Genomic DNA, 57,671 nt, shown 5'->3' on the forward strand with positions numbered 1-57,671 from the left:
TTTGAGAATAACTTCTGAACGCAAAGTTACATAATTTTGAAGCTACTACCAAATTTTAACGCTAATCATTTACACACACATTGATGCTACAAATGTAAGCATTACCTTTTAAGAACAGCACAAAGACTAAAGACTCCCCATGGTTCATGCAGATTACCCTAATATTCTTTTCTTTATATGGAGCTAATATCTGTAAGCGGCATATTCTCTCGCAGATTCCCGCAGATTCTCTGCAGAGAAAGACAAATTGATTAAATGAATCAGCGTAACACTATGAAAATATTTCTCAGCTAATCCATTCAATGCTATTTGATAATTACTAAACCGTCCATATCGATAGTTTAGAATAGTAAAAGACTAAGATAATTTGTTTCTTGTATTTTAGAATCATTTATAAGTAATTTTACCAAGAGTAAAAGTAGTTGTTATAAACTTGAACAAAAAAATAGTGCCTAAATGTTTAATAACACTTAGGCGTAATCTTAATCTTAGCTATTGATTATATTTTGCTAAGAATAGTGGTTATAATTGTATTCTTTATATTTGATTTTAATTTATCTAGTTCTATTTGAGTAACTCCACATTGCTCAAGAGCCTTCATTTCACAGAGATCTTTTAACCCTTTAACATTAAATTTAAATTCATCTTCAGTTATAGCATTTTGAGATAACTGCAAAGTATACTCTTCTATTTTTCCTTTTTCTTTATCTAAATAGGCGGTAACATCAGGAATAACCGCATTTTTATAATTTTTATAACTAGAAACTGCAATATTAATCACAGCATCTTTCAATTCATTATAAATTGATTCAAAATTTATTATTGCTCCCATGATTATTTATTATTTTATATCTGTACTTTTTATTTTTTTACTCTCTAATCCTGATATCATATCAAATGCGTCCCCTACTTGTTCTTCTGTATTTGAAACAAAAGTAACACTCATTTTAGTGCCTTGTTTCCATCTTTCCAAGAAGCCGCCCAAAAGTCCTCCATTTTTATCCAAGAGTTTATCCCACAACTTTATTGTTATCTCATTTTTAGGACGATTTTTTTCATATTCATATATCTTCTGCAAATTTGTTTGTAAATCTTGAAAAGCTTGAATGTGATTATTGTACCCATCCTTCTTTGCTAAATCCATCAGATTTAAAGCGTCAACTTTTACAGAAGTTGTTTGGGTGTAAGCATATTGATCAAAACTTGAAATAGAAGTAGCACAACTATTTAAAAGTAAAATTAGAAATAGGACTAGAAGTCCCTTTGTTTTAATGATTTTTTTTTCTTCCATAGCTTTATTATTAATTTAACAAAGATAAAAAATAAAATTGACTTTTCCAAAAAAGACTATTCTTAATTATCCTTTTTTAAAAATAGATCGTTTCTATACCTCTCTTCAACAACTGCAATTTTAAAATATTTCATTGTATTAAAATCAACGCTATCAAGAGATGTAACTACAGAGTTATATATTGGCAATTGTTATTCCAATTCTATTCTTGATAGCGGTCTCAACAGCTTGGTATATTTCTGTTTGTTCAGACTTAATCGAAACCACAAGCGAATACTTGATTTTATTATCTACATTTTTCAACTTGCGTTCTTTCCACCAGCCACAACTAGGACATACAACTATTTTTCCACATTCAGCCAATTCCTGAGCTGTGCAAGTAATCCAATCAGACTGAACAGTTCCGTTTTTCCTTCTTTCGATACCTACATTCCAAAGTTTAGTGGCATTTCTGGATTTTGATGAATTATCCTCTTCATCGTTCTTATTGCAACGAGCAAGAAACTCTTTTTCTGTTTCAGTAGATTTCTTAATGTCAAAATACAATGTTGCTGATGGATAACGATACTTGTTATTTCTACCTCCTCTTCCGGGAGCAGGCTTCACATAATAAGAAAGTGTAATCCTCATCGTAACATTTTCATCATGCATAGCCTCTAATAGTTCACTAGGCCATGGTAAATCATAGTAATGCATTTCATTGTAGATGTTATTTGAAGAACTACCTTCGATAAACGGCACAATTTCATTTTCAAATACAAAGGTTGCACATTTTTCACTGCTAAAAGTAGCAACAGCTTCATTTGGGACACCATACCCACATAAAGGCATAATATCCTCTGCTTTGCCAAGTTTATTCATCTCAGACGTCCACTCTGCTGAATGTACTAACAAAGCTCTAACTGATAATACACTTAAATCAGGATTTGCTTCTTTGATTTTTGCTGCTAAATTAGTTGCTAATGCTGTTGCTGCACTAGTTGCATTAAAATCTATAAGTGGCTGACTTAAATCCTGACTTGTTGTGATGACACTTAGATCAGGATCAGTCGAAACACCGTAAGCTGGACTGTAAGTAACATTTCCTCCCTCCATGACAATTTCTGGTTTAACACGCCAATTAGCATTAACCCAAGAATATGTACTTCTTGATAAAGGTGAGATTCCCCCAGGCGCAGCTAAAGGATGTTGGTCGCGATTAGATGTAATCGCTTTTTCTGTGTAAGCTCCAACAGTCAAAGCATTCCACGCTTGCGAAGGACTTAATATAGCACTCGCTTTACATGAATCTAAATAATTATTATAATCAACATCACTTGTTTCAATATTGCCTGCAGATACTAAAACAAGGCGATCGCAAGCTCCCCCATGATAAATGCTTTCATCTAAGGCTGCCGAACTAGATGTAGGGCTGTTATTAAACGTATCTTCATCAGTAACTGCCATACAATCTATTACAGCTCCCATATCTTGTGCTTTATCAATGCCTTCTTCTATTACTGAACCATAAAAATCAGAATCTGTTTCATGTCCATTTTCTATAATCTTTACAGATGCCAATGAATGACTAATGTTCAAATTCATTCCACTTCGATAAGCTAATTCCGTCAAGTCTCCCAATAAAGCTAAACCAGCCATACCTGTACCATGATCGCCATGATCAATATTATCAAGCACTCCAATTGCAGAATCCATTTTATCATCTGGTAAAATTGGTGATAACAACTCATGAGCATTGTTAACACCTGAATCTAATATGCCAACACGTAAAGAACCGTCTATAAATGATATTTCATCGCGAAGCAATGCATTCCATTCTCGATTTGTTTCATGTGTTTCAGTTAAAATGGATGGTTGGTGATATCTTCTTATACCTTCAATATATCCTAAATAGGTTGGAAGCGTATCTAGAGTTTCTTTGGTGGTCTTAATTAGAAATACATCTACATCATCAAATTGAAGTCTATTTTCAATATTGCATTCAATGTTTTGTTCATCTAGCGTTTGTGATATGACATCAATAGAATAATCATATCTTTTATTTATCCATAATTCAAATAAAAGGGGAGTTTTCTGTGGTAATCCTTCAAAAGTATTATATGGTTCGTATAATGATTTGATATCAGCTGGTAATATATCGTTTATCGGAGCTATAAGATCTTCATATTTTGGTCTTCCTGTTATTGTTTCTTCATGAATATATTTATCAACCTTATCAGGCAGCCAATCTCTTTTTTCCTTCTTTACGTATATTGTTACGATATCAGTTTCTTCTTCTGAAACTTTAAGGATTTGCACGCCGTTTTTTGTGTCTAGTGATTTGGGAATAAGTCCTTTTACCACGTCAACATCCAAATATACACCGTCAGCAACTGTTTCTTCAGGACCGGTTAACATATCTTGCAATCCTAAAGCGTCATTTATAACTTTTTCATATTGACCTTTTATAAAATCGGCATGTTCTTCACGATTGCGTTGTGGTATTTTTGATTCTCCACCTTGGGATCGAACTTTAAATTTTCTAGTTTCAGCTATTTTATTAGCTAAATAAAAGTGTTTTTTCTGCATTTGATTATTTATCCAATATTGCGACACCGAGCATTATGCATGCTGATTACGCTTTTTACTAGTTCTTCTGTAATTGTAATATCATTTAAAAGCGAATCTTTAAAGATGTCAGCACAGACCATTTTTATTTCTGCATGGCTCATACCTTCAAATAAAGGTTCTATCATTGAAAAATCTAAATCTTTAGCTGTATAAAGAGATTCCTTTAAAAGTTTAAGGCGCTGCTGACAATCTGGCAATGTGTATTCAATCACATCATCAAATCTGCGGAACAGTGCCTTATCAATAGAACTGACACTATTTGTTGCAGCTATGATAAAGCTTTCTGAACTGTCTCTTTCCAATAATTGAAGGAAAGTATTCAATATACGTCTTTGTTCACCAACGTCATTATCCATTCCTCTCTGTGCACCAATTGCATCAAATTCATCAAAAAGATAAACAGCAGGAACTTCTGAGATAAAATCGAATATATTACTTAGTTTAAGGCCAGTTTCACCCATAAACTTAGTTACGACCTTTTCTGTTCTTACAACGAAAAATGGAAGGTTTAGCTCTTTAGACAAAACACGAGCTGTCATGGTTTTACCAGTTCCAGGATCACCATAGAGCATTAGCTTCCGCCTATTTGCAAGCCCATACTTCTTCAATTCATCACGTTTCTCGTATTCTTTAAGAACTCGTTTTATCTTCTCAACAATTTCATCAGACGCAATAAGGCTTTTTAAATCATCAAAGCTATCGCATTGTATCAATAAATCTTCTACGTCTTTATGTCTTGTTGCAATATGCATTGGACTAAAAGAAGTATTCTTCTTGCTAAGTAAGTCTTGAATTGTGCGGCCCAATACGACATGACCATTTTTGGTCTCCACCGCAGAAATCTGCAGTGCCACCTTTCTGAACTGTGAATCATCGTTATTGAGATGATTCCTAATCAGAGATAGTATTTGTTCCGAAGTTGCCATATTAATTATTAAGTCCAATAACTACAATGCAAAGATAGTCATTTTTACTATACTTACAAAATTGAATAGATATTATTTAATTTACACGGTCATATTTACTATTTCCTACCTTAATTTATTTCTTTTGTCTGCGCTATCTGCGAGAGAATAATCACGCAAGCGTACTCAATCTATTGCCAAAGAAGAAACCCCAATGTCTCTCGCAGATTACGCAGACAAACCTCAATAACCACACGAACTACCTAACTGTCTTTCTCTGCGAAATAATGCAGCTTGCTGCGTTCCTCTGCGACCTCTGCGCTATCTGCGAGAGAATAGGCCGTTCAAGTTGATATAATAAGTCTGCGGGAGATAATGTAACTCATGCTGTTTATCTGCGGGGATCTGCGGGAGAATAACACGCAAGCATACTCAATCTATCAGCGGGAGCACAAACAATAACCATCTGCGAGAATCAAACAAAACAATAAAAGGGATGCGCTTTAGCACATCCCTCTGTTTGTTATCCTGCCATCCATACCGTGCAGCTAAGTAGCGCTGTGAGCGCTGCGATTAACCATATTAAGTTGGTTATGATTTTAATTAAGTCGTTGAAATCATGATAGCTCACTCGGCTAGTTCTGTGTTTCGTTCTGTTGCGTTCCAAGCAACCCCAGAAGACTTGAAGCGATAGCGATTACTATCTTTATGATCCACGAAATATTTACTTTATTCTTATCCATTGTTTTTGTTTGTTTTTAATTCGTTGTTTGTTTAAAGCAATGTCCCCCTGTGCGCATCAGGGGGGAGCAATGTTTATGGTTGAACGACTCCGCCGTTTGGATCACCTGCAGCTGATGCAGTTTTGATCTTGTTGTACTCGGCGTACTCCTTGACCTGCGTACCGGTTACCAATGCCTTGGTGCGTGTCTTTGAACCTGCGTCGACATGTGCTTCTGGACAGAAGCGGATGTTGACTTTCTTGATGTTCTTGGCTGCAGAGAATTCCTTGATACTTTCTGCGCCTACACATTTCAGTGTGAGCTTGAACGCACCTAGTCCTGCGATCTTTACGACCTTTGAGTCCTGAAGTTCGGCAGTCATCACCTCTGCGAGTTCTGTGAGTACCGCTAGTACATCACTCTTTTTAACTGAGCAGTTTGCCTGAATCTTGTCTGCCATGTCAGCGAGTTCAGTTGTTCCGAGATAGACGGCACGAGCGTAAAACTTGTTATAGGTTTTCAGATTCTTTTTGTTCTTGTTCATGTAAATTTTGTAATTCAGCATGTTTCTTTTTCCTTTCGTTTTAAATTGTTTTTTACTGTTTGAGACTTGCTGAAAGCGTTATATATGTGCACCTATAATGTTCCTCCTTTCATTAAGCCCAGTCACTTGATTTTCAAATGACACGGCAAAGGTACTCGTATTTTTCCGAGCATGCAATGAAATAAGGTTTGGGGTGTTAGCCAAAGTAACATAACGGTCTGTTCTCCCGCTGATTCCCTCTGATATTCTTTTGTTTTATTACTCGTTCTTTGCATGTGTAAAATGGCCGATTATATCGCAGATCTCGCAGATTCACGCAGACAAAAGACAGATGGGTACTGCGTAACACTGTGAGAATATATCGCAGCACTTTCTTTCATAGCTATTTGGTATCTACTAAAATCGTGCATATCTATAGTTTAGAATAGCGCAATACTAAGATTAATTCGTTCTTTATTTCTAATAATTACTTATAAGTAGTTGTTATAAGCTTGAACAAAAAAAATAACGCCTAAATGTTTTGTAACACATAGGCGTTATCTCTATCTTAGCTGTTGATTATCTTTTTGCTAAGAATAGTAGTTATAATCGTATCCCCTAGTTTGTGCAGTTCTTATTAATAAGATTTACAACCACTTTAACCATGATATCCTTCTCTTCTGTGCGGCTCTCGGCAATCATCAATGTAAGTGCAACGAGAGTTCCGTCACTAATACGTTTTCTGCGATTTGTATCATATAGAATACCATTATTCTGCATAAACCATAAGAACAATGTAGCCGCAATACGTTTATTTCCATCACTGAAAGAATGATTTTTTGTAACTAAATATAGCAACATTGCCGCCTTTTCTTCTACTGATGGATATAAATCAACACCTCCAAAAGTTTGATAAATCTGTCCAACAGAACTCTTAAAGGAATCATCCTTCTCATTTCCAAACCATCGACTTCCACCGAACTTCACTTCTAGCTGTTGAATAGCTGCCATCGCATTATCGTAAGTAGCATGGAAAAGCTCTTCTTGTGTTGTTTGTTCCACTGCAAGCTGTTGGTAGTCGTAGCGGTCGAGCGTATCTAGAGCATAGGTGTAATCGGAAACCACACTGATTAGTTGTTGACTTTCGTCGGTAGTAAGTTCTGATTGTGAGTTTACTGTACGTCCTAAAATCTGCACTAAATGACAAAGCTCTTCATATTTTCTTGAAGCAATACTATTATTGATGGCATATCCTTTTACAAGATAGTCCTTCAATATCCGGTTTGCCCAAATACGGAATTGAGTACCTCGTTTGCTCTTTACCCGATATCCCACAGATATGATTACATCAAGGGAATAGTAAGGAACTGGCTTGTCAGAAAAAGGAACGTGTAAAAAATGCACGTTGCTTTCTTTCTCTAATTCCCCTTCCTTAAAAACATTAATAATGTGACGTCTAATATTAGAAGCCTCCTTTTGGAACAGTTCAGTCATTTGATTAACATTTAACCACACTGTCTCGTTTTCAAGCTTAACATCAATAGCCGTCTGCCCATCGCTTGCGGTATAGATTATAATTTTATCATTCAATTCCATAGCTTAACTTTTTAAATAGATTAAGTACATTCTGCTTGCTCTCTTTTTCCTGTTTTAGTAAATTAGAAAGTTCAACTTACAGTGCTTCATCTTTATATTCGAATATTCACAAAATCCTTTCGATGATCTGTGATTTACAATAATTTAGTGACCAATTATGCAAAGATAACAAAATTATGACAAAAAAAGACACATTTACCCCAATTAATTATATCAACAAGTAAATTGCCATTTCCCAAAAACACTGCCATACCTTTACCCTTCCCTTATATGTGTAAACGGACAATTCTCTCGCTGATTAAGCAGATTCACGCAGACAAAAGACAGATACCACATAGTGGAGATACAGCAATTTATGTAGTTTGCTATTTGTCTGCGACCTCTGCGTTATCTGCAAGAGAATAACACGCAAGAGGACTCAAGCTATCTGTGAGGGACGCTTGCTCTTTCCTCGTTCTTCCCTTATGTGTTTTAAACGGCCGTTTCATAACTAGTAATAGCTCAAAAACAAATAAAATCGCACTTAAATATTTAGGAAAAGACTTGCAACAATAAAAAATATGAAGTACTTTTGCATCACTAGAACCTGCCAAGCCTCTTTACAATGCTTAAATTGGCGGGTCGTTTTATTTTTATACCATGAGATTTTTCTATAAACAGCATTTATTCCTTAAGTCTCAGTATTGATTTGATTCTAGCACAATGAACTCATTAGAAACTAAAAATAACATATAAAAAAATAGAAAAGAGATGAAACTTTACACACATGAAGAAATGCTCAACAAGACAATTGGAGAGCATGGCACTGCTGAACGTGCAAATTATGATGCACGTATGGATGATGAAATAACAAAACATACTAACTATAATCAATCACAAAACTAATAAAATGAAAGCAATGATAATAGGTATTATTTTTATATCAGATGCCTTTCTATAATGTCATTGATTTTATTTTTTATAAATGAAAGCAGTTTGTAAAATATGGATAATATACTAAAGAAACTTCAAAGCTACCTGGATTTACTGAAACTAAAGAACCGCGTTTCCGCTCACAAGAGAATTCTTTTTCTATAGAGTTGCGAAACAATAATTATGTATTGAAGAAGAATGGCACTTTAAATGGCACTATAAATGGCACTTTAAAATTAAGAGAATTTGATCGTTCAATTATTCATATATTGATAGAGGATCCTATTATCACAAGAGAGGAACTTGCAGAAAAAATGAATGTATCAATTAGAACTATTCAAAGAGAGCTAGATGATTTGAAAAAGAGAAAAATCATTATGCGTGTGGGTTCAAGAAAAACTGGTAAATGGATGGTTAACCAGAATGAAGAGAAAGCATGAATAAAATTGGAAAAAAAATTAGAAGATAAGCCTAATGCGGCCTTGCTGTATTAGGCTGCGCTATATTCGTCATCTGCGTTATCTGCGAGAGAATAACACGCAAGAGTACTCAAGCTATCTGCACAATGAAGAAACCCAATTGTCTCTCGCAGATTACACAGATAATCGCAGATAAACCACAAAACAACTCAAATTGTCTTTCTCTACGTAATAATACAGCTTGCTGCATTTCTATGTTTTACTATTGCTCTTAAATTAGCAATTAAGCCAAATTTTCTGGGCGATAAGCACTCTTGTAGAAGTCATAAAATGCAAAAAAATGATTGCCATCTATAAGAATACCATTAGTAGCATCTTTAGAAAACGCAATATGATTTTTATCTATACGATAAAAATGATAAGTTCCCAAATCCATCAAGTATTTATCATTGCTATCCAAAGCGCAATCTTTTATCGTGCCGTCACTCAAAAATACATAAACCTCTGCACAAACGCCATTTTCCATATGATCTGCAGGAGTAAAACGATGAATCCATACAGTATTCGCAAATTGTTTATCTATGCCCTCATCGTCCTTACTGCATGCCGTAAAGGTATTCAACAATAACAATATAAGACTAATCGTCAAAAAACACTTCTTCGATGTAACTAATAATCTAAATTTCATTTATAGTTTTTTTAATTCTATGCAAAGGTATATATTGAATACATAATTAAGGGAATAAACAAATTGACTTTTTTATAAATTAACTTAAGCAAGTTTAAAACTATCAAAACAGATATTTAGTTTACACATATTATATAACTTACAAAATCGACATTCAGTTATTTTACCCATATCATATTTACATTTTTTTACTAGCAAAAAGTGTCTAAATCAATAGTTTTATTTTGGACTCCATTAATAAAAACTAAACTCCACTTCCCCCCTCCTCCCACCATCTAATAAATTTTAGCTACGAAGCTACGGCACCATACCAATCCTCTGATATTCACCCTGTTACATATTCACCACCTCACTTTTTAGCTACGTCAAGCTACGGCTTAGCTACGTTCTCAGCAAGGAAATATTCGAGACGCTTGTTGCGGATGAATTTGTATTTGCCGTTGCGCAAGATGTGACCAACTCTCATGATGTTGCTCTTGTTCAGTTCTATGTTTCTGTATTTCTCCTTCATCCGCGCCACAATCTCCGTCACCGTCATGCGTATTGCGACATCAGTCTTCAGGGGGCGATGAAACATGTCTGAGAATATCTCGTCTATGCAGTCGTATTGCTGAAAAACACCGTTGCTGATCTGAATTACTTGCTCGTCCTCGTTATCGAAATATGTCTTCATCCCAGCCCTTATCTCGGCTACTGCCTGAGCATACATCTGCGCATAATCTACCGTTGCCGACGTGTCTATGCGATCGTTCACCTGAACGCACATATATCTTCGTGAACCCGTACTGTCGTTTAGTGGCTGAGGATTATTCGTCGTCGCCACAAACGCCGCATAACGCTGATGCTGCTGCACAATACTCTCATACAGATTGCGATATTTCACGTCTGCCGTTGTGAGCATGTATTTCAGAAATGCCGTCTGACGCTTTGAAATACTGTCATACTCGTCGATGTTTACCAGCAGAAACCTCGTCAAAGCCTTCACTGCGTCGTTGCGCTTTGCAAAGTCCACTCTGTCGGTGTAATACACCAGTAGTTCCTCTGGCAGAATCATTCTGCAGAATGTCGACTTGCCGTCACCCTGAGCACCTACAAGCATGGGCACCATTGAGTTGCCGTGCATCACGTTACGCCCCATCCACTGGCTCACCATACCACGGAACCACAGATGAAAATACTGCGCCCAGTCCCTGAAATCCGTCTGCACCCTGCTCGCAAAGCGTTCTATGCGCTCTTCGCCGTCCCATTCAGGCAATGCCGAGATATACTCCGTTATCGGGTCGAAACTTTCAACAAACGTTGATTCAACAAACCGCTTGATGTCCTTGTCCCATGCGTCTATGCCTTCAGCTTTTGCGTTGATTGTCATCGTGTTGTAGACTTCCTTTGTAAGCGGATGCCACGAGAATATGTAACTATCTTTGGTATGGTATTCACAGTCGCCGGTGATGATGTTTCTGCGAAACGCATAGCGTACAAAGAGAAATTGGCGAAGCCGTGCCTGATCAATTGTTGGTTTCGGTACTACACAGCTTGAAGGGGGAATGTTCACGTCGTAAACATTGCGGAAGCAGTTGCGCACGATAATCTCAATGTTCTTTGCAAACGCATACCTCAATGTCCTGCTCACGGCAAACTCCTCTTCCAGTCCGTTGCGCTGACAATCTTTGGCAAGTATTGTCAACATCTCGTCTGTGTCCTCATAGCCGCCGTTTTCAACCACATTGCGATAGCACATCAGATATTTGATCATCGACATCTGATGCTTGTCAAAATCGGGCAGCATGTCGTTATGTGCCACAATGGGATACCTGATGATGCTGCGCTGTAGCTTGTCTGTCTGCGCCACATCACTCAAGGGCTTACTCACGACCATTTTCACCGCATTTGGATTGTAGAATATGCTTTCGTCGCACGACATACAGCAGCCGTTTTCCACTCCAGGACATACTGCTTCGCACTGCGTACCGAGTTCTGCCTCATAAAACTTAGCCGCCATGATGTGTGCCGTCTGATGAAACATTGCGATGTCCTTGTCGTCTGTCGGCAGACTACCATCTGGCAACGCAAAAGGCACGACTATCTTCAATGTCTTGGCAGACGAACCCACGAAGCAGAGCAGTGTCTGCGGAAGTGCCGAAGCCAGAAACTTGTAGTTGGCTGTCCAACCGCCTTCTGCACGAAAAGAGAGCATCACAAGTCCGGTATAGCCCTTACCCATAGAGAAATATACGTGTGGAAGTCGTTCTGTCTCCTCAAATTTCGTGTTTTCAAGGTTGATAGAAGCGCCAAGTTTGTATTTCAAGCTGTCACGGAGCTTCTGGAACTTGCAATTTTTCACTTGATTGCAGAATTCATCAAGACTGATAAGCTTTTGTTTCTTCTCTCCTCTTGATTTATACACATATTTGATATTCATTGTTGTAGAAATTTAAATTATAAATTATCATTTGCGTTTTACGAAGCATTGCAGTGCGTTTTACGATGTTTCGCCTTGCGTTTGTCGATGTTTTACCTTGCGTTTTCAATCATATTGCAGTGCATTACTTCGTAAAACGCAGAAATTTACGTAGCTTGAACGTAGCTTATCGTAGCTAAATTCAATCTTTTTTCGTTGCAAACCACTGACTGATAATCAGATAAGTCAATGACGTAGCTTCGTAGCTATTTTGTTTGCAAACCTCATGGCATGCCCCCAGAATCCAGTTCCCTGAGTATGCGCCTTACCCTAGAGGGTTTGATGTAGTACTCGTATTTACACTGGTTGCATACCTGTCGATAAGTTCCCGACTTCATGCGTTCTAACTTCTGTTTAGGAAGTTCACGCCCGCATTTCTGGCATCTGATTGTTTCGGGGAGTGTTCCCCGATTGATAAATTTGACATAATCGTTGTTTTAAAAGTTTATATTTAGAACGGCTCTACATCCTCATCATCCTCAAACGGAAGCTCCTGCACGATCGGCGTTGCATTAATCCAGTTGTCGTAATCATACTGCAATGGCGTGTAGATGATGTCGTTCTTTTCATCGTACGTCTCCGTGCAACCGATGAACCTACCCGTCTTGCGGTCGAACTTTAACGCACACTTGCCAGTCTGACCTAAATGCCGAAACCTTATCTTCAGCACGTTTACGAAAGTGAGATCACGCTCCTTGTCACGATTCAGAATGATTCCGTAATCGCACTTGTTGTAGAAGTCTGCCGAACCGGCTATGTCGTACAGACTCGCTGCCCTCTCCGTCTTTCCGAAGTCATCAGGCTTCTTCGGATGCGCCACCACAATCACGAATACATTCTGCTGATGAGCGAACGCCACTATCTTCTTCAGCACGTCACTGATTTTCTGCGTGTCGTTTGCACCCGCTATCATCGGCAAGTCAACATAGTTGAAAGGGTCCAGCGCAAACACACTGATGCCGTAACGCTGCTTCAGTTGCAACGCCACATGAAGGATGTCGTCGATTGCTGCACCGCCCTCACCGTCGATGTGATAGATGTTATCACCCAACCAGTTTATGGCGTTCTGCATCATCTGCTTAGGCATCTTGTCCTTGTGGAACTTCGTTGCCGTGAGTATCTCGGCAAGCTCCATGTAGTGCAGTTCCGTAGGGTACTTCTCAGGCGTGAATATCGCCGTCTTCCAACCGTACTGACGAGCCAGACTGAGAATGATGAAGTCCTCAAACGAACTCTTACCCGTTCCTGGATATCCGCTTATCACCATGATTCTGCCAAGTTCAAAACGCACAAGATGATCAAAACCCTTCACGCCGATTGTCAGACCAGGTTTCAAACCCTCCTGATAAATCACGTCGAGTCGCCCACTGATGTCGTTCAGTGTCACCGCTCCCGCAATCGGGCAGTCTGTAGCTGCCTTGATGCACTCGCCGATACAAGCCTAGCCATGCTTCATCATCACGTCGTTAGCATCCTTGCAGTCTTCGGGCCACTCCACCTGCTTACATCTAGCTTCGCCAAAATAGGCTGCAATGTTTGCCCTGCATTTCAAGCCTTCCTCATCGTTGTCGCCAGCGATATACACCGTCTTGATGTCGGCAAGATGACTGTATTTAAACCGCTCAAAGCTGCGTTTGAAATCTGTGCCTGCACCGTTTGGAACGCTCACCGTGTTGGGATATCCAGCCTCTATCATCGCCTCTGCATCAAAGAGTCCTTCAGTGATAATCATCTCGTCACAGCCAAGAATGTTGTCGATGCCGTAAGGAATCAGCTCACAGTCTGCCTCAAAGCTGAACTGCTTGTCGGTGGTCTTATACTGGATGTTTATAACCTGCGAGCCCTCGTAAAAGGCGAAAGCCAAGCAGTCTCGCTCTATGCCACCGAACTTGCGCTTTGCCATGTAGATGCCGTGAGAGAGGCACGCTTGTGGGTCCAGTCCACGACGCAGCACATAGTCAATCATTGTTGCGTTGTAATTGCTTTGCAGTCCTTGCAAAGACGGTCGCTTATAAGTCTTTTTCTTGGCAAAGCTGCGAGTGTGCTGCTGCCATTTCTGGGCACGTTCCTTCAGCAGAAACTTCGTTCCGCATTTGAAACACTGACCGAAACCAGTATCCAGATTAATACTCATACAGGCAGCGTTGCCATGCTGCTTATAGTCTCTGCAATGCGGACATGTAGACCTTACCTGTCCGCTTTCTCTGCTTCCCTTGATTTCAAGGTCAGAGATTGATATTCTTTCGTATTGTTCGCTCATAGTATCAATAATTTATCAGGCATTCCCATTCGTTTACGTGCCATCATTTCCATTTCAAAGTTCCACTGGTCAGGAGCAACCCATTCGTTACGGATGCAGCTCCAACGACGATACACGTGATCCTGAGGCGGTGCAGACATGGGAACGGACTCCTTCTGTCGGGCATAGCGCACTCCATTAACAACAGTCTCATACTCGCTTGGTCCGGAAGTGCGATTATCAGGGGGACACAGCAACGCTTTTCGCTTTGCCTTTTCACGGTGGCGCTTCAGCAGTTCATTAAATTCATTTCGTGTCTTGCGCCCAGCTATCAACAGATTGCGAAGATATTTCTTTGCGTCACGAGGCTTATAGCCCGATTCATCGTTGCATCCGCTCATAATCAGACGTTTATCAAACCATTCAATGACCTGCTGGCGTATGCCGTTATCAGAAAACAGTTTGATACCAGTCTCTCCCTCCAAGGTTCTCAACCAGTTATCGTCATCAAAAATTAAATTCATCTTCGCCAGAAAATCTGATGATGCTTCTGCCTTTACTACAGCGATAGCAGTAGTTTCTGTATTTATATCTTTATCTCTATTTCTATCTTTATGTTCTATATAGTGGGGGTGCTGATTTTCAGCGAGTTGCGGCGTTATTTTTGCAACTTTTTTTGAAAATGTTGCAACTTTGTTGGAACTTTTTTGATTTTTCTTGCAACTTTCCTTGACTTTCTTTGTGCTTTTCCACCCTCCAACACACTCCTTAATCTCTTCATCAGAAGGGTGTTCTGGCAAGCCGAGAGTAGTACGCAGATAAGGACTATAAAAAATATCGGTGTCTTTTGGACTGCAAAACAATCCGTAATTATTGATTATCTCAAGCAAGAACTTTTTATTCTTTCCCATTGCTCTGGCAAGACTAGGAATGCTGATATAACTTCCCAATCCGTTCCTGCGGTCAACAAGATACTCAAAGATAAACATGATTGCTCCACGTCCTTCAAGACGGTGATTGATGTCTAATTTCTGCATTTCCTCGCTATTAAGGAAATTTGATGATAATATATAAAATTGCATGATGTATTCTTGTTTAATGGGTGTTTATTTGTAGATATTGGTGTCTGTTTGCGTGTCGGTCGGTGTGGCTCACGTGCAGCCAATGGGCTGTGGGTGAAGACTCCACGATCATCTGGTCATAGTCGGCGTAAGTTTTAAACAACGGCACGAGTTGAGCCAGTTGTATTTTCCAGCAATCAGCATCCAGACGTAGGTCAACGGCTTCGCCTCTTATGTGCTGACTGGTTCTCTTTCCGCCTACCTGTGCATTATATTTACGGCTGCGATACCACGAGTTAACGATAAGCGGACGGTTAATGCGGTTTCTCACTGGTTCCAGACACGTCTCAGCAAGTCTGCGGGCATTATTGATGATGTTCGTATCAATTCCCTCACTACATGTTTTCACTACTTCGCCAACAATAAAATGTGGCGAAATTCTTTTTTTCAAATTAAGATTCATTTTGATGAATTTATAGGGGTAATAAAGTTTACATTATATAAGTGGTTATAATTGTGCCCCTATCCATAAAGGATAGGGGCAACACTAAACACATCCTACATAGTAAACCAGCTAAATAATCAGTTTTATACTGGCTAATAAAAAATCTAATTAAATCCATTGAATGAAAACTTTATTATCTTTTTGTTGTGTATTTTTTTATACATGCAAAGTTAGCTATATGCGTAGTTTCATACAATGTTCGCCGTAATTATTTGAAAATCGTCTAAAAATAGAAATGCGCAATACATTGAATATCAATGTATTGCGCATCAAGTGTTAATGAAGTTTTAACGTTTACGGCGAACATAGGCGACGTAGGGCGACGTAAAAACTGTCTTTTTCAAGTGTTATGCGTCACTATCTGACAATGAGAACACTCTTTTTATAGCTTTTAATAATGATTTTTGAATCGGTAGATGTCCATTATAGAAAAAGTTGTTCACGATGATCATAGCTAAAGCGCATCTTTCATTCACATCAGTTTGAAGCCTCTTAATCTGCATTGTCGTGAGATTTGATTTATAAAATCTCAGAAAGTCTCTCAAAAATCTCGCACGGATATTAATTCTGTATTTCTTACCGTCGTAGATTACCGACAATTTACCAAGATACGCAAAGCTTTCAATTTCAGATTTCACCTCTTCCATGTTTCTTCCATGAGGTAACATTTTATTCCATATATAGTTGAAAATGTATCCATACTCATCGTATTCATTATTAATACTTATTTCTTCATCGCAAAGGGTTGCGTCGAATACATTTTTTAATTCTACTTTCATGTGATTATAGTTTGAAGTTTTTGTTTTATTTGTTTACCAAATCAAAAACTGGTATCAGGCTTGTGTTCATGTAAAAGGACATAGATTATTGGTAAATCATGGACTCACCCCGTCTAATTGCATAGTGTTCCGACACGACATTTCGTCATGGCATGAGACTGCATACATCGCCACATCAAACTTATAGAGTCGTTCAGACATGAGGCGGGCATACTGGTTCCCATTCAGATTTTTTACATCTGTATCACAAAGGTATAAAAACATATTTAAATGGCAAAATATTAAACAATAAATTTCAATATTTATAAGCATAAATATTTATACAGTGTCAAATAAGAACATTTATTGGACCTATGTGAATATATAAGTGACAATTTATATATATTGACATATATATATAAATAAATATTATATACATTAAGTAAGGTGTACATCATAATTCATTGCTATGTATATAATCAAAAACTAGCGGTATTCACTAAAACAAATAAAAGATGAATATGATCGTAAATAACAGTTGAAAAAGGGGCCACAATTTTAGTTAATACTTGCAATTATCAGCAACACCATTATTTACGTGTACACATAACATTGCCCCTATGCTAATGGTTGTTTGGCATAACTTTGTTGCGAAAAAGCCAACATTTGTTTGCTTTTTCTGATTTTGTAGTTAATGTAGTTATTAGGGTTTCGTCTGCGATCATCAGCGTGATCTGCGAGATACTTATTTGGGTTCTTGCAGATTGATTGAGTAAGCTTGTGTGAATATTCTCTCGCAGATAGCGCCGAGGTCGCAGAGGAACGCAGCAAGCTGCATTATTTCGCAGAGAAAGACAGTTACCACACTGCGGGAGTACATGTAGTTCATGTTGATGTGTTTTCTCAGCTTTACACTTTCTTTTGTATTTTTAATTAATTCCGCAAATATTTTTGTAACTTTGGGGCACAAATAAGAAAAACAAAGAGTGTAAACACTAAATGTAACTTAAAAAAACAAACCAAATTATGATAAGTAAATTAGGAGATGTACCTATAGACCCAGAACACCCATTTGATGGATGCAAATTAGATAGGAAAAAGTATGCTGAAATATTAACGCAGATAGTATCACAATATGATAGCTGTGTTTTAGCTATAAACAGTGAATGGGGTACTGGTAAAACTACATTTATCAAAATGTGGCAGCAACATCTTATCAACAACGGTTTTAATGCTCTGTATTTTAATGTCTGGGAAAATGACTTTATTAGTGACCCATTAATTGGATTCATTGGTGAATTTAAAGAACTGAGCAAACAATACAATTTGGATACAGAGTTAAGCAAAGTTACTAATGCTGCAAGTAAAATAGTTCTATCAATGTTACCAGCATTAGTTGAAGCAATAGCAAAACAATATATTGGTGATAATGCTGTCAATATTATTAAAGGATGTGCCCAAGGAGTTACAGATGTATTAAGTAAAGAATTCCAAGATTATGAAAACCAAAAGAATTCTATCAAAGAATTTCGTGAAGCTCTTCAAAACTTTATTAGTCAATGCAAATCTGACAAGCCTCTAATATTTTTTGTTGATGAATTGGACAGATGCAATCCTGCTTATGCAGTAAAAGTTTTAGAAAGAATAAAACATCTTTTTTCTATTCCAAATATTGTCTTTGTTTTATCAATAGACAAAAAGCAACTATGTAATGCTGTAAAAGGATATTATGGTAGTGAGTCATTAGATGCAGAGAATTATCTTAAACGATTCATAGATATAGAATATAATCTACCAGAACCAAGTTATGAGGATTTCTGTAATTACTTATATGATAGATTTGAGATTAAAACACGCATGAAATATCTCGGATATGGAAAAAGTCTTAATGATTTTGCAATAACTCTATTCCAATATAACAAACTGAGTTTGAGACAAATGGAAAAGATTTATTCTCATGCAAACTTAGCTGTGAGTTGTGATAAAAAGCAAAAATGTGATCCTATGCTTTTCCTCTTTTTTGTATTTTTAAAAGTCTGCCATAATGAAATCTACACCTCTTTTGAGGAGAAAATATACAAAGAGCCCCAAGATATTGTAGATGTATTAGAACCATTTCTGCCTGAAGATTCTGAGGAATCAGAAATATTATCAAAGGTTTTAGGAAAAACTATATGCATATTTTTTTCTCACACTAAACCATTTTCGGTGGAAAATCTTAAGGAAAAAGCTGAATCACTTTCTATTCATAAAAATACAGCTCATACAATAAGCGTAGAAATTGATTTTTTTTATTATTCATTTCATGGTAACTTCACATTTGACAAATTAACCGAAATAATAGATTTATTGATTAATTTTAATTGATTTAGGCAGCTATATTATAACTAGTAATGATACAGCTTTATAGCTTTATATTATCCTTTAAATAGCAAAATCGTTTAATCTTAAAAACATAGAAATGAAAGAAAAGGAAAACAAAAAGCCCAACAGTGTGACAATGGGAAAACAATATGTAAACATAGAAAAAATGACAGACTCAGAATTCATATCATGGCTCTATCTTGAACGAGACAGAGAAGAGTCTATTCGTAACAACCCAGGTTGGAATAATTGGGCTTTAGTGGCTGCATTAATTTCTGTTATATGCTATATGTATTCTATTTTATTAATTAAAAAGCCTCATATTAATGTGTATAAATCAATTATTTTTTCTTCATGGATCATTACTATTTTGATTTTCATAAAGCCTTGGTTCGATTTATTCAAAGTGAAACGTGCAATTGATTTAAAAAGAATAAGAGAATTAAAGGACGAAGCACCTATTCTAGATTCATGCTATATAATATTTGTATCAATTATATATTCTACTATTATAAAATTTAAGGAACCAATTGTCATAGATGCAGTTAATTACTGGGCGTGGATGTCTCTTACTTGCGCATTTTCAATTAGTTTGATTTACGTAGCAATCAACAAACATAAAATCGCACCAGCACTTGGGAAAATTTATTTATTTCCTTCGACAAACAAAAGTTTTGCATTCAACTTGTTTATTATTGGTATAGCCCTCCTTGCAAATTATTCTTCTAAAAAAGAGATACCAACATTCAACTCAAAAGAATTTGTTCTTGGTATAGTATTTGCAACGATATTAGTATTATTTTATATTTTACTAAAAGTTAATTTTAGTGGTGGAAAAAAAATCCATATTGACGAGCTTATAGACAAGGTCGTGTATAAGAAATACTCTCGTGACAATGCCTATAGAAATATTCAAACCATTAGATTAGGGTATTTGCCTGTTGATTATTTAAAGAGCGAAGTTGAAAGATTGAACGAAATATACAAGGAATGTCAAAAATCAATTTCTTCAATAGAGGAAGCTAGAGATGAAATATCTAATCAAGAAAAATATTCACAGAAACTCATTAAGAATATATTAAAAAGGATAGACGACACAATTGAGTTATGCCAAGTTTACGGAAAATCTAATAAACATTTGATAAAGAAGTTAAAAGAAATGTCAATAAATAAGTATACTTATACTGACACAGAATTTCAACACCTTGTTATGTCAATAAGTGATCAAATGCCAGACTATGGAAATTTAATTAAATTATGCCGTAAACTAAATGCTGAATTTAAAATATATCTTAACAAATTTTACTGCTACAAATACAAAACAAGATGTGATAAAGAAGATTGTAAAGATAGGTTCAAAACAAAATCGACCAAATACAACCTGACAAGAAAGCTTGTATTATTTTGTCATAATAAGCATAGTTAGTATAATTCTAAACGTAGGGTGTTGTCTGTATCGTTTAAAAAATCTCTAAAGATTCTGACAATATTATTAGTCATCTGTCTTTATACTGATTTATTTCTATCAGCGACAGAATAAGACATAAGCCTACATTATTACTTTGCAAACAACATATAAATATCGCCGACAACACAGTTTTATGCCAACATTTTGTAAGCCAAGAGCTAAGAAAATAACAAAGAAGACATATTACACAAAAAGTTTTTTTTTATTCCTTTATATTTTGCTATGACATAGAAAAAGACTACTTTTGTATTTTAACACAAAAAAAACAACCCTAAATTATCTATTATATGAATAGAATTATTCTCGTTGGTAATGGCTTCGACTTAGCTCACAAACTTCCCACAAAGTACGAAGACTTTATAAATTGGTATTCTCAGGAAAGATTCAGATCTATTGCATACAGCGATTCTAAGATATCAAGCGATATGTTGTGTTCTTTATCTCTAAAAAACAAGCATCAATTTAATAATCTGAACAAAACTAATATTCCACAAACAAATAAAGAAATGATTACATATAATTCATGGCATCATTTTTTTAACAGCACTTATGGTGAATATAGTGGGCTTCTTGATATGATCGCAGATAAAAATAATAGCTATGATGTGGAATTTACACCCCTATTTGCTAATATCATTAACTCAATTGAAACTAAAGGATGGGTAGATATTGAAAATGAGTATTACAACTTTTTGCGTTCATTTTTAGATAAACCAGAATATAAAGATCCAAAAGAACTTAACGACGAGCTGGACTTTATAAGAGCTAAACTAACAGAATATCTAACACTAGTCCAAGATAAATATATAAATGAGAATATATTAAATAAAAATATAAGCAAAATAATATTTGAGCCCATAAATAAAAATGATCTATCAATTGAAACAATAAAATATTTAAAAAGGAATCATAAAAATGGGCACTATACTTTTGATAAAGATAGAAACAAATCCAAATTTAACCTCGAACCAGAAATAGCACCTACTTATATATGTATTCTTGATTTCAACTATACTAAAACTGCCGATTTATATTTACCTAATAGTAAATATTTTCAAATAAATCATATTCATGGAGACTTAGAGCAACCAGAGAATGTGATATTTGGTTATGGGGATGAACTGGATAGAGATTACAAAGAATTATCGAGACTTAACGATAATGAATATCTACGCAATAGTAAATCTATAAAATATCTAGAATCAAGTAACTATCATGACGTCCTTTCTTTTATTGAGTTCGACAAATTCCAAATATACATTATGGGGCATTCGTGTGGTAACTCAGACAGGACTTTAATGAACACGCTATTCGAACATGAAAACTGTGCTTCTATCAAACCGTTTTACTACCAGAGTAAAGACGGCGAAGATAATTATTTAGATATCGTTCAGAACATCAGCCGCAACTTCACGGATATGAAACTAATGAGAGACAGAGTTGTCAACAAAGAATTATGTGAGCCACTTCCTCAAAATGACTCCACAAAAAAGCAAGAGATATAAAGAGGATAAGCTTTGCAGTGAGCTACATGAATGTATGCAAAGCATGCAAACGAACTAATTCAAAAATAAATAATAATAAAATCATGGGAGAAAACAATGTAAAAGAAATCAAATGCTCAAGTGTAGAGGATTTTATCCACAAGATATCATATAACGGAGAGCTATATGGACTTCGTAGTAATAAGTATATTTATCGAGGAGAATCTTCAGATGAATATAAACTTATTCCTAGTGCTTTACGTGAGCAAAACCACGAAGACCTTGTTAACTTAGTTAAGACATATTTTCCTACTTTTAAGTATAAAAATGATAATTCAGAGTCTTTTCAAATGGTTGCAGAATATATCAGTCTACATCTTTTTTACATGTATTGTGATTACAGGGGCTTGCATATTCCAAACACAAATGACTTTAGGCATAAACTTATTGGCAAAGTAAATATTGATGATATTTTATACAATAAGTCAACATGGCTCCCTTCTGAATATATAGAGATAGCAGGATTAGCACAACACTATGGAGTTTACACTCGTCTTTTAGACTGGTCTAGAAATATAAATGTGGCTTTATACTTTGCAGTTTCAGGGTTAATGAACTTTGATGAATCAGAAAAGCCAGAAAATATAGTACTTTGGGTGTTGAATACAACTGTCTTAAATACTGTAGAAAAAGATCACGATGGAATTATCTTATCCATCCCAGAATATGCTGGCAATCCAAACCTTTGTGCCCAAAAAGGTGTATTCTCACTATATTCTATTAAGAGTTACTATAAAACTGATCATGCAGAATTTTTTGATAATAATGATAAAATAGTAAAACCTTTAGATGAAATTATAAAGGAAGAAATAAATAGCGGTAATGAAGAACCTATATTATATAAAATATTGATTCCTACTCCACAAAATTATGAATTATATAATTACTTATGTAATGAAGGTTACGATGCATCATTAATATTTCCAGGATTTGAAGGAACATCAAAAACACTTAAAGAAAACCTTTATTGGAGCAATCAAAAACAAAAGAACAAACAATGAGAAAATGCCAGCGATTATAGTATGATTATGTATTGTTTACTTTACATATACATTTGCAATACTATTGTTTAAAAGAGACAATGCTGTTCATGCTGTTTGCAGTTTATCTGCGTGAATCTCCGCCATCTGCGAGAGACTATGTAGTTCATGTTGTTACGTTTAGTCTATGGGCATCTGCAAAGAAATATAATAGCATTTTTTCATGGTGGAACATCAATAATTTTATTCATATCATCTATGGAAAAGAATATTTTCAGTTTTGCAACAAGTTAAAAATAATTCAAAATATAACATTTAATCTAAACAGATACTATTAATAATACTTTAATCATTACTTTTGCAATTCTATATATTTTGTCAAACTAAAAAAACATTAATTATGAGTATTATGATTGTGCAGTTTCTGCATACAAGTGGAGAACATTCGTTTACAAAATCCAAAAACGAAGGAGAAAAACTGTTTAAGGATTGGAATTGTGATATAAAGCATCAAAGAAAATATCTTTGTACTACAGGTGCTTATATTAAGAATGGAAAAAAAATAGAAGTGAAAGAAAATGATACTACGAATAAGATTTATTTTTGGGGAGAGTGGGAACCGCAATCAGAAGTCACTCGTATTGTCAATCAAGATACTTGTAATGATGATGGCGCTTTGCCACATTTTATTCATGAACCATTTCTAAGGCTTAATGAATCAGGACAGCTTATCAAAGGAGACAAAAATTCAACACCTACCAATACGGATCCATTTGTGTTCGGTGAAGATGGATTTTATTATAGCTATTGCATGCAAAGCATAAAAACATTGCAGGAATTGGACCCAGGAAGTATTATTTTATTTGGTTCAACAATCAAGCGAGACACACCTGATGCTTACTTTGCTTTGGATACTGTTTTTGTTGTGGGACCAAAAGAGAATAAGCTAAAGTATAATATAAATAATGATCTAAGTGAATTGGAAGAATTTGCACCAAAGTATTACTTGGATATTATGAATTATAAATCATCGGAAAACAATCCAAATTGTTCTTGCAATAAAAGTAAATCTGAAGGTTGTGAAAAAGAAGAAGATTTTACTTGCTATCGTGGTGCTAGTTATAAGAATCCTATAAATGGAATGTATAGTTTTGCACCATGTAAGGTTGGATCGGAAGGAGAAAAAGGATTCGAGAGGGTGAAACTGACAAAGGATTCTTTTAATCAGATTTATAAGGAAGCAATTATTAGTAATAATAACGCTCAAGGAGTAAATTATACAAAGACTGATAAAATCCAAGATAATTTTAAAATCTGGACAAAATTGTGTGAGATTATTGAAAATAATGGATGTTATGAAGCTGTAAAGCTTAATTATACAGTAAGATAATATTGAGACTTCTTGCATGAGAAGTCTTAATATGACATCAATATATGGACTCTTAGCAGACTATAACACCAAAGTATGCTGAGAGTCCTATTATGATTAAATTCATAAATGAATGGCTTGAAGAGTTCCTAGTAACAAGCTATTAATTAATCAGGCTACATATCAAATAAAACAACACTTTAAATTATCAATTCACGTCTGTACATCATGAAAAGATTACTCCCATCACAATACTAGCAGCATGAACCCTTGTTGCTTTAGCAAGTAAGCCACAAGTTAAGAAAACAGCAAAAAAGACTGTTACAACGCATCAGAAGAAAACTTCAGGTGTAAAGCGTGACACCTTAATCATCAAGTTTAATCCCAATTCTGCTCAAAATGCACCTGAAGGAATGAAGGCAGAGTAAAAAATAGCGTCCCTGTACCTCATTTACTTTCTTATATGTCGTTATATGTTTATTTATAGTTATCATAAGGACATTGAAAGAGAAGTCCTTATTCCCTAATAAAATACCAATTAAAGTGATAAGGACAAATTAAATACGAGCGGTTATACGCCTAAAACGTATTTTATGAATCAAAATGTATATATTTAAAGTCAAATTGTACTGGACCTATTTTTTCTTGGGCGAAATACTTATTCATAAACTCACTAAATTCTTTCAACATTTCATCATCTTTATTTGATTCCATTAGCTCATCAATAAAACTTTTAAAGGCATCTTTACTTTTCCATATATCATCCACTACGGGACTAGATAGATATGCATAATTATTAGAATTTTTATTTATTAATGAAGGAAAAACTGTAGTATAATTTGATTTCACATAACTTATAAATATTTCATCTGCTCTTTCATTTCGAAATTCATCATAGTGGTATGTTCCGTCATGATTAATAACCTTTCCTAAATAGGATGTGTAATCTAGAAATTTCAATACTTTATCAAATGTCATATTACAGTCACATGCCAATTGAAGCGTTTTCTCACTTATCTTATGACATTCTTCTGCTGTGAAATTTAACTTGGATGTTACAGGTAATTCAATAAACAAATCTTTTATAAATTTAGCAACAAACTCAGAAGCACCATTTTCAAAGAAGACTTCATAAATGAAGGCTTTATTCTCTTCTGGTGTTAAAGGTGACTTAAGAATTACAGAATAAACAAAATTAACTTTTAGAAAAATGTCCCCTATTTTATATCCTACATAAAAAATACTACTGATTACTTTTTTATATATTTCTATATTACTAATTTTAGCATTGCCTAAGAGATCAGATAAATTATAACCTTTTTTATCATTAAGCCAAACATTAATATATTGTTTAATCTCTTGGTAAGGCTTGTTCATCACTTTTTCAAATTCATCTTCAGAAATATCAGAATCCAACAAAGAATAATAAAAATAACGATCTATATATGAAGGATTATTGATTGTTTTTGTTTGATAAGTTTGTAGGTTAAACAACACTCGTAGCATACTTTCTATATTCTTAATATCTTCGTCATCGGTATATTTGTTTTTTATTATTTCAAGTATATCTTCATTATCTGAAGATGAATTTGTTTGACTCTTCTTCCATAATTTTAAATAGTTACCATCCTTAACTAGATACTTAAAATGCGCTTTTGCTAACAACTCATATACATAGTTATATTTCATCCTAAGTAATTCAACATTCATCAAATCTTTGATAACAATCTCACCATGCAATCTTTGATAAACGAGATTGAAAGCATTTAAGAAACGATATACGTCTCTTATACTTTTTATATAATCAAACTTAAGTCCAAACCAGGGAGCGTTTATAGTGCTTTTAAATTCTTCTTTATCCTCAAGTTTAATGTTTTTCAGCCCCTCATTTAATAATATTTCTTTCAACTTAGATTTTTCATATTCAGGAAGTTTAAATTGATATTGAAATATTTTTTCTATATATTTATTACTTTTATACACTTTATCATTTAAAGTTTTTATCAAATACTCTCTATCATAAGCCGAAACAAACACCATATTAGGGAAATCAGCACTATTTCTTATCAACTGTAATACTGACATTATCTCATCCTTATCTAATCGATCTAAATCATCTATAATAACAAGAATTAATTTGCCAATTCCTTTTATAGCAGAATTAATGACTTCGCGTTTAGTAACAACACTTTGAGAGGAAAAGCATTCTATAAATTTTGCGCCGAACTTTATAATATCATGATTACTATCAGAGAGGATGCGTGCATATTCTGTTAAGTTTGTTGATAAAGACGAGTCATATTTCTTTAGATTTTCACGAAGCTCTAAAAAGAAAGCATCGACAAGATTACGTTCTTTTTCATACTTCCAAGGATTAAACTTTATAATAATAGTATTTTTCTCATCAAAATGGTTACATAATAAATAGAGAAATGAGGTTTTCCCTTCTCCCCAAGGTGATTCAACACCAACAGAGAATGCCCTCTCTTCAATTGGTGTATTTTTTATCTTTATTGCAAGTTCTTCTGCGAATTTGTCTCTTTTGATTAAAGAATCACTCTCCTCTTCTTTAATTGGTAAATCTGTTTCAAATCCTTTTGACTCATCTATTATTCTAGGAACTCTTTTGTAACAAGCCGTTTTGATTATTATCAATAAAGAATATAAAGGAACTATGTCGATATAAGATAAATATTTTAAATTCCAAAATTTCACATAAGTCCATTCGTCAGAAAGGAGTCTATAATAAGCCCAGAAGAGTAAGAAAGTAAAAGCCCATCCAAATCTTGAATTGGATACTTTCTTATTATTGCGTATATCGATTACAGTGTAGTAGATTAGTACTATAACAACAAATATAAATAATATTCGTTCTGCTATATTATCATCAAACCCTGATAATATTCCATTAGCAATATAGTCATCGATTACCCCCATTATAAAGGCATTACAAAGGACAAACAATGATACAAATATTAATATCAATTTTGTATTAAAGTCGCTCAGGATCTTTTTTATAGAAGTAACAATTAATGACTTTATTTTGGCATCACTTATTGCTTTTTTAATACTCGATAATTTTGTTTTAGCATCACTCAATTTCTTTTTTATATCGGCAATCATTGATGGCTGCTCTTGAGTATTATCTGAAGTTGTATTATTCATTTGCAAAATTATTAATGTAAGTATTCCCATTCGGGGACAGCACAAAATTAGTCAATAAATTCATCTTTCGTTTCCTTTTCTACAAATTTCTTTAGAATTAGCGAGAATTAAGCCTTATATAGTTTGTTAATTGTTAAAAATCAGGATAACTTGAAAGAAAATGCTCAGATTATTTGTAAGTAACATGATTAATAGATACCTTTGCACATATAAAAAAGTGCCTGTACATCCAGGCGGTGTAGGTGCACTATAATAAGGATATAGGGGACATTCCAAGCGAATGTTCCCATTTTTTATACTATAACTATGACAAAGAAACTAGCTACAACCATTGAACAACAAATACAACTTCTTAAGGATAGGGGGATGACTATATCTAATGAAGACAAAGCAAAAAGCATATTAATGGATAAGGGGTATTACCGTTTGGGATTTTATTGGTTCCCATTTGAGACTACATATCCAGATACGACAAAACGTAGCCATAAATTCAAAGAAGGTACAGAATTTAGAGATGCTGTGGCTTTATATTATTTTGACAGTAATTTACGTACAATATTGGCAGAATATTTATATCGAATAGAAATTAACTTTCGCACAAATTTAATATATAACGTTTCAAACCATTACAATGCTGATCCGTATTGGTTTTCAAATTTATCAATAGTAAAGGACAAATTTTTAGACTCCTTAGATAGAAATTATAGTAATATTATGAAAAATGATGCTATTAAAATTCATCATAAGCATCATAAAAAAGATAAATATGCTCCAGCCTGGAAAACATTAGAATACATGACTTTTGGAGAAATCATTACTTTATATAATAGTTTAAGAGATGACGACCTGAGACTCAAGATTGCTGCGAAATACAATATAAAAAATCTTAAGACTATGAGTAGTTTAATGACAAACATCCGAGTTTTAAGAAATCTGTGTGCTCACTCTCATAATATATTTGATTTGCACTTAAAACTATCCTTGCGTAAAGGACCTATTAATAATATGAATGGGCATAATAATGATCTTGTAGGATGTCTTTTGTTCATTCATTATATTATATTTTCTATTTCTAAAAATAGAGCTTTAGATTTTAAAAACAGAATTAAGGAATTAGTTGAAAATGAATCAGATGAGAAAATTCATTATATAATTGATTATATCAAAGATTTTTATCAAGCACTAGAATAAGAAAATATAAGGATAAACCTACTTATGCCTATTCACTATTTGATGGAATAATGAAAGGTTTGATCAGGAACACTTGTATTTATATAAATATCAGGCGCATGGAATCTAGTAATTTTAATAAATGGAGCATCCAGGGAATGAACATATAACATAACTATTTTGCCATCATCCGCTTTAAATTTACCCAAATTATCATCGCTAAATGAATAACCGTTTACTCTATAGTCGATGTCTGGTATCTCATTTACTAATATTATACTTTTAATAGTAGATCTATCGACATCTTCTCCATAAATACCAGAAATAGTAAAAGAGACTCAACCTGATTAATTCTCCCACAGATTACCCAGATGCATAATGAATGCTATTGAGGGTAATCTGCGGGAGACAATACTTGTAATGATTAAGACTTTCCAGCAGCCTTTATTTTCTTAAGATACTCCGTAGGGTAATAACCGAAATCCTCTTTGAAGCACTTGCGGAAATAAGTTACGCTGCTTAATCCTACCATATAGGTAATCTCATTTATTGTGTACGTATTCTTTAAGAGTAACTTCTCGGCATGCTGCATCTTGTAATGCCTTACATACTCGTTGGTGCTTATGCCTGTGAGAGCTTTCATCTTGCGATAAAGAGTAGACGTACTCATGTTTAGCTTCTCGGTAAGGAAGTTTACGTCAAGAACGCCACTGATGTTGTCGTCAAGTATCTTGTTGAGATTATCAAAGAATTCCTGATCCACCTTGTTCATTGATTCCTTTAATATCTCATTCTTTTCTGATAACGACAAATCGTGACCTGATCTTGATTCGTTTGCCGAATTAAGCAGACGGCGACGCTGTTCAAGAAGATTGTTTATTCTGCTTTCTACAAGAGAAACACTAAACGGTTTCGTGATATACGAGTCTGCACCTGCATCATAGCCCTCTTCTTTGGCATCATTGCTTACCTTGGCTGTGAGAAGTATTACTGGTATATGACTTGTACGCTGGTCGTTCTTTAATATCTTACACAATTCATTTCCATCCATGTTAGGCATCATCACATCACTGATGATGATATCCGGAATAACGTCAAGCGCAATAGCAAGTCCTTCCCTACCATCTTCTGCCTGACACACTTCGTATTTATCGGCAAATGATGTAGCTATATATTCACGTATATCCTTATTATCCTCGACAACAAGCAATATCTCGCGTGAACTTTCGTCTGCGTCATCGTGTTTTTCGACGACAACAGTGTTATCTTCTGTCTCTTCTAATTCATCAGAAGTCTGTTCACCATGCAATGCTTCAGGATATATATTATCCTCAGCAAGACTAATAATGAAATGAGATCCATGCTCAACACTGCTGTCTACAGAAATCTGCCCCTGATGCAACGCAACAAGACTCTTTACCAAAGCCAATCCGATACCTGTACCGGAAGCCTGATGAGGACTATTCTCCTGATAGTAGCGTTCAAAGATATGTGGCAGCGCAGCAGCAGATATACCATGACCAGTATCATGAACGGCTATCTGAACCATTCTGCGACCATCATTAATGACTCTTTCTACACAAACTATAATCTCACCTCTGTCAGTATATTTAATAGCGTTTGATATGAGGTTATCTAAAACCATGTTTATCACCTCATTATCAAAATACATCTTAATATCGTTTTCGGTTGAGACGAAACGTATTCTAACACTGTCCTTTCTGTTGAGTTCCTCGTATTTTAACATCACCTCATGAACAGCGCTGACGATATTTCCACGAACGACACACAATCTTCTATTATCAGTCTCTGTCTTTCTGAACTCAAGTATTCGGTTTATCAATTCCTGTAACCTTTTAGCACTTCTGTTTATCACAGCCAACTTATGCTTAACCTTATCAGACAGTTCATTGCTATGAGAAAAGTCATCAAGCGGTCCGAGTATGAGCGTGAGCGGAGTACGCAGTTCGTGAGTGATATTGGTGAAGAATCGCAATCTCTCATCATTAAGTTCTTGCTGCTGTTCATGTTTTCTCTTTTCAGAAGACAAAAGATATTCCAATCTCATCTTGCGAGAGTAACTACGGAATATGTAGACCGTCAAACTTATGATAGATATTGTATAGATGAGTTTTGCCCACCAAGAGAGCCAGAATGGAGGATTAACGGTTAAATCTAATGTAGCTACATCGGTAGTCCATTCCTGATTATGTCTGCGACAACGTACTTCAAGCGTATAACTGCCATACGGAATATCACGAAACGTGATTACATTATCTTCTGTTGTCTGCCAGTTTCCTTGCAATCCATTGAGTCTATAAGAATACTCTACCCTGCCAAGCAAAGAATAATCTCTGACATTGAAATGCAGCGTAAACGTATTGTCCTTATATCCAAGTTCTATCTGCTTCTTTCCGATAAGGTTTATCGTGCTATCGCTCAAAGCCTTTTCGCCAAGAGGAATGTCAACAGCTGTGATAAAGACTTGAGGAGCTGCATGATTAGACAATACTTCTGACGGATTGAAATATGTTAATCCTCTAGTACTTCCAAAATAGATCGTTCCGGTTGGGGATGTTGTTACACTTGACGGATTATAGTTACCCAGCGCAACATTATCCTTATAGCCATAGTTAAGAAACGATGTTTCGCCCTTCTTCAGACAACTGATGCCCTTATTTGTGCTAACCCATACATTTCCCTTGCGATCCTGTGCTATTGCACGAATGTTTGTATTGTTCAGGTTGTTGTCCTGACCATACACTTTATACAGATTCTTATGCTCATCAGGGAAACAAACCACACCTTCACCTGTAGCAAGCCAGAAAGACCTGTCATTGCCACGAATAATTCCATTTACTGTATTTGAAGGGAATCCATGATCTGTGCTGTAAGCATGCTTATGACGCATTGAATGATCATACTTTACTAGTCCGTCACCGAATGTACCTATCCATAAATTGTGATTGCTATCAAGACATATTGTTCTAACAAGGCTTTCCTTTATCTTATATGCCTTTATCACCTTCAGCGTATTTATGTCGACAGTATATATTCCACTACTTGTTCCTACCCACATCACGTTGCCGTCCTCACAGAAGCATCTCACATCGACTGTTTCTTTAAATATCTTACTGAGACCTCCAGAAGCACGCCTGACGTAAGCATTATCAGAAAAACATCCAATCCAGATATTACCATTCTTATCACGATGCACCACCTGAACTGAACGTCCTGGCAACGAAACATCAGAATGTATCCTGTTTTTTTCTGAATCAAATACATTTATTCCGTCACCATCTGTTCCAACAAATAGATTTCCCTTTGTATCGAATCCTAGTCCGAGAACTGATTTCGTTGAAATATGCTTTTCGGGATTTACTGGCGAATAACTCAACAGAGAAAACAACGGTGTGTTGCGAGTAATGAAGTTAATGCCTGCACCATATAGTCCCAACCATACATTATGATATCCATCCTCAAGAACACAACGCACACTGTTACCAGAAAGGTCAAGTTCTCCGTTTCCCTCCTGAATGAAATCATATTTGCAGTTGGCTGTACCCATATACATACCTGCATTGATATCCAGAATGGCTACTCCCCCTTGTTCTGTAGCCAACCATAATTTTCCGTCAGCCATCTGTTTGATAGAGAAGATAGGATGATGCACTCTTCCTCCATCATTATAATGAATGAATTTTCCATTTAGGGCATCAAATAAGTCAAGTCCATTATTTGTTCCAATCCATATATTTCCGTTTTTATCTCTGAATATGCAATGAATCTCATTACCTGAAATAGAATTCGGATCAGCATTGTTATGTTTATAGTTATGAGCCACCCTGTTGTGGGTATCAATTACAGATAATCCATCATAAACATGTCCTACATATATGAGACCGTTACCGGCATCACACACAGACCAAGCCTGATCGGAAGGAAGTCCGCGCACATTCTTTTTATTATAATGTATAAAGTGCTGATTGCTCTTGTCGAAATAATCAATACCACCCCAATATGTTGTTACCCATATACTGCTATCTGCAGAAGCTGAGATAGAAGTGATATCGTTAGTAACAATACTATTGCGATCTTTCTTGTCATGTCGAAAACTGCTGAACTTATCTGTATCATAATCAAAGACGTTCAATCCCTCTCGTTGAGTGCCAATCCACATTTTGTTATCCTTAGGATCATCAAGAACGCAGTTTAGTTCGTTGCCAGTGATACTGTTATCTCCATTATGCTTATAATAGGTATAGAATCGGGAACCGTCAAACCTATTCAGTCCTTCTTCAGTAGCAACCCAGATAAATCCATACTTGTCCATAGCCATGCTAAGAACATAGTCACTTGACAGTCCATCAGTAATATCAAGAGACTTAACTTGATACTTCTGAGAGAAAGAATAGATAGAGAAAAACAGGAATGATAGTAAAAAGAAATACTTCTTCATGATTACCTTGATGAAATATGTGATAATAAACGGTTGCAAAGTTAGCAATTTTATCTTATATAAAGCAAAAATCACATTCAAATCGTTCAATGAACGATTTGAGAACCTTATTGAACGATTTATGAGTATGCTTATCGTTACAGCATGTTAAATTTGCTGCGTAAACATTATTTTTATATAACTATAACCTAATTTATTTATGGCAACTAAACCTAATTACTTAAGAAGGTTACTTATTTGTGCCTTCGCCGTAATAGCGGGTTTGTCACTGCAATCATGTAGCAGCGACGACGACTATCCAACAGTTGATGGTAAAGCCCCAACTCTTACACTTAGTTCCGTACAACTCAAGACAGAACCCGGACGTGACTTCACGATTACGGGTGTTGCACAAGATGCAGACGGAATAAAGTCTATCCGTCTTGTTAACGAAGGACTGAACCTCGACAAGACTATTGATTTGCTGGAATATCATCCAGACTCATTACTTCACACTTACAACCTGAGTTATGCTTACAAAGGTAACAAGGATTGGAAAGGTACAGAATCATTCCCTGTAGCGATTACAGTGGAAGACGTAGGTGGAAGAACCACCACACAAACATTGACGGTATCTACAGACGGCGATTTTACAAGCCCTGTATTTACAACTGCTCCATCTTCACAATTAACAGTGCTGCTTCAAAATCCTAAGCTGACACTGAACACAACAGTAACGGATAACAAAAATTTGGGATACATTGTTGTATCAATTCCAGACCTAAACACTCATGACAGTATTAGTATCAGCGGAACTAAATACACATTGAGTAAATCTTATGACATGCCAACAAAAGAAGCATCTTATGCGATGACTATAACTGTTGGCGATGCAGTAGGAAACCGTACTACAACAACAAGCACTATCAAGGTGAGTGATCTTCCTGACTTTGATAATATGTATCTTGCTGATGTTACAGAGGCTGCTGATTTAAACTCTGACCTTTATGGTGTACCTATGCTGATTGATCACACTGGCAAATACCAGTACACAGCACATTATTACAACAAAAAGGCAGGAACACCTATCCGCTTTATCCCACAGAAGACTGACTTCCAGCCTATCTGCTTCGGTGTAGACCCAAACACAGGTTTGCTTACAAGTAATCCTTCTGTTGGTACACCTATCATACTTAAAACTGTTGGATACTATGAAATTACATTCAACACTGTAACTGGTGAATACAATGTAACAACGTGGACTCCTACAACACCTAGCATGGTTCTTGACGGAACACAGAGTGTAACACTTGACGGTGATGCTCAGCCTGCACAAATTTGTCTTGCAGGAGAAGGCCTTCCTGGTGCTTCAAACTGGACAACAAACCCTAGCTCTGGAGCATTTATCTTGTCTCAGGATAAGGCTAACCCATATCGTCTATATCGTCAGGTAACTCTTACTAAGGGTACAAAGGTATCATTTACGATCAGCCAGACCCATATAAAGGGATGGTGGCCTGAACCATTCTGGCGTTTCAACGGATCTGATGAGAATGAGAAAAATGTGAAGAATGGTGGTGACAACATGAAAGAGGTTACCGTACCTGCAGACGGAACATATCTATTCGAATTCGACTATGCATTACTACGCAGTCGCTTCGTATTAGTGAAATAATTCACATTATTATATATAAACAATATAAAATATGAAAAGATATTTTTTAATAATATTGGTCTCTATCCTTACTCTTGGACTTCATGCCCAAAGCGTAAAGGTAACAGGACAGGTAACTGCTGCTGCTGACAAGGAACCTATCATGGGTGCCTATGTAAAGGTAGCAGGAACCAAAACAGCCGCTATAACTGACATCGACGGTAACTTTACTATAGATGCTGACAAAAATGCCACTCTAGAGGTTAGCATGGTTGGTTTCCAAAAGGCAAGCATTGGTGTTGCAGGACGCAGCGCTATCAACGTAGTGATGAAAGATGACGTATCAGACCTTAATGAGGTTGTCGTTATCGGTTACGGTGCTGTTAAGAAGAGCGACCTCACAAGTAGTATCTCTGCTATCAAAGGAGATAAACTTGAGAAGCTAACTACTGGTAACGTGATGAATGCACTTCAAGGTCAGGTAAACGGTGTGCAGATTACAAATTCAGGAGGTCCTGGTAGCACTCCACGCGTAATCATACGTGGTATAAGTACTATCAACGGTTCTGACCCACTCTACGTTGTAGATGGTATGCCAGTTGGTACAAACATCAACTTCCTAAACCAGAACGATATTGAGAGCATGCAGGTATTGAAAGATGCATCTGCTGCCGCTATCTATGGTACTCGTGGTAGTAACGGTGTTATTCTTATCACAACAAAGAAAGGCTCAAAGGGCGCTACTAAGTTTACAGCGTCTGCAACTGTAGGTCTTCAGACTATGCAGAAACCTGATATAGCAGGCGCTTCTGAATACGAACAGGTATTCAAGACTCGCTATACAAACGATAACCAGACTGCACCTTACAATGGTATAGCTAACATCACTAATGCTCAGGGAACTGACTGGTGGAAGCAAACTATGCGTAGCGTTGCTATTACAGAGAACTACAACTTCGGTTTCTCTGGTGGTACAGATAAGTTGCTTTATTCAGCAAGTATTGGCTACTTCCGTCAGAACTCACAGTATAAGGTTGGTGACTGGCAGAAGCTCACAGCTCGTTTCTCTATGCAGTACAACTTTAACAAGATTGTACAGGCAGGTGTAGATTTCACTCCTAAATACGAGAACTGGCATGACACTCCAGACCTAATTGGAGCAGTCATGACTATGGACCCTACAACACCAGTTATGCGTGATCAGAGCCAATGGACATCAAACCCATATAGCAACTATGCACGCTCTAACAACAACCAAACATTGAATCCTGTTGCTTCAATGAATCGTCTTGACAAGCATTCTGATGAATACGGACTTCTTGCAACTCCTTGGATAAGCATCAATCCTATAAAGGGACTGACATTCCGCACTCAGTTTGGCATGAACGCCCGTTTCCGCCTATCTGATGAATACACTCCTGATTTCCATATTGACAATCTTGAGCAAGCAGCAGTAAGCACCGCAAAACGCAGAATGGAGAACTGGGTAGACTGGAACTGGACTAATACCCTTACTTATATGAACACTTTCAACAAGAAGCATAATCTTAACGTTATGGCTGGTTACACGATGGAGCGTTTCCAGAATTACTATCTTGATGGTAGCCGCGATAAGATTCCTTCAAATGTTGAAGAAATGCGCTATGTAAGTGCAGGTACAGACAACATGCAGGTTAAAGGAAGCAATACTTATAGTTCTCTTATCTCTTATCTTGGTCGTGTAATGTACAACTATGATGAGAAATACTATCTTACAGCAAGTATCCGTGTTGACGGTTCTTCTAAGTTCACTACAGGAAACAAATATGCTACATTCCCATCATTAAGTGGAGCTTGGCGTGTTAGTGGAGAGAACTTCATGAAAAACCAGAAAATATTTGATGATTTGAAGCTTCGTCTTGGCTGGGGTAAGGTTGGTAACCAGAATATCGACAACTCTGCATATACAAGTGCTATCAATACAAACCGTTACGTTTTCGGAAATCAGATAGCTATTGGTTCTTCAGTAGCATCTATCGGTAACACAAATGTTAAGTGGGAAACTGTAGAGGATTACAATATTGGTGTAGACATGGCATTCCTTCAGAATCGTCTTCGCGTAACAGCAGACTGGTTTACAAAGAAGAGCCACGACATGCTTATGAAGAAGGATAACCTTCTTGTTCTTGGCTATCCTATGTGGAACGGTCAGATGTGGGAAAACATCGGTAGCATGAAGGCTACTGGTTGGGAACTTGGTTTCAACTGGGACGATAAGATTGGCGAAGTTAAATATGGTGTAGGTCTTAACCTTTCTTCTGTAAAGAACAAGGCTGTAAACCTAAACGGTAACTATATCTATATGGGTAGCCACAATGGTGACTTTATCATTCGTAACGAAGAAGGAAAGGCTATCAGCCAGTTCTACGGATATGTTGTTGACGGTATATTCCAGAATAAGACAGAAGTTACTTCTTACACTAACGAACACGGAACATCAATGCAGCCAAACGCTCAACCTGGTGACTTCCGCTACAAGGACCTTAACCACGATGGCGTTATCGACGAGAAGGATAAGACTTATATTGGCAATCCATTCCCAGATTTGATGTTAGGTGTAAACCTTAACGCATCATATCATCGTTGGGATATTCAGGCACAGTTCTACGGAACATTCGGTAATGACATCTACAACCTGAACCGTGAGCGTTACTTCGGTCAGAATGGCTCAAACGTAATGGCAGGAACTATTGACAAGGCTTGGCACGGAGAAGGCACAACAAACGAGTATCCTCGTCTGTCTGTTAACGACGCTAACCTGAACTACACACGTCCTTCATCTTTCTTCGTTGAAGATGGTAGTTACTTCCGTTGCAAGCTGCTTCAGATTGGATATACTATCCCTGAGAGCGTACTTCGCCTTTGCAGCATACGTCTTTCACTATCTGCACAGAACTTGTTCACTATCACAAAGTATTCTGGCATGGACCCAGAAACAGCATCTCTGGGAGGTAAAGGAGGCGTAACAGAAACAGGTATCGACTGGACTGGTTATCCTAATCCACGTACTATCCTATTCGGCGTGAATGTAAACTTCTAATCTTTTATATAAAATAATATGAAACATTACATATTAGGTCTTTCAATGACCGCAGCTGCACTCACAATGAGTTTCAGCAGCTGTTCAGACTTCCTGAATGAACCTATCCTCGGTCAACAGGATATGGCAAATTACTTCACCACTGAGGACGAATGTGCAAAGCAGGTAATTGGTTGTTACCAAGGTCTCGCCTGTGATGACTGGTGGCAGATTTACAAGATGTATGATGCTGCAGACATGTGTACTGATGACATGTGGATGGGTAACACCACACAGGATCCAGGTGATTACTATCACCTAGCCCACTATTCAGGCAACACGGTTCAGGCAGGTAATGCTTGCCAGAACTTCTGGCAGTACAGATATAAGGGAATTCTACAGTGCAACATCGCAATACAGAAGATTCCTAACGTAAAATTCAACGACGAAGCTCTTGGAAAGCGTTACATTGCAGAGGCTAAGTTCCTACGTGCTTTCCAATACTTTGATTTGGTTAAAAACTTCGGAGGCGTGCCTTTGGTCGAAGGTCTTATGATGCCTGATGAAGTTAAGGGTATTCAGCGCGCTAGCACTGCTGATACTTATGCTTTCATCGAAAAAGATTTGCTAGAGGCTATTCCTGATCTTCCTCTTCGCAGCCAGTACAGCTCTGCTGATCTTGGTCGCGTTACAAAGGGTGCCGCACAGGGTATTCTAGCAAAGGTATATCTGTATCAGCAGAAATATAAGGAAGCAGAAGCCCAACTTCAAGCTGTTATCGGCAGCAAAGAGTACAAACTTCTTGACAACTTTGGTGATGTATGGAGCATGGACCACAATAACAGTGAGGAGTCTTTGTTTGAAATTCAGACAAATGGTACTATGTCTTACAATCTTGGCGAGCGTCTTTCAGTAGTAGTTGGCTCACGTGACGACGCAGGTTGGTCATGGGGACTTCCTACAAGCAACCTTGACAAGGCTTTCAAGGATGAGGGTGACTCTATCCGCGAGATATGGACAATCCTGCACCACAACCAGACATACGTGCCTAATGACAACACTTGGAATGCGGGTAATCCTTATATCATTACTCCTAGCAAGCACAAAAGTGCACGCGCTAACATGAAATTGTTTATTCCTATAGCTAAGCGTCCTTCACCTTACGACGGACCACATATCAACCTGAACTATCGTCTTCTTCGTTATGCCGATGTTTTGTTGATGTATGCAGAGGTTGAGAATGCTCTAGGTCATGACGTAGAAGCTCGTGGAGCACTTAATACAGTGCGCAAACGTGTGAATCTAGCCGATGTTACCTCTAGTGGAACTGCTCTAAGAGATGCTATCCGCAAGGAACGTCGTCTTGAATTAGCATTGGAAGACAATCGTCTATATGACTTAAGACGTTGGAATGACGATAACGGAAAGAAAGCCATTGAGAATCTTATGGGTCCTAACGGTACATTCGTTCACTACAACTTAGTTGAGAGCACCGATCCATACGAAACAACCAATCAAAACGAGAACTCTAACAAGGGTTACAACTTTGTGAATGGTCGTGATGAACTATTCCCAATACCAAACTCTGAGATTATTATGAGCGACGGTTCTATCAAACAGAATCCTGGCTATTAATTAATGATATCATTAGGGACTTGCGGTTTCGCCGCAAGTCCCTATATATATTTTATAAATCGAAAACACAACTGTATGAAGCGATTTTACCTAAGCTTACTATTAGCTGCATCTCTATTCACTGTCAAGGCACAGTCTACATTCACAATTACCTTAGACCCAACTACCACCTATCAGACTATTTCTGATTTCGGTGCTTCTGACTGCTGGACTGCCGACTATGTTGGCAAGTACTTCAGCGCCGCACAGAAATCACAAGCTGCTAAGTGGCTGTTCAGTCAGAACTTCGACTCAAATGGAGCCCCTGAAGGTATAGGATTGTCTGTTTGGCGTGTTAACATTGGTGCAGGTAGTGCAGACCAAGGTAGCGAAAGCAATATCAGTGATGCAACAAGACGCACTGATTGTTTCTTGTCAAAAGACGGAACATACAACTGGGACAAATCTTCAGGACAACAGTATTTTATGCAGCAGGCAAAACAGTATGGAGTAGACAACTTCCTATTGTTCTCTAATTCCGCTCCTGTATATTTCACTGCTAACGGACTTGCCAATAACAAAAACAATGCATCGGGTGCTAACCTGAAGGCAGACAGTTATGATGACTTTGCTGAATTTCTAGCTAATGTGACTGCACATTTCAGCGAGAACGGATACAACATCAAATACATTGACCCAGTAAACGAACCAGCATTTAACTGGACAGATGGTCAGGAAGGTTCTCCTTGGCAGAACAATGAGATTTCAAAGCTCGTACGCGAACTTGACAAATCTCTTACTTCACGTAATTTGTCTACACAGATTATCATGCCTGAGGCTAGTTCACTTGACAGACTTTATCAGCAGTGCAGCAATTACAACGGTCGTGCATCTAATCAGATAGAGGCTTTTTGGAATAAAACAAACACTGATACATATATAGGCGATTTAAGTCATGTGGCAAAAGCTGTTGCTGGACATGACTATTGGACATTCACAACAAACGATGCCCTTACAACAACGAGAGAAAATGTTGCAGCAGCTGCTGCTAAATATGGGTTAAACGTGATGCAGACAGAATGGAGTATGCTTGATGCTGCTCCAAATGCAGAGACTGGCTTCCCTGATTCTTATGAGAATGCGACTGATATGGACATTGCACTATTCATGGGCAAACTGATACATATCGGCATGACACAGGGTAACTTCATCTCATGGTCATACTGGACAGCAATGGCTCAATCTATGTATGCTCAGAAAAACCGCTTTGAACTAATAAGATTAAATGCAACAGATGACAACAATACTTACGAAAGTTATGGTAACTTGAATACAGGTGGTACAGTAACTGCAACACCAAACCTTTGGGTTCTTGGTAACTACAGTCGTTTCATTCGTCCTGGATACAAGCGCATTGCTCTTAGTGGTGACGGTGATATCAACTCTCTCATGGGAAGTGCATACGTATCTCCTGACGGAAAGAAAGTTGTTGCTGTATTCGTAAATATGAACGCTGTAGCTAAGGGAGTTAAACTAGCAGCTGATAACTTTTCTAAGACTATTTCGTCTGTAAAGAAGTATACTACTGATGCGACAAACAACCTTACATGCGACGAGACTATCACTGATCCTACATTACGTATTACGGTCCCTCCAGGTTCTGTTGTCACTTTCACATTTGATTTGGATACAACAGCTGGCATTAATAATGTAAAGATTGATTCAGCTAAGGCTGATAACGGAATATATAACCTCAACGGACAAAAGGTCGCAGACTCTGCAGATAAGTATAACTCTCTAGAGCATGGTGTATATATTATCAATGGTAAGAAACTTATAAAAAAATAATATTGATGAAGAAACTTTCTATTCTCACTGGTATTATAATATCATTCAGTTTAGGCGTTAGCGCACAACATAACACATATAGAATAAATACCGACAAGCCCATGCAAAAGATTATGCACTTTGGTGCATCTGATGCATGGAGCATGCAGTTTACAGGCTTATGGCCCGAAAAACAGCAGAATCAGATTGCTGATTGGCTTTTCAGTACAGACAACGATACCAATGGACAACCTAAAGGTATTGGTCTTTCTGTATGGAGATTTAATCTTGGCGCGGGTAGTTATGAGCAAGGAGACAGTTCACAAATCAACTCAGGCACACGCACAGAGTGTTTCCTTCAGCCTAATGGCAAATATGACTGGAACAAGCAACTGGGACAGCGCAACTTCCTTAAGTTGGCAAAACAACGTGGAGTTAAGCATTTCCTTGCTTTCATGAATTCTTCGCCTGTCTATTTCACAAAGAATGGACTTGCTACGAACACTGGTCGTGGTGGAGATATAAATTTACGTGAAGACTGCTACAATAAAGTGGCAAAGTTTGCGGCAAATGTCATAAAAGGCATTGAAAAGCACGATAGCATACACTTTGATTACCTGTCCCCTGTAAATGAACCTGATGGTCATTGGAACTGGCTAGGTCCAAAACAAGAGGGATCTCCTGCCACTAACAGAGATATTGCCAAATTGACAAGAGCTATTAGCAAAGAGTTTCACAAAGACCATATCTCTACCAATATCATGATTGATGAGAGTAGCGATATAAGATGTCTGCTTGGCACTCACATGACTAGTTGGCAAAGAGCCAATCAAATACGTACTTTCTTCTCTAAGGACAGCACTGCGACATATTTAGGTAATACGTATGGAGTACCTAATGTGATGATGGCACACAGCTATTGGACAAATACTCCAGTAAAGTATATGCGAGAGATACGCGAGAACCTTCGCGATACACTAAAAAAGTATAATTTACGTTATTGGCAAACAGAGTTATGCATCATGAGCAATGATGAAGAGATTGGAGGAGGAGGCTATTTCGACTACTCTATGCGCACAGGATTATATGTTGCTCGCGTAATTCATCACGACCTAGTATATGGCAATGCTGAAAGCTGGTCATGGTGGCGTTCTATGGGAGGCGACTATAAAGACGGACTTATCAGAGTGCTAAGCGCTGACAACTGGAAAACAGGAAAAGCCATTGATTCAAAGCTGATGTGGTCTATAGGCAACTATAGCCGCTTCATACGCCCAGAAGCACAACGCTATGACATTGATGTAACAAATGAAGAAAATGTAAAGGTAAAAGATGGAGAAACAGAACCTTATGGGGTTATGACTTCTGCCTATAGAAATGCAGACGGAAGCTGGGTAGTTGTGTTCATCAACTATTCTGAGAAATCAAGAAGCATCACTCTCCCATTGCCTGATCATAAAGCATCATGGCTGTTATACCGCACATCAGATGTTACTGGCGAAAACCTCAAACCTGTAGGTTCATCTACAGGCGAGTCTGTGTTAGAGCCATGTTCAATAACAACGTTTATAACTAAATAAAAAGATATTATAATGAAACTATCACGCAGCATCAAACTTATTACTGCCTCCCTACTGTTATCTCTCTCTGCAACTACGATTAGTGCAAAGGGTGGTGACTTCACTGTAGGGAAAAACACATTTCTGCTAAACGGAAAACCTTTTGTTGTGAAGGCAGCCGAAATTCACTATCCAAGAATACCACGTGCATATTGGGATAACAGAATAAAAATGTGCAAGTCTCTTGGCATGAACACTGTATGCATATACGTATTCTGGAACATTCACGAACAGCGTGAGGGTCAATTCGACTTCACTGGCAACAATGATATAGCTGCCTTCTGTAAGTTGGCTAAGAAAAACGGTATGTATGTCATCGTACGTCCCGGACCTTACGTATGCGCAGAATGGGAAATGGGAGGACTACCTTGGTGGCTGCTGAAGAAAAAAGATATAAGACTTCGTGAGGATGATCCTTATTTCATCGAACGAGTTAAATTGTTTGAGAAGAAAGTTGGCGAACAGCTTGCTCCATTAACTATTCAGAACGGCGGACCTATTATTATGGTTCAGGTTGAAAATGAATATGGTTCTTATGGTGAAAACAAGCCTTACGTTTCTAAGATACGCGACATCGTTAAAAGTTCAGGATTTGACAAGGTGACTTTGTTCCAGTGTGACTGGTCTAGTAACTTTGAGAAAAACGGACTTGATGACCTTGTATGGACAATGAATTTCGGTTCTGGTGCAAATATTGTCCAACAGTTTAAACGTCTTGGCGAACTACGTCCTGATGCACCAAAGATGTGTTCAGAATTCTGGAGTGGATGGTTTGACAAATGGGGTGCACGCCATGAGACACGTCCTGCAAAGGATATGGTTGATGGTATTGACGAAATGTTGTCTAAAGGTATATCATTCTCACTCTATATGACTCACGGAGGAACAAGTTTCGGACACTGGGCTGGTGCCAATAGTCCTGGATTTGCACCAGACGTAACATCTTATGATTACGATGCACCGATAAGCGAATCAGGATTGACTACACCTAAGTTCTGGGAACTGCGTAACATGATGCAGAAATACAACAATGGAAAGAAGCTTCCTGCTGTTCCTAAACCTATCGCACATGTTTTCTCTATTCCAAAGATAAGACTGAACGAATTTTCACCGCTTATAAACGGCTGCGATTCTTTTGTTAACACTGGCGACGACCTCACGATGGAGGCTGCTGATATGGGATGGGGCTCTATGGTATATACCAATACATTGCCTGCTATTGCAAATCCAAGTACACTTTATATTAATGATTGTCACGACTTTGCACAAGTATTTATTAACAATAAATATATTGGTAGCATTGACCGCGTGAAGAATGAAAAGAGCATCTCTTTACCTGCTGTAAACGAAGGCGACAAACTGACTATCGTTATTGAGGCTATGGGACGTATCAACTTTGGACGCGCCATAAAGGACTATAAGGGTATCACTAAGGATGTAACGATCGACACAAATGAAGGTAATCATCTTCTAACATATACTTTGAAGGGTTGGCAGACTGCTAAGATACCTGACGACTGCAACACAGCAGAAAAAGCACTGAATAAGATTAGTCAGCACGCTACAGACAAAGTTATGGGTAATCGTGGATATTATCGTGGTTATTTCAATCTTAGCAAGACTGGTGACACTTTCATTAACATGGAGACATGGGGTAAAGGTCAGGTATATGTAAACGGACATGCCTTGGGAAGATTCTGGAGTATCGGTCCTCAGCAGACATTATACATGCCAGGATGCTGGTTGAAGAAGGGTAAAAACGAAATCATCGTTCTTGATGTAGTCGGACCTAAGCAACCTGTTGTTTGGGGACAGGAAACACCAGAACTTAACAAGCTCCAAATGGAGAAAACCAACAAGCATAATGCTCCGGGCGATCGTCCAGACCTTAATTCTGCTACTCCTGTTGCCAAAGGCAGCATGAACGCAGGTAATGGTTGGCAGACTGTTAAGTTTGATGCTCCAGCAAAGGGAAGATATATTGCCATACAGTGCAATTCAACACAAACAGGTGATGATGTGTTAGCTATAGCCGAACTCTACGCTCTTGATGCTGACGGCAACCGCATATCACGTGAATCATGGACAACAAAATATGCTGATAGTGAGAATGAAACCGGTAATCATCTTGGTGATAAGGTATTCGACTTACAGGAGTCTACATATTGGCAGACAGTAAAGGGTACTGCTCTCCCCCACCTATTGGTGATTGACTTGGGAAGCAGCCAGACTATCTCTGGTATCCAACAACTTCCACGAGCTGAGAAAGATGCTCCTGGAGCAATGAAAGACTATAAGATATACGTTTATTAAATAAATGTAATCTGATATACAAAATAAAAACAGATACTAAAAGAAAAGAGGATATGCATTTACATATCCTCTTTTTTCATTATATCCCTACATAGAAAGGGATTGCAGCTATATCATTTATTGGATTATTATTCTGGATAATACTTAAAGACATCATCCATCCAGTCAAACATCACTTGATGGAATAATTCGTGATTACCCTCCTGGCAATGCTCTTCTGCTCCATCCTCTCTTGTGAATCTATACACTGTCTTTGGCGATTTAATTGAGTCTGTCAACTGTTGTAATTGGTCTTCAGACACAAAGTGATCAGCCTCGCCTATTGTCAGCAAAACAGGACATTTAATTTTATCTGCGATGCCACGTAGCGTGTAGTTTTTCATTTCCTCAAACACCTCATAGCGATGTTTTAATCCCATCACCCATATTCCATTGTTTATCATCCACCTCAAGCTAGGATTCTTCTCCTCAGCCATAGCCAACAATGCTTCTTTCTTCTCGTTAGGCATAGTTTCAAGCATCTTCAGCTGTGGGTTCTGATTTAGTGTAGACTCGTAAGTGTCATAGAATACGTTGAACGTAACAACAGCTTTTATTCTATCGTCAAAAGCAGCAGCTCTTGGAGCAAAATACCCCCCAAGGCTCATACCAAATAGAGCCACGGCATTCATATCTACATCTATTCGCTTTGAAATAAAGTCTACTGCTGCTCCTACAGGGACTTCTGTGTCATGTCGCATAATCAGATTTTGAGTGCGTAAAGCCTGTCCTTGACCAGGAAGTTCAAATATAAGGCAATTATAACCTCTGTCTATTGCAGGAGCAGCAGCGCAGAAGTAAAGTTCCTGTAATGTAGAGTCATATCCACCTATCGCCATCAATGTAGGTTTTGGTTTCTTCGGATCATAGTCATGCGAACCAAAGAAATATCCTTTAAGATAAGTATCCTGATAAGGTATTTCCACTATTTCATAATGTGTTTTAAATAGCTTCATTGCCTTCTCAAATGTATCTACGCTCTTTGTAAAGTTCTGCATTCTTCGAGGATCTGTTCCGTCAAGAAAGAATTCTGCTGTACGATAGTAATTATGCGCTCTCAGAAAAGCTTCTTTAGCACTAGTTTTATGCTTTCCCTCCAAACATTTCTCTGCTCTTGCAGCAGTCTTCTCTGCGGTTTTAGAGAACTCCTCATACCAACTATTGAAGTCACCTTCCTTTATGCGTGCTGCGGTAGCCAGAGCTTCACCAATACTTGCACCATGATAGCGAGAATAGCTTACGGCTCTCAATAATTCAAAAGAGAAAGCCTGATCATTAAAATATAGTTTCATAGCGTTTCAAATTTTTATAATAATTTTTGATGTTATCTGAATCTGTTTTACACAATCTGTGATTGCAAATTAAGTACATAAATTCCACATTTGCATTTTTCCTTAACATAATTTACGCATGATACTACGTAAAGAACATCGGATAAAACGAAAAGAACATCATCCAAAATATACAAACATACTACAAGCTATAAAAATCCTGATTATCGTCTTAGTTATCATCATAAAAAAAGCCCCGAAAGATTATGTATTTCTTTCGGGGCTTTATCATCTCATTATATCTTTATCACTACCGTGCTCTATTACGTATTCGATCGTAATTGCGTCGCGTCAGCAATTTCTGACTTATAAAAGTAACGATTGTTCCTGTGATGAGTGCTACTATTACGGTGCCCTCTCTCACGCCCTGTATATGTTTAGACATCATAAGAGATGCCAATACAGCCAAAACAACTAAGAATATATCAAACTTTCGTTTAATTTTTCCAAACTCTTTATTATAACGATCAGCAGAGTACTTCACAAATCCCTCAGCACTCATCATCACTACATTTGGTTTTACCTCCAGCACAACAGCTGTTGACTGAACAACACAACCTATAAGCAAAAGTATGATTGAAGCAATGTAGCTATTTGGTGTAATGTTATTGCATAGATACATATTAAAGTCTATGAACGCACCGAAAACAAATGAAAATGGCAACTGCATCAGTATCTCAAATATTTTTTTTCTTGAAGAGTTACCTCGTATAAGCCAAAACTGAGCTACAATAAGAAATAAGTTTTGAATAAAGGTGCATGTACCAAGTGACAATGATGTGTTTATGCTCACTACATAGTTTAAACTTGATATCGGAGTAGTGCCCAGTGCTGAACGAATTATTAAAACTATACCTAAACTTAACAAATACAACCCAACGGTAAATATTAAATACCTTGCTAAAATTTTCTTCATTTATAATATTCCTTTACGGTATGCAAAGGTAACAAAAAACTTCGAAATAACAATCATTCTAATCTTTGCTATTGCCGTTATTTCGTTATATATCAATGTTCTCCCACAGATTACACAGACAAATACAGTTGGGGAAATCTGCGAGAGACTGTACAGTTCACGCAACTGCATTTAATCTGCGCTATCTGCAGGAGAACAGGCGGTTTATATAGCTGTGTTTCTCTACGAGATTAGCGGGAGATTGCTTATTAAAACGATAATCGTAATTGCGCACCAAATACGCTTGGGCTGCCAGCTATGAACGTTGGGAAGCCAATCTGATTACCGCTATTGCCGGCATCAATAAGATATTTTTTGTTTAAAGCATTCTTGCCGTACAAAGAGAAGTCGTACATGATATTCTTTATCTTTCTGCTTATTCCTAAATTCACGTTTACGATGCCGAAACCATCCTGAGTTAACTGTGGATCATTATCATCTTCAAAATATACTTTTGACTTATACACGTAGGATGGACGGAAATAGACGCGCGTGTTTCTGTCAATGTCATACCCAGCATTAACGCCAAATGAATAAGTAACTTTTGGCGTGAGTCGGAAACGATGTCCTGCATATTCCTGAGGATTTCCATTTTCATCGTTATTATTAAACTTACCGTCAATATAGGCATAGTTAGCAAACAATGAAATGTGAGAGTCAAGAGCGTAGTTCAGTCCTACTTCTAAACCTAAGCAATGAGCTTTACCTGCATCATTAGCTGTATATACCTTTGCTATCGAACCCGTTGCATCAGTTAACGTCATGGTCTGGAAATGTGACCAATCATAATAGTATGCACTAAAATCATAGTTTAGCATTTTATGAAGCAAGGCGCCCTTCAATCCTACTTCATAGCTTATAATTATTTCGGGCTTTAGATGACTGATATTATCGGCTGAATTATTAAAGGCGATTACTCCAGGTCGTCTACCTCTGGATACACTGACATAGGCATTGTTTCCTGAAAACAAATAGTTAGCAACAACACGACCTACCCACGAATAATAATCATCACTGGCATATACAGTTTTGTTTGTTGGCTGGTATAGGATGCTACCGAAAAGCGGATCGGGTTGCGTTTTAGATTCATAACCAGTACGCTGATGTTCATAGGTTCCTCTAAGTCCGGCTGTGAACGATAATCCTTTAGCAACATTAAGAGTTCCGTCTGCAAACACTTCGGCAGCCTGATTGATACCATAGTTTGTACCTTCCTCATAATGAGAGGTATTTAAAGGCAGGGCAGACGATGATTTAATGGTAGCCAAGATTGTTTGTCCCTGTGTACCGAGTGAAGCTAACATATCATCAAGAGATATATTATAAGCTGCTAAAGCTGTTTTGACATCACCATAAAAGTCTGGAGTTGAAGTTAACTTACTGGTTGTTGTGAGATCATAAGACGAAGGAAACCATTTCTTTAGTAAGGCAGACATCATTTGAGAGACAGCAGGCTGATAGGCAGCAGGTAGCATGGTTGGCAGCATGTCAGCAAGTTTGGTAATCTGCGGCTGCACCTTAGCAGCAAAAGCCTTATAAGCGTAAGCAGGATATAATGACTGAAGATTACTGCGCACAACAGCCTGTTGATTGGAATTCTCATAAAAGTAACTGGCTCCAACAAAGCCATTGAAGTTACCCTTGTTATAATTCAGTCGCATTTCATGACTGAACTGAATGCCTTTTTCATTCTCTTCGCAATCAAGAAGCGGAAGATATGTTCCGTCAGCATCAAAGTTTTCGTTTGACTTAAAGGCTCTGAAGCCTGTTGTAGTGGAAAGATGCAGATTGCTATTGTAGTCATGATTAGACAGAAGTGTGGCTCCACCAACATGTCGTTTAATACCCAGACGTTTACCTTCTTCGAGACTTGCAGCAGTAAACGGACTTACATCACCGCCGACTGGAGCAAGACTGTTACTTTTAAATGATGTGCCAGGATAATCATCATATTGATAATTCAATATCAAATCGAAATAGGTGTTATCATCCGTAAACAGGCGTGTGGAATTTCGTAATGCTAAAGCACTCTTTCCATTCAAGCTACCTCCTGATAAATTCTTAATAAAACCATCGTGAGCATCGTAGGAAAATGAAAAGCGATTAGATAATTTATCTTTAATTAAAGGAGTATTGATGAAGCCGGAAGCACCACGTTGATTATGAGTACCATAATTAAGAGATAACTCACCCGTGAGATAGTTGACTGGTTTATGAGTGATGAAATGCATTGCGCCGATTTCTGCTCCACGACCAAAGAGAGTTCCCTGCGGTCCCTTAACAACTTCGACACGTTCCATATCGAAAAGTTCTACGACAGAGGCTCTTGAACGTGACATTGGCACACCATCCTGAAAGACAGAGATTCGTGGCTGTGAATAAGATGCACCATCATCTGAGGTTACACCACGGATAACATAGCCTGGATTATTAGGACTTTGAAGCTGTACTTGCAATCCTGGAATATACTGAGCCATTTCGTCCATCTGCTTCACGTTCAACATCTGCAAACTTTGACCCGACAATGCACTCACTGCAACAGGAACATCAACTGCTGACTGATTCCTTTTCTGAGTGGTAACCAGAACTTCGTCAAGGAGTTTATGGTCTTGGCTCATCACAACTTTCATATTATCCGCGATATTTAATCGCTGGCGCTTATAGCCGATATAAGAAAACTGCAGTTCTCCCCTATTGATAGATGAGGGTAAAGAAAAGACTCCTGAAGCATTTGTAACAACAGAGAAATTTGAACCCATCAGAGAGATCACAACACCAGGCAAAGGCTGTCCGTTATCATCAACAACAACTCCTTTGTTCACGTTATCAACCGCACCGAAAGAAAGGGTGGAAAAGGCGATAAGTGACAAACTGAAAAACAATCTTTTAAACATTTTCATTTCATTCTATTTTATATCTATACTGAAATCATTATCAGCTGGCGCAGTGTCGTTGCCAATAGCCTTGGATACTCGTCTAAAGATGATGCTCCATTTAAACGAGTAAGACTTTCTGATCATATTTGCAATCTGAATTCGCTGTGCTTCTTCAGCATCGGTTATCTTCTCGTCACCAGCATAATTCTTAATCATCATATCAGAAAGGAAGTCGATAGCTTTGGTTCTTACGCTATCGGGCATCTGAGTAGGAATAACTTTCTGCAAGAATGTGTTGAAACCTCTTGTTTCATAACTCTTAGAATAATCCTTAAAACTGATGTTGCCTGAATAACCTTTGATAGTATTGATATGATGTGTCGTGATTTTCATTTTATCGCCTTGTAACGTGATTAATCTATAAGGAGATGGATAACTGACCAACGAACCTGTTTCAACATCATAGATGCCCTTATATTGGGTAATATCTTGTGCATGCGAATGTCCGGTAAGCATGACGCGCAAGCCAGCTTTATACATCATTGAAGCTATGGACAGATTATTATCTATTACATAGCCGGGTATCATCTTATTCTGGTATTTCCAATGTTGGAGTAAGCCATGATGCATCATTCCGATAACAGTGATGCCTTGCTTCTTAGCATTAGCTAACTGCTCTTTAATAAATAACAAGGTGGCAGGTCTTAGTCTTCCTGGAGTGACACAGATATCTTTACTAAAATCATTCTGATCTGATTCGGTGGCATCTAAAGCAAGAACACGCAGCGTTGGAGTAAGTTGATACACATAAGAAAGAGAAGCCGTGTCACGAGCGATAGCGTTACCGTAACCATAATCTTTATACATCTGTGCGAATTCAGAACGCGAAACGGTAGCTACTCTTGTTTTACGAGCACCGTCATAGGCAACAGCGTGAGGATTGTTTACATCGTGATTACCAGGAATAACAAGTACTGTGATACCGGCATTTCTTAGTCGGCTCAAACAATTATCAATTAAATAACGATGAGATACCAACTCACCATCCTTAGTTAAATCACCTGGTATGAGCAGATACTTAACAGATGAATTAAGTATGCTATCAGTAAATGCACTTAATAAAGATGTAGACTCACGAAGCATCTTCCTATCTTGGCTTATATATTCAGTAAAAGCCTTTCCGTCTTCCTTTAAAAGAGAGGGGTCCATTACGTGTACGTCTGAAACGACAGCAATCTGCACTTGAGCCATTGATGATGGCGCTACTAACAATAAAGACATAATACATGTCCAAATCTTTTTGATTATTTCCATTTTTCATATTTTAGTACAATGCAAAAATAAATACATAGAATTACAAAGAGATTTAAAACACATTTAGATTATATTAAAGTTTCAGAGGGAAGCTGAGTTACCAGAGTAAAAATAAAACACTAGTGTCCACTTAAAATGATTAACATTTAATGTAACACATTATAAATTAAATATTTAGAGTCTATATTTCTCGGTGACGATTTGAATTTTATATATTTAAGCTGTCTCCCCCCCTGCGTTTCTTCATATTTTTAGCTACGTAGCTACGGTATCTCTGGGAAAGCCTATAAACAGAGGGACTGACGATACGTAGCTCACAGGATTTAGCTTCGTGAGCTACGTTTTAGCTACGTTACTAGTTCTATGCATATATAATGTACACATGTACACGCGCACACTAGGAGTTTTTAAAATACAAGTGGCGAAGTGTCAACATGATGAATATCAATATGTTATCTACCATTTTTACTAACACAAGGTGACGGTCGAATCTCAAATTTTGCATGCGTTTCTATATAGAAACGCATTGCGTTTTACGTTGTTTTACCTTCCAATACTTCGTAAAACGCAATGCAATATAACGTAAAACACATTGCAAAACATCGTAGAACGCAATACAATATGATGAAAATCTTTCTCTAGATTTTACCGACACATAACCGTCACTTAATTATACTCGAAAATAGAACTAACTAGTTGATGTTCAGATGATAGACACTTCGACACTTGTTTTTACGAAAAACACAGAGTGCGTACGCATGCATGCGCACGTGATTACGATGTGTAGCACGCAATAATTAAAACTTTGGCTAACAGTCTAACCTAAATCCCATTGCATGGACAATTTTTTTGCAGTATCTTTGCCGAGAATTCAGCGGAATTCGGCAGAACATTAAAACAAGCTTGAAAATTCTGCTTTCGTTTGCAGAATCTATTTACACTTCCTCAGTTCATCAGATGCAGCTAACGGTTCTTTGACAAATTTACTCATAGAAATTATGTTCCATTCTAAAACGACACATATTGACGTAGCTAGAACGTAGCTCACGAAGCTAAATCCAGCAAGCTACGTATCGCCAGTCCCGCTGTTTATAGGCTTTCCCTGAGATACCGTAGCTTCGTAGCTAAAAACATGAAGAAACGCAGGTAATACACCCTAACTGTACAAAATTCAAATCGTCATCAAGAAATCTAAGCTCAAACAGTTAATTTATAAGACGCGACACTAAAGATTAATCATTTTAAGTGGACACTATTGAAATAATTATAATGAAAAACACACTCGTTTGATGAAAAGTAAATTAAAAACAAGCACTTAAAAGTTTACTTTTTAATATTTAAAAAAAATGATAACGCACTGATTAACAATTATTTATATATTATACAATATTACTTTCACATGTTACTACTGTATATATAGAGAAGAAAAGAATTGTAACTTTGCTGACACAATTAAATAATACCGTAAACAATAATAAGATATAATAACTAAAAATGGAAAATTCTAAATTAGCAATTTTATCAACTCTTGCTTTTTCTTGTGTTGCAGTTAAAGCTATGGGCCAAGTTCAACAAATCCATCAACGCCCTAACATTCTTTACATAATGTGTGATGACCATGCAATGCAAGCTATCAGTGCTTATGGGAGTCCTATTTCAAAGTTGGCACCTACACCAAACATTGACCGTTTGGCTCGCCGTGGGATGCTTTTTAATTCTGCATTTGTAGAGAACTCTCTTTCGTCACCAAGTCGTGCTTGCCTAATTACGGGTCTTTACTCTAATCAGAACGGTCAACGACAACTGTTGGAGGGTATTGATTCTACTAAAACATTTTTCTCAGAATTGCTTCAACAGGCTGGTTATGAAACTGGTATTGTAGGTAAATGGCACCTTATGTGCGAACCAAAGGGATTTGACTGGTATCACATCCTTGACGATCAGGGAACTTATTATAATCCAACTTTTTGCTCAACACACCACTATAAACAATATAGAAAAGAGGAAGGCTATGCTACTGACCTTATAACAGAACATGCCATAAATTTCCTTGATCATCGTGACAAAAATAAACCTTTCTGCTTATTGGTTCACCATAAAGCGCCTCACCGTAACTGGATGCCTGCTCCAAAAAATATTGGCAAATATGATGGCGTAGTCTTCCCTTTACCAAAAACTTTCTGGGATGATTATTCAACACGCGGCTCGGCTGCCCACACACAGAATATGAACATCACTCATGCCATGGAACTTATTCAAGACTTAAAGGTGCCAGAAATGATGGATACAACCAAAGCTCAAGATCGTTTTTCCTACATGTGCCTGATGGGTGAACTGGGACGACTAAATTCAGAACAACGCATAGCTTGGGATAAATACTACATGCCACGTAACCGCAAGTTTATTGAGGCTCATCTCACAGGAAAGGAACTCACGAAATGGAAATACGAAAATTATATACGTGACTACATGGCAGTAATAGCCTCTGTTGACGAGAGTGTAGGCAAGTTGCTGGATTATTTAGAGAAGAATGGTCTTGATAAGAATACTATTATTGTATATACTTCTGACCAAGGTTTTTACTTGGGTGAACACGGATGGTTTGATAAGCGTTTTATGTATGAAGAATCAATGCACACACCACTAATAATAAGCTATCCAGGACATATTAAGGAAGGAAGTGTTTGCAACTCATTAGTTCAGAATATAGATTTTGCACCTACTTTTCTATCATTGGCAGGTATAAAGCAGCCAAAAGAAATGACAGGACGATCTCTAGAGTCTTTATTTTCAGGCACAGCTCCTAAGAACTGGAGAAAAAGCTTATATTATCATTATTATGACTATCCTACATTCCACTTGGTGCGCAAACACGACGGAGTACGTACAGAACGATATAAGTTGATACACTTTTATGGAAAAGGTGGAATACGTGCCGTAAGCGAAAACAAGTATCAGAATACTCCAGGAACACGTGAGAATAACCTGTTTAAAAAACTTTCAGCAGCCAAATATTTCCATAATGATCCCGACATCAACTATTATGAACTTTATGATTTGAAGAATGATCCTAACGAATTAAATAATATTTATGGAAAGAAAGGTACTGACAACATATTTAATAAACTGAAAAAGAAACTGAACTGTTATCGCAAAAATCTGAAAATTGACGAATATTAATCGTTTTCCAAATGAAAAAGATTCTAAAAATAATGATAGGTGTTGCTCCGTTGCTTATTTCGTGCGGAAACAATGTTAAGCAACTAGGCAACACTGATATCAACAAGATTGTTGATGCCATGACAATGGAAGAAAAACTACATATTGTCATCGGTGACCAGTTGGAGGTAAATACGGATGGAAGTGCTGTTATCGGAACTTCAGAGAAGATTGTTCCTGGTGCAGCTGGCAATACTTATGACATCAAGCGACTGGGTATCACATCAGCAGTGTTGGCTGACGGACCAGCAGGGTTACGTATAGATTCTACCAGAAAAAACGATATTCGCACTTATTATTGTACACACTTCCCGATAGGTACATTGCTAGCTTCAACTTGGAATGTTCCTTTGGTAGAAGAAGTTGGTCGCTGTATAGGTGATGAAGCGAAGGAATATGGAGTAGATGTGCTGCTGGCACCAGCAATTAATATTCAGCGTAATCCCCTTTGTGGTAGAAATTTTGAATATTACAGTGAAGATCCTATCTTGGCCGGAAAAATTGGTGCCGCATATATACGTGGCGTCCAAAGTAACGGCATAGGAACATCATTGAAACACTTTGCCGTAAACAACCAAGAAACTAATCGCCAGAATGTAGATGTACGCATTTCACAACGCGCCCTTCGGGAAATATATCTCAAAGGTTTTGAAATTGCGGTTAAAGAGGCTCATCCATGGACAATAATGTCGTCTTATAACTATATTAATGGCATTTATGCATCGCAAAACTATGGCTTGTTAACAACCCTACTCAGAAAAGAATGGGGATTTAAAGGAATGGTCATGACAGATTGGTATGGTGGTAAAGACGCTGTGGAACAAATGAATGCTGGTAATGATCTGCTCATGCCGGGACGTAAAGAACAATATAATCAGTTGAAGAATGCACTCGCTAACGGGACTCTGAAAAAAAACGGATTAGATAAAAACGTAAAACGTATTCTTCAAGTGGTAGAGAAAACGCCACGATTTAAAAATTACCATTACAGTAATAATCCTGATTTGAGAGCTCATGCTGCTGTAACTCGTCAAAGTGCAACAGAAGGAATGATTCTGTTTAAAAATAACGGTGCATTACCTTTTGCTAATAACATAAGAAATGTAGCATTGCTGGGTTGCACATCTTATAAGTTTATTCCAGGTGGAACTGGCTCAGGAAATGTAAACAGAGCCTACACAGTATCACTGTTAGATGGATTAAGAAATGCAGGAATGAACACTGATGCGACATTGCAACATGCCTATGAAAATTATATTACAGATGCTAATTTGCATGCCAAAAAGCCGACTGGTCCTTTTTCCCGTTTTTTATCGAAACCACTTCCTAAAGAAATGATTATCAGTGATTCAGAAATGGATTATTTAGCTAAGACACAAGATGTAGCTATTATAACTTTAGGCAGGATTTCGGGAGAATTTGTAGACCGAAAAGAAAGTGACTTTCTACTTAGCAAGGAAGAGAAAGAGCTTATAACAAAAACAAGTGAAGCCTTTCATAAACTAGGTAAAAAAGTAATAGTATTGCTAAACATCGGAGGAGTGATAGAAACTTCATCATGGAAAGCTATACCTGATGCTATACTCTGCGCATGGCAAGGAGGACAGGAAGGAGGCAACAGCGTGGCAGATATCATAACAGGTAAAGTGTGTCCTTCTGGTAAACTTACGATGACATTCCCTATCAATTATGAAGATGATGCCTCATCAGCAAACTTTCCGAAGGATGCTTCGATGATTGACTTCAATATAAACGGAAAGAATGACAGGAATACAACGATAAAGAATATCGACTATACTAACTATGATGAAGATATTTATGTTGGCTATCGCTATTTTGACAGTTTCAATAAACATGTTTCCTATCCATTCGGTTATGGGCTCTCATATACTAAATTTGATTATAGCAATGCACACGTGATACTGAAAGGAAGTTTGATTACTGTTGCTGTTGACATAAAGAACACAGGCAAAACTTCGGGCAAAGAGGTTATTGAATTATATGCAGTGGCTCCAAACCAGGTGAAATTAAATAAGCCGGCTAAAGAATTGAAGACTTTTATTAAGACAAAAGAATTAAAACCAAATGAGACTGTCACTGTAAAATTAACATTCAATAAAAAAGAGTTAGCCTCATACGATGATGTTGCTTCAAGTTGGCGTGTTGACGCAGGAAACTACAAGTTACTCATTGGAAGTTCAAGCCAAGACATTCGTCAGATAGTAAATATAGATGTAAAGAAATCATTTGTTAAATGTAGTGATGTTCTTAAGACTCAATTCATCTTAAATAAGTTGAAGAGACATTCATAACCAAGATTAAATAGGTTACTTTTATATAATATTAAACATGCATAACTATCTGATTATCTTACACTTAAATGTTTTATAAGTTTACTTTGTAACATTACTCTAAGAATATGTTAAAGCATGTTTTATTAACTTTGCAACCGAAATCAATAAAAACCAAATAACAATCAATTCTATTATCATAACTAATAATTTTTATGAAAACAAAAAGTTTCCTTATTCTGTCTTTAGCAACTACGTTGGCTTTGCCAATGTCTGCACAGAAAAACAATGAAAAGCAAAAAGCTGGAAAAGCTCGTGAAACAGAAAATAGTACACAAACAGGCAAAGCAAACAATATGATGTTGAATGCTTCTGA

Annotated in this window: 37 protein-coding genes (1 of these 37 running past the window's edge); 17 read left to right on the forward strand and 20 right to left on the reverse strand. The window is 37.1% G+C overall.

Going from position 1 to position 57,671, the window contains the following annotated elements; genetic code table 11:
• Positions 1 to 499: 499 nt before the first annotated feature.
• From prwr041_RS02090 to rhuM, 7 genes are all read right to left on the reverse strand, one after another.
• Entirely contained in the window at positions 500 to 832 is a 333-nt protein-coding gene (locus prwr041_RS02090) for a hypothetical protein (protein WP_207154676.1), read from the reverse strand.
• Positions 833 to 841: 9 nt separating this feature from the next.
• On the reverse strand, positions 842 to 1,291 hold the full coding sequence (locus tag prwr041_RS02095) for a hypothetical protein (RefSeq protein WP_207154677.1): 450 nt from the start codon (positions 1,289 to 1,291) through the stop codon (positions 842 to 844).
• Between the two features lie 174 nt (positions 1,292 to 1,465).
• Complete coding sequence (locus tag prwr041_RS02100; protein ID WP_207154678.1) at positions 1,466 to 3,859, reverse strand: S8 family peptidase; 2,394 nt, start codon at positions 3,857 to 3,859, stop codon at positions 1,466 to 1,468.
• 8 nt (positions 3,860 to 3,867) lie between these two features.
• Entirely contained in the window at positions 3,868 to 4,827 is a 960-nt protein-coding gene (locus prwr041_RS02105) for an AAA family ATPase (RefSeq protein ID WP_207154679.1), read from the reverse strand.
• Between the two features lie 614 nt (positions 4,828 to 5,441).
• Entirely contained in the window at positions 5,442 to 5,549 is a 108-nt protein-coding gene (locus prwr041_RS13615; protein WP_237072218.1) for a DUF6486 family protein, read from the reverse strand.
• Positions 5,550 to 5,622: 73 nt separating this feature from the next.
• Complete coding sequence (locus tag prwr041_RS02110; protein ID WP_237072287.1) at positions 5,623 to 6,072, reverse strand: HU family DNA-binding protein; 450 nt, start codon at positions 6,070 to 6,072, stop codon at positions 5,623 to 5,625.
• A gap of 597 nt (positions 6,073 to 6,669) precedes the next feature.
• Complete coding sequence (gene rhuM, locus prwr041_RS02115) at positions 6,670 to 7,647, reverse strand: virulence protein RhuM/Fic/DOC family protein (RefSeq protein ID WP_207154681.1); 978 nt, start codon at positions 7,645 to 7,647, stop codon at positions 6,670 to 6,672.
• A gap of 750 nt (positions 7,648 to 8,397) precedes the next feature.
• Here rhuM and prwr041_RS02120 point away from each other — a divergent pair.
• Together prwr041_RS02120 and prwr041_RS02125 are read left to right on the forward strand one after the other, a co-directional pair.
• A complete protein-coding gene (locus prwr041_RS02120; RefSeq protein WP_207154682.1) occupies positions 8,398 to 8,532 on the forward strand; it encodes an XRE family transcriptional regulator in 135 nt (44 codons plus the stop codon).
• Between the two features lie 215 nt (positions 8,533 to 8,747).
• On the forward strand, positions 8,748 to 8,999 hold the full coding sequence (locus prwr041_RS02125) for an HTH domain-containing protein (RefSeq protein WP_207154683.1): 252 nt from the start codon (positions 8,748 to 8,750) through the stop codon (positions 8,997 to 8,999).
• Between the two features lie 262 nt (positions 9,000 to 9,261).
• Here the strand turns inward: prwr041_RS02125 and prwr041_RS02130 are convergent, their stop codons facing one another.
• From prwr041_RS02130 to prwr041_RS02160, 7 genes are all read right to left on the reverse strand, one after another.
• Complete coding sequence (locus prwr041_RS02130) at positions 9,262 to 9,666, reverse strand: hypothetical protein (protein WP_207154684.1); 405 nt, start codon at positions 9,664 to 9,666, stop codon at positions 9,262 to 9,264.
• 370 nt (positions 9,667 to 10,036) lie between these two features.
• Positions 10,037 to 12,085 (reverse strand): VapE domain-containing protein, encoded by a 2,049-nt coding sequence (locus prwr041_RS02135; protein ID WP_207154685.1) that lies wholly within the window; start codon positions 12,083 to 12,085, stop codon positions 10,037 to 10,039.
• Between the two features lie 490 nt (positions 12,086 to 12,575).
• Entirely contained in the window at positions 12,576 to 13,511 is a 936-nt protein-coding gene (locus prwr041_RS02140) for a DnaB-like helicase C-terminal domain-containing protein (RefSeq protein WP_207154686.1), read from the reverse strand.
• A 54-nt stretch (positions 13,512 to 13,565) separates the two neighbouring features.
• Complete coding sequence (locus tag prwr041_RS02145) at positions 13,566 to 14,384, reverse strand: toprim domain-containing protein (RefSeq protein WP_207154687.1); 819 nt, start codon at positions 14,382 to 14,384, stop codon at positions 13,566 to 13,568.
• The gene (locus tag prwr041_RS02150) at positions 14,381 to 15,400 is read right to left on the reverse strand and encodes a hypothetical protein (protein ID WP_237072288.1); all 1,020 of its coding nucleotides are present in this window, start codon (positions 15,398 to 15,400) and stop codon (positions 14,381 to 14,383) included. The genes prwr041_RS02145 and prwr041_RS02150 overlap by 4 nt, the downstream gene beginning before the upstream one ends.
• A 58-nt stretch (positions 15,401 to 15,458) precedes the next feature.
• The gene (locus prwr041_RS02155) at positions 15,459 to 15,887 is read right to left on the reverse strand and encodes a D-Ala-D-Ala carboxypeptidase family metallohydrolase (protein WP_207154688.1); all 429 of its coding nucleotides are present in this window, start codon (positions 15,885 to 15,887) and stop codon (positions 15,459 to 15,461) included.
• 389 nt (positions 15,888 to 16,276) lie between these two features.
• Entirely contained in the window at positions 16,277 to 16,708 is a 432-nt protein-coding gene (locus prwr041_RS02160) for a hypothetical protein (protein WP_207154689.1), read from the reverse strand.
• 1,005 nt (positions 16,709 to 17,713) lie between these two features.
• Here prwr041_RS02160 and prwr041_RS02165 point away from each other — a divergent pair.
• The 5 genes from prwr041_RS02165 to prwr041_RS02185 all read left to right on the forward strand — a co-directional run bounded on the left by prwr041_RS02165 (position 17,714) and on the right by prwr041_RS02185 (position 24,433).
• Positions 17,714 to 19,054 (forward strand): KAP family P-loop NTPase fold protein, encoded by a 1,341-nt coding sequence (locus tag prwr041_RS02165; protein ID WP_207154690.1) that lies wholly within the window; start codon positions 17,714 to 17,716, stop codon positions 19,052 to 19,054.
• A gap of 94 nt (positions 19,055 to 19,148) precedes the next feature.
• Positions 19,149 to 20,477 (forward strand): hypothetical protein, encoded by a 1,329-nt coding sequence (locus prwr041_RS02170; protein ID WP_207154691.1) that lies wholly within the window; start codon positions 19,149 to 19,151, stop codon positions 20,475 to 20,477.
• Positions 20,478 to 20,806: 329 nt separating this feature from the next.
• Positions 20,807 to 22,024 (forward strand): AbiH family protein, encoded by a 1,218-nt coding sequence (locus tag prwr041_RS02175; RefSeq protein ID WP_207154692.1) that lies wholly within the window; start codon positions 20,807 to 20,809, stop codon positions 22,022 to 22,024.
• An 83-nt stretch (positions 22,025 to 22,107) separates the two neighbouring features.
• Positions 22,108 to 23,064 (forward strand): FRG domain-containing protein, encoded by a 957-nt coding sequence (locus prwr041_RS02180; RefSeq protein WP_207154693.1) that lies wholly within the window; start codon positions 22,108 to 22,110, stop codon positions 23,062 to 23,064.
• A gap of 379 nt (positions 23,065 to 23,443) precedes the next feature.
• Entirely contained in the window at positions 23,444 to 24,433 is a 990-nt protein-coding gene (locus prwr041_RS02185; protein ID WP_207154694.1) for a hypothetical protein, read from the forward strand.
• A gap of 570 nt (positions 24,434 to 25,003) precedes the next feature.
• On the opposite strand, the gene prwr041_RS02190 is transcribed toward prwr041_RS02185, so the two are convergent.
• The gene (locus prwr041_RS02190) at positions 25,004 to 27,577 is read right to left on the reverse strand and encodes a KAP family P-loop NTPase fold protein (RefSeq protein ID WP_207154695.1); all 2,574 of its coding nucleotides are present in this window, start codon (positions 27,575 to 27,577) and stop codon (positions 25,004 to 25,006) included.
• A gap of 306 nt (positions 27,578 to 27,883) precedes the next feature.
• Between prwr041_RS02190 and prwr041_RS02195 the strand changes: the two genes are divergently transcribed.
• On the forward strand, positions 27,884 to 28,768 hold the full coding sequence (locus tag prwr041_RS02195) for an Abi family protein (RefSeq protein WP_207154696.1): 885 nt from the start codon (positions 27,884 to 27,886) through the stop codon (positions 28,766 to 28,768).
• Positions 28,769 to 29,171: 403 nt separating this feature from the next.
• On the opposite strand, the gene prwr041_RS02200 is transcribed toward prwr041_RS02195, so the two are convergent.
• Positions 29,172 to 33,206, reverse strand: coding sequence for a hybrid sensor histidine kinase/response regulator transcription factor (locus prwr041_RS02200; RefSeq protein WP_207154697.1), 4,035 nt, complete (start codon positions 33,204 to 33,206; stop codon positions 29,172 to 29,174).
• Between the two features lie 199 nt (positions 33,207 to 33,405).
• Here prwr041_RS02200 and prwr041_RS02205 point away from each other — a divergent pair, with 199 nt between their 5' ends.
• From prwr041_RS02205 to prwr041_RS02230, 6 genes are all read left to right on the forward strand, one after another.
• Positions 33,406 to 34,860 carry a hypothetical protein gene (locus tag prwr041_RS02205; protein WP_207154698.1) on the forward strand — a complete coding sequence of 485 codons (1,455 nt, stop codon included), beginning with the start codon at positions 33,406 to 33,408 and terminating at the stop codon, positions 34,858 to 34,860.
• Between the two features lie 31 nt (positions 34,861 to 34,891).
• On the forward strand, positions 34,892 to 37,918 hold the full coding sequence (locus prwr041_RS02210) for a SusC/RagA family TonB-linked outer membrane protein (protein ID WP_207154699.1): 3,027 nt from the start codon (positions 34,892 to 34,894) through the stop codon (positions 37,916 to 37,918).
• Between the two features lie 18 nt (positions 37,919 to 37,936).
• Complete coding sequence (locus prwr041_RS02215) at positions 37,937 to 39,532, forward strand: RagB/SusD family nutrient uptake outer membrane protein (RefSeq protein WP_207154700.1); 1,596 nt, start codon at positions 37,937 to 37,939, stop codon at positions 39,530 to 39,532.
• A gap of 75 nt (positions 39,533 to 39,607) precedes the next feature.
• A complete protein-coding gene (locus tag prwr041_RS02220) occupies positions 39,608 to 41,359 on the forward strand; it encodes a glycoside hydrolase (protein WP_207154701.1) in 1,752 nt (583 codons plus the stop codon).
• Between the two features lie 5 nt (positions 41,360 to 41,364).
• The gene (locus tag prwr041_RS02225) at positions 41,365 to 42,918 is read left to right on the forward strand and encodes a glycoside hydrolase (protein ID WP_207154702.1); all 1,554 of its coding nucleotides are present in this window, start codon (positions 41,365 to 41,367) and stop codon (positions 42,916 to 42,918) included.
• 12 nt (positions 42,919 to 42,930) lie between these two features.
• Complete coding sequence (locus prwr041_RS02230) at positions 42,931 to 45,270, forward strand: beta-galactosidase (protein ID WP_207154703.1); 2,340 nt, start codon at positions 42,931 to 42,933, stop codon at positions 45,268 to 45,270.
• 128 nt (positions 45,271 to 45,398) lie between these two features.
• Here the strand turns inward: prwr041_RS02230 and prwr041_RS02235 are convergent, their stop codons facing one another.
• From prwr041_RS02235 to prwr041_RS02250, 4 genes are all read right to left on the reverse strand, one after another.
• On the reverse strand, positions 45,399 to 46,601 hold the full coding sequence (locus prwr041_RS02235; protein ID WP_207154704.1) for an alpha/beta hydrolase family protein: 1,203 nt from the start codon (positions 46,599 to 46,601) through the stop codon (positions 45,399 to 45,401).
• 289 nt (positions 46,602 to 46,890) lie between these two features.
• Positions 46,891 to 47,556 carry a YczE/YyaS/YitT family protein gene (locus tag prwr041_RS02240; RefSeq protein WP_207154705.1) on the reverse strand — a complete coding sequence of 222 codons (666 nt, stop codon included), beginning with the start codon at positions 47,554 to 47,556 and terminating at the stop codon, positions 46,891 to 46,893.
• 248 nt (positions 47,557 to 47,804) lie between these two features.
• A complete protein-coding gene (locus prwr041_RS02245) occupies positions 47,805 to 50,489 on the reverse strand; it encodes a TonB-dependent receptor (RefSeq protein WP_207154706.1) in 2,685 nt (894 codons plus the stop codon).
• 12 nt (positions 50,490 to 50,501) lie between these two features.
• Complete coding sequence (locus prwr041_RS02250) at positions 50,502 to 51,785, reverse strand: metallophosphoesterase family protein (protein WP_207154707.1); 1,284 nt, start codon at positions 51,783 to 51,785, stop codon at positions 50,502 to 50,504.
• Between the two features lie 1,494 nt (positions 51,786 to 53,279).
• Between prwr041_RS02250 and prwr041_RS02255 the strand changes: the two genes are divergently transcribed.
• From prwr041_RS02255 to prwr041_RS02265, 3 genes are all read left to right on the forward strand, one after another.
• Entirely contained in the window at positions 53,280 to 54,965 is a 1,686-nt protein-coding gene (locus tag prwr041_RS02255; protein WP_207154708.1) for a sulfatase family protein, read from the forward strand.
• An 11-nt stretch (positions 54,966 to 54,976) separates the two neighbouring features.
• On the forward strand, positions 54,977 to 57,316 hold the full coding sequence (locus prwr041_RS02260) for a beta-glucosidase (protein WP_207154709.1): 2,340 nt from the start codon (positions 54,977 to 54,979) through the stop codon (positions 57,314 to 57,316).
• A gap of 194 nt (positions 57,317 to 57,510) precedes the next feature.
• Positions 57,511 to 57,671: the start of a TonB-dependent receptor gene (locus tag prwr041_RS02265; RefSeq protein WP_207154710.1), read on the forward strand. It continues 2,110 nt past the right edge of the window; only the first 161 of its 2,271 coding nucleotides appear in the window; its start codon is at positions 57,511 to 57,513; the stop codon falls past the right edge of the window.

It is taken from the genome of Prevotella herbatica (genome assembly GCF_017347605.1).
GTDB lineage: Bacteria > Bacteroidota > Bacteroidia > Bacteroidales > Bacteroidaceae > Prevotella > Prevotella herbatica.

Bases quoted from the DNA above. Each gene is read 5' to 3' on its own strand.
- prwr041_RS02165 (WP_207154690.1), top strand. From the start codon at position 17,714: ATGATAAGTAAATTAGGAGATGTACCTATAGACCCAGAACACCCATTT.
- prwr041_RS02225 (WP_207154702.1), top strand. From the start codon at position 41,365: ATGAAGAAACTTTCTATTCTCACTGGTATTATAATATCATTCAGTTTA.
- prwr041_RS13615 (WP_237072218.1), bottom strand. From the start codon at position 5,549: ATGGATAAGAATAAAGTAAATATTTCGTGGATCATAAAGATAGTAATC.
- prwr041_RS02135 (WP_207154685.1), bottom strand. From the start codon at position 12,085: ATGAATATCAAATATGTGTATAAATCAAGAGGAGAGAAGAAACAAAAG.
- prwr041_RS02200 (WP_207154697.1), bottom strand. From the start codon at position 33,206: ATGAAGAAGTATTTCTTTTTACTATCATTCCTGTTTTTCTCTATCTAT.
- prwr041_RS02260 (WP_207154709.1), top strand. From the start codon at position 54,977: ATGAAAAAGATTCTAAAAATAATGATAGGTGTTGCTCCGTTGCTTATT.
- prwr041_RS02130 (WP_207154684.1), bottom strand. From the start codon at position 9,666: ATGAAATTTAGATTATTAGTTACATCGAAGAAGTGTTTTTTGACGATT.
- prwr041_RS02195 (WP_207154696.1), top strand. From the start codon at position 27,884: ATGACAAAGAAACTAGCTACAACCATTGAACAACAAATACAACTTCTT.
- prwr041_RS02190 (WP_207154695.1), bottom strand. From the start codon at position 27,577: ATGAATAATACAACTTCAGATAATACTCAAGAGCAGCCATCAATGATT.
- prwr041_RS02245 (WP_207154706.1), bottom strand. From the start codon at position 50,489: ATGTTTAAAAGATTGTTTTTCAGTTTGTCACTTATCGCCTTTTCCACC.
- prwr041_RS02250 (WP_207154707.1), bottom strand. From the start codon at position 51,785: ATGGAAATAATCAAAAAGATTTGGACATGTATTATGTCTTTATTGTTA.
- prwr041_RS02180 (WP_207154693.1), top strand. From the start codon at position 22,108: ATGGGAGAAAACAATGTAAAAGAAATCAAATGCTCAAGTGTAGAGGAT.
- prwr041_RS02240 (WP_207154705.1), bottom strand. From the start codon at position 47,556: ATGAAGAAAATTTTAGCAAGGTATTTAATATTTACCGTTGGGTTGTAT.
- prwr041_RS02155 (WP_207154688.1), bottom strand. From the start codon at position 15,887: ATGAATCTTAATTTGAAAAAAAGAATTTCGCCACATTTTATTGTTGGC.
- prwr041_RS02090 (WP_207154676.1), bottom strand. From the start codon at position 832: ATGGGAGCAATAATAAATTTTGAATCAATTTATAATGAATTGAAAGAT.
- rhuM (WP_207154681.1), bottom strand. From the start codon at position 7,647: ATGGAATTGAATGATAAAATTATAATCTATACCGCAAGCGATGGGCAG.
- prwr041_RS02145 (WP_207154687.1), bottom strand. From the start codon at position 14,384: ATGAGCGAACAATACGAAAGAATATCAATCTCTGACCTTGAAATCAAG.
- prwr041_RS02160 (WP_207154689.1), bottom strand. From the start codon at position 16,708: ATGAAAGTAGAATTAAAAAATGTATTCGACGCAACCCTTTGCGATGAA.
- prwr041_RS02120 (WP_207154682.1), top strand. From the start codon at position 8,398: ATGAAACTTTACACACATGAAGAAATGCTCAACAAGACAATTGGAGAG.
- prwr041_RS02105 (WP_207154679.1), bottom strand. From the start codon at position 4,827: ATGGCAACTTCGGAACAAATACTATCTCTGATTAGGAATCATCTCAAT.
- prwr041_RS02185 (WP_207154694.1), top strand. From the start codon at position 23,444: ATGAGTATTATGATTGTGCAGTTTCTGCATACAAGTGGAGAACATTCG.
- prwr041_RS02100 (WP_207154678.1), bottom strand. From the start codon at position 3,859: ATGCAGAAAAAACACTTTTATTTAGCTAATAAAATAGCTGAAACTAGA.
- prwr041_RS02175 (WP_207154692.1), top strand. From the start codon at position 20,807: ATGAATAGAATTATTCTCGTTGGTAATGGCTTCGACTTAGCTCACAAA.
- prwr041_RS02235 (WP_207154704.1), bottom strand. From the start codon at position 46,601: ATGAAACTATATTTTAATGATCAGGCTTTCTCTTTTGAATTATTGAGA.
- prwr041_RS02150 (WP_237072288.1), bottom strand. From the start codon at position 15,400: ATGCAGAAATTAGACATCAATCACCGTCTTGAAGGACGTGGAGCAATC.
- prwr041_RS02170 (WP_207154691.1), top strand. From the start codon at position 19,149: ATGAAAGAAAAGGAAAACAAAAAGCCCAACAGTGTGACAATGGGAAAA.
- prwr041_RS02110 (WP_237072287.1), bottom strand. From the start codon at position 6,072: ATGAACAAGAACAAAAAGAATCTGAAAACCTATAACAAGTTTTACGCT.
- prwr041_RS02095 (WP_207154677.1), bottom strand. From the start codon at position 1,291: ATGGAAGAAAAAAAAATCATTAAAACAAAGGGACTTCTAGTCCTATTT.
- prwr041_RS02220 (WP_207154701.1), top strand. From the start codon at position 39,608: ATGAAGCGATTTTACCTAAGCTTACTATTAGCTGCATCTCTATTCACT.
- prwr041_RS02210 (WP_207154699.1), top strand. From the start codon at position 34,892: ATGAAAAGATATTTTTTAATAATATTGGTCTCTATCCTTACTCTTGGA.
- prwr041_RS02255 (WP_207154708.1), top strand. From the start codon at position 53,280: ATGGAAAATTCTAAATTAGCAATTTTATCAACTCTTGCTTTTTCTTGT.
- prwr041_RS02205 (WP_207154698.1), top strand. From the start codon at position 33,406: ATGGCAACTAAACCTAATTACTTAAGAAGGTTACTTATTTGTGCCTTC.
- prwr041_RS02215 (WP_207154700.1), top strand. From the start codon at position 37,937: ATGAAACATTACATATTAGGTCTTTCAATGACCGCAGCTGCACTCACA.
- prwr041_RS02230 (WP_207154703.1), top strand. From the start codon at position 42,931: ATGAAACTATCACGCAGCATCAAACTTATTACTGCCTCCCTACTGTTA.